This window comes from Bacillus pumilus, assembly GCF_900186955.1.
Lineage (GTDB): Bacteria > Bacillota > Bacilli > Bacillales > Bacillaceae > Bacillus > Bacillus pumilus.
Window position 1 is genome coordinate 2,242,507 of sequence record NZ_LT906438.1, and the last position, 57,671, is coordinate 2,300,177.

60 protein-coding genes (1 of these 60 running past the window's edge) are annotated in these 57,671 nt (G+C 41.6%); 8 read left to right on the forward strand and 52 right to left on the reverse strand.

Going from position 1 to position 57,671, the window contains the following annotated elements:
• From pstB (CKW02_RS11490) to CKW02_RS11530, 9 genes are all read right to left on the reverse strand, one after another.
• Positions 1-26: the 5' portion of a phosphate ABC transporter ATP-binding protein PstB gene (gene pstB / locus CKW02_RS11490; RefSeq protein ID WP_034620853.1), read on the reverse strand. Its footprint begins 757 nt before the window's first position; the window shows 26 of its 783 coding nt (coding positions 1-26); it begins with the start codon at positions 24-26; its stop codon lies beyond the left edge, outside the window.
• Positions 27-39: 13 nt separating this feature from the next.
• Complete coding sequence (pstB, locus tag CKW02_RS11495; RefSeq protein WP_034620835.1) at positions 40-852, reverse strand: phosphate ABC transporter ATP-binding protein PstB; 813 nt, start codon at positions 850-852, stop codon at positions 40-42.
• 23 nt (positions 853-875) lie between these two features.
• Entirely contained in the window at positions 876-1,760 is an 885-nt protein-coding gene (gene pstA / locus CKW02_RS11500; protein ID WP_003217489.1) for a phosphate ABC transporter permease PstA, read from the reverse strand.
• A complete protein-coding gene (gene pstC, locus CKW02_RS11505) occupies positions 1,760-2,686 on the reverse strand; it encodes a phosphate ABC transporter permease subunit PstC (RefSeq protein ID WP_003217329.1) in 927 nt (308 codons plus the stop codon). Before pstC ends, pstA begins: the two co-directional genes overlap by 1 nt.
• Before the next feature lie 79 nt (positions 2,687-2,765).
• On the reverse strand, positions 2,766-3,683 hold the full coding sequence (locus CKW02_RS11510) for a phosphate ABC transporter substrate-binding protein (protein WP_003217324.1): 918 nt from the start codon (positions 3,681-3,683) through the stop codon (positions 2,766-2,768).
• Between the two features lie 214 nt (positions 3,684-3,897).
• Positions 3,898-6,033: a peptidoglycan D,D-transpeptidase FtsI family protein gene (locus CKW02_RS11515; RefSeq protein WP_003217334.1), complete on the reverse strand. Its 2,136-nt coding sequence runs from the start codon at positions 6,031-6,033 to the stop codon at positions 3,898-3,900.
• A 122-nt stretch (positions 6,034-6,155) separates the two neighbouring features.
• Entirely contained in the window at positions 6,156-7,442 is a 1,287-nt protein-coding gene (locus tag CKW02_RS11520) for an MFS transporter (RefSeq protein ID WP_003217361.1), read from the reverse strand.
• A gap of 121 nt (positions 7,443-7,563) precedes the next feature.
• Positions 7,564-8,172 carry a superoxide dismutase SodA gene (gene sodA, locus CKW02_RS11525; protein ID WP_003217313.1) on the reverse strand — a complete coding sequence of 203 codons (609 nt, stop codon included), beginning with the start codon at positions 8,170-8,172 and terminating at the stop codon, positions 7,564-7,566.
• 187 nt (positions 8,173-8,359) lie between these two features.
• Positions 8,360-8,845 (reverse strand): DUF456 domain-containing protein, encoded by a 486-nt coding sequence (locus tag CKW02_RS11530; protein ID WP_003217408.1) that lies wholly within the window; start codon positions 8,843-8,845, stop codon positions 8,360-8,362.
• Positions 8,846-8,988: 143 nt separating this feature from the next.
• On the opposite strand from CKW02_RS11530, the gene CKW02_RS11535 reads away from it, so the two are divergent.
• Positions 8,989-9,759 carry a DUF1189 domain-containing protein gene (locus CKW02_RS11535; protein WP_003217320.1) on the forward strand — a complete coding sequence of 257 codons (771 nt, stop codon included), beginning with the start codon at positions 8,989-8,991 and terminating at the stop codon, positions 9,757-9,759.
• Positions 9,760-9,814: 55 nt separating this feature from the next.
• Here CKW02_RS11535 and CKW02_RS11540 read toward each other — a convergent pair whose 3' ends face one another.
• Positions 9,815-10,360 carry a GNAT family N-acetyltransferase gene (locus CKW02_RS11540; protein WP_034620838.1) on the reverse strand — a complete coding sequence of 182 codons (546 nt, stop codon included), beginning with the start codon at positions 10,358-10,360 and terminating at the stop codon, positions 9,815-9,817.
• A 190-nt stretch (positions 10,361-10,550) separates the two neighbouring features.
• Here CKW02_RS11540 and CKW02_RS11545 point away from each other — a divergent pair, with 190 nt between their 5' ends.
• Together CKW02_RS11545 and ispG are read left to right on the forward strand one after the other, a co-directional pair.
• On the forward strand, positions 10,551-10,853 hold the full coding sequence (locus CKW02_RS11545) for a hypothetical protein (protein WP_003217371.1): 303 nt from the start codon (positions 10,551-10,553) through the stop codon (positions 10,851-10,853).
• Between the two features lie 105 nt (positions 10,854-10,958).
• Complete coding sequence (gene ispG, locus CKW02_RS11550) at positions 10,959-12,071, forward strand: flavodoxin-dependent (E)-4-hydroxy-3-methylbut-2-enyl-diphosphate synthase (RefSeq protein ID WP_003217392.1); 1,113 nt, start codon at positions 10,959-10,961, stop codon at positions 12,069-12,071.
• Positions 12,072-12,114: 43 nt separating this feature from the next.
• Here ispG and CKW02_RS11555 read toward each other — a convergent pair whose 3' ends face one another.
• Positions 12,115-12,477: a DUF308 domain-containing protein gene (locus tag CKW02_RS11555; RefSeq protein ID WP_003217474.1), complete on the reverse strand. Its 363-nt coding sequence runs from the start codon at positions 12,475-12,477 to the stop codon at positions 12,115-12,117.
• A gap of 139 nt (positions 12,478-12,616) precedes the next feature.
• Here CKW02_RS11555 and CKW02_RS11560 point away from each other — a divergent pair, with 139 nt between their 5' ends.
• Positions 12,617-13,195: a 5' nucleotidase, NT5C type gene (locus CKW02_RS11560; RefSeq protein ID WP_003217384.1), complete on the forward strand. Its 579-nt coding sequence runs from the start codon at positions 12,617-12,619 to the stop codon at positions 13,193-13,195.
• A gap of 18 nt (positions 13,196-13,213) precedes the next feature.
• Here the strand turns inward: CKW02_RS11560 and CKW02_RS11565 are convergent, their stop codons facing one another.
• The 5 genes from CKW02_RS11565 to CKW02_RS11585 form a co-directional block, all read right to left on the reverse strand.
• The gene (locus CKW02_RS11565; protein ID WP_003217294.1) at positions 13,214-14,131 is read right to left on the reverse strand and encodes an ROK family protein; all 918 of its coding nucleotides are present in this window, start codon (positions 14,129-14,131) and stop codon (positions 13,214-13,216) included.
• A 131-nt stretch (positions 14,132-14,262) separates the two neighbouring features.
• Complete coding sequence (locus CKW02_RS11570) at positions 14,263-14,691, reverse strand: zinc uptake transcriptional repressor Zur (protein WP_003217433.1); 429 nt, start codon at positions 14,689-14,691, stop codon at positions 14,263-14,265.
• Positions 14,669-15,529: a metal ABC transporter permease gene (locus tag CKW02_RS11575; protein ID WP_003217436.1), complete on the reverse strand. Its 861-nt coding sequence runs from the start codon at positions 15,527-15,529 to the stop codon at positions 14,669-14,671. Before CKW02_RS11575 ends, CKW02_RS11570 begins: the two co-directional genes overlap by 23 nt.
• Entirely contained in the window at positions 15,529-16,305 is a 777-nt protein-coding gene (locus CKW02_RS11580; RefSeq protein ID WP_003217497.1) for a metal ABC transporter ATP-binding protein, read from the reverse strand. Before CKW02_RS11580 ends, CKW02_RS11575 begins: the two co-directional genes overlap by 1 nt.
• Before the next feature lie 135 nt (positions 16,306-16,440).
• Entirely contained in the window at positions 16,441-17,322 is an 882-nt protein-coding gene (locus CKW02_RS11585; protein WP_003217308.1) for a YitT family protein, read from the reverse strand.
• A gap of 140 nt (positions 17,323-17,462) precedes the next feature.
• Between CKW02_RS11585 and CKW02_RS11590 the strand changes: the two genes are divergently transcribed.
• The gene (locus CKW02_RS11590; protein ID WP_003217420.1) at positions 17,463-17,717 is read left to right on the forward strand and encodes a DUF2624 domain-containing protein; all 255 of its coding nucleotides are present in this window, start codon (positions 17,463-17,465) and stop codon (positions 17,715-17,717) included.
• 48 nt (positions 17,718-17,765) lie between these two features.
• Here CKW02_RS11590 and CKW02_RS11595 read toward each other — a convergent pair whose 3' ends face one another.
• Complete coding sequence (locus CKW02_RS11595) at positions 17,766-18,659, reverse strand: deoxyribonuclease IV (protein WP_003217337.1); 894 nt, start codon at positions 18,657-18,659, stop codon at positions 17,766-17,768.
• A gap of 9 nt (positions 18,660-18,668) precedes the next feature.
• On the reverse strand, positions 18,669-19,988 hold the full coding sequence (locus CKW02_RS11600) for a DEAD/DEAH box helicase (protein ID WP_003217519.1): 1,320 nt from the start codon (positions 19,986-19,988) through the stop codon (positions 18,669-18,671).
• A gap of 155 nt (positions 19,989-20,143) precedes the next feature.
• Between CKW02_RS11600 and vrrA the strand changes: the two genes are divergently transcribed.
• Together vrrA and CKW02_RS11610 are read left to right on the forward strand one after the other, a co-directional pair.
• On the forward strand, positions 20,144-20,842 hold the full coding sequence (gene vrrA, locus CKW02_RS11605; protein WP_003217417.1) for a VrrA/YqfQ family protein: 699 nt from the start codon (positions 20,144-20,146) through the stop codon (positions 20,840-20,842).
• Positions 20,843-21,000: 158 nt separating this feature from the next.
• Positions 21,001-21,945 (forward strand): 4-hydroxy-3-methylbut-2-enyl diphosphate reductase, encoded by a 945-nt coding sequence (locus CKW02_RS11610; RefSeq protein ID WP_003217509.1) that lies wholly within the window; start codon positions 21,001-21,003, stop codon positions 21,943-21,945.
• Between the two features lie 34 nt (positions 21,946-21,979).
• On the opposite strand, the gene CKW02_RS11615 is transcribed toward CKW02_RS11610, so the two are convergent.
• From CKW02_RS11615 to rpsU, 25 genes are all read right to left on the reverse strand, one after another.
• Positions 21,980-23,101, reverse strand: a complete 1,122-nt coding sequence (locus CKW02_RS11615) for a Nif3-like dinuclear metal center hexameric protein (RefSeq protein ID WP_003217458.1) — start codon at positions 23,099-23,101, stop codon at positions 21,980-21,982.
• Entirely contained in the window at positions 23,094-23,810 is a 717-nt protein-coding gene (locus tag CKW02_RS11620) for a tRNA (adenine(22)-N(1))-methyltransferase (RefSeq protein ID WP_003217455.1), read from the reverse strand. The genes CKW02_RS11615 and CKW02_RS11620 overlap by 8 nt, the downstream gene beginning before the upstream one ends.
• A 120-nt stretch (positions 23,811-23,930) precedes the next feature.
• A complete protein-coding gene (gene cccA / locus CKW02_RS11625) occupies positions 23,931-24,290 on the reverse strand; it encodes a cytochrome c550 (RefSeq protein WP_003217503.1) in 360 nt (119 codons plus the stop codon).
• Positions 24,291-24,593: 303 nt separating this feature from the next.
• Positions 24,594-25,715, reverse strand: a complete 1,122-nt coding sequence (gene rpoD, locus CKW02_RS11630; protein WP_008342392.1) for an RNA polymerase sigma factor RpoD — start codon at positions 25,713-25,715, stop codon at positions 24,594-24,596.
• A 201-nt stretch (positions 25,716-25,916) separates the two neighbouring features.
• Complete coding sequence (gene dnaG / locus CKW02_RS11635; protein WP_095117846.1) at positions 25,917-27,746, reverse strand: DNA primase; 1,830 nt, start codon at positions 27,744-27,746, stop codon at positions 25,917-25,919.
• Between the two features lie 33 nt (positions 27,747-27,779).
• Positions 27,780-28,280: a YaiI/YqxD family protein gene (locus CKW02_RS11640; RefSeq protein WP_003217513.1), complete on the reverse strand. Its 501-nt coding sequence runs from the start codon at positions 28,278-28,280 to the stop codon at positions 27,780-27,782.
• 261 nt (positions 28,281-28,541) lie between these two features.
• On the reverse strand, positions 28,542-29,363 hold the full coding sequence (locus CKW02_RS11645; RefSeq protein ID WP_003217375.1) for a pyruvate, water dikinase regulatory protein: 822 nt from the start codon (positions 29,361-29,363) through the stop codon (positions 28,542-28,544).
• Between the two features lie 25 nt (positions 29,364-29,388).
• Positions 29,389-30,027, reverse strand: a complete 639-nt coding sequence (locus tag CKW02_RS11650; protein ID WP_034620854.1) for a transcriptional regulator CcpN — start codon at positions 30,025-30,027, stop codon at positions 29,389-29,391.
• A 166-nt stretch (positions 30,028-30,193) separates the two neighbouring features.
• Positions 30,194-32,239 (reverse strand): glycine--tRNA ligase subunit beta, encoded by a 2,046-nt coding sequence (gene glyS / locus CKW02_RS11655; RefSeq protein WP_003217280.1) that lies wholly within the window; start codon positions 32,237-32,239, stop codon positions 30,194-30,196.
• Positions 32,232-33,119, reverse strand: a complete 888-nt coding sequence (gene glyQ / locus CKW02_RS11660) for a glycine--tRNA ligase subunit alpha (protein WP_003217487.1) — start codon at positions 33,117-33,119, stop codon at positions 32,232-32,234. Before glyQ ends, glyS begins: the two co-directional genes overlap by 8 nt.
• Before the next feature lie 329 nt (positions 33,120-33,448).
• On the reverse strand, positions 33,449-34,219 hold the full coding sequence (recO, locus tag CKW02_RS11665) for a DNA repair protein RecO (protein WP_003217286.1): 771 nt from the start codon (positions 34,217-34,219) through the stop codon (positions 33,449-33,451).
• Positions 34,220-34,254: 35 nt separating this feature from the next.
• Positions 34,255-34,398: a YqzL family protein gene (locus CKW02_RS11670; protein WP_003217288.1), complete on the reverse strand. Its 144-nt coding sequence runs from the start codon at positions 34,396-34,398 to the stop codon at positions 34,255-34,257.
• A gap of 148 nt (positions 34,399-34,546) precedes the next feature.
• Complete coding sequence (gene era / locus CKW02_RS11675) at positions 34,547-35,452, reverse strand: GTPase Era (RefSeq protein ID WP_003217394.1); 906 nt, start codon at positions 35,450-35,452, stop codon at positions 34,547-34,549.
• Positions 35,445-35,843 (reverse strand): cytidine deaminase, encoded by a 399-nt coding sequence (locus tag CKW02_RS11680; protein ID WP_003217296.1) that lies wholly within the window; start codon positions 35,841-35,843, stop codon positions 35,445-35,447. The genes era and CKW02_RS11680 overlap by 8 nt, the downstream gene beginning before the upstream one ends.
• Positions 35,844-35,956: 113 nt before the next feature.
• Positions 35,957-36,343: a diacylglycerol kinase family protein gene (locus CKW02_RS11685; protein ID WP_003217363.1), complete on the reverse strand. Its 387-nt coding sequence runs from the start codon at positions 36,341-36,343 to the stop codon at positions 35,957-35,959.
• Positions 36,321-36,800 (reverse strand): rRNA maturation RNase YbeY, encoded by a 480-nt coding sequence (gene ybeY / locus CKW02_RS11690; RefSeq protein ID WP_003217410.1) that lies wholly within the window; start codon positions 36,798-36,800, stop codon positions 36,321-36,323. Before ybeY ends, CKW02_RS11685 begins: the two co-directional genes overlap by 23 nt.
• Positions 36,801-38,912 (reverse strand): HD family phosphohydrolase, encoded by a 2,112-nt coding sequence (locus CKW02_RS11695; RefSeq protein ID WP_372706109.1) that lies wholly within the window; start codon positions 38,910-38,912, stop codon positions 36,801-36,803. It abuts the gene before it with no gap.
• 114 nt (positions 38,913-39,026) lie between these two features.
• Positions 39,027-39,986: a PhoH family protein gene (locus CKW02_RS11700; protein ID WP_003217430.1), complete on the reverse strand. Its 960-nt coding sequence runs from the start codon at positions 39,984-39,986 to the stop codon at positions 39,027-39,029.
• A gap of 3 nt (positions 39,987-39,989) precedes the next feature.
• A complete protein-coding gene (gene yqfD, locus CKW02_RS11705; protein WP_003217315.1) occupies positions 39,990-41,180 on the reverse strand; it encodes a sporulation protein YqfD in 1,191 nt (396 codons plus the stop codon).
• An 18-nt stretch (positions 41,181-41,198) separates the two neighbouring features.
• Positions 41,199-41,480 carry a sporulation protein YqfC gene (gene yqfC, locus CKW02_RS11710; protein WP_003217398.1) on the reverse strand — a complete coding sequence of 94 codons (282 nt, stop codon included), beginning with the start codon at positions 41,478-41,480 and terminating at the stop codon, positions 41,199-41,201.
• A gap of 207 nt (positions 41,481-41,687) precedes the next feature.
• Complete coding sequence (locus CKW02_RS11715) at positions 41,688-42,185, reverse strand: YqfB family membrane protein (RefSeq protein ID WP_003217339.1); 498 nt, start codon at positions 42,183-42,185, stop codon at positions 41,688-41,690.
• 31 nt (positions 42,186-42,216) lie between these two features.
• Positions 42,217-43,209 carry a flotillin-like protein FloA gene (floA, locus tag CKW02_RS11720; protein WP_003217317.1) on the reverse strand — a complete coding sequence of 331 codons (993 nt, stop codon included), beginning with the start codon at positions 43,207-43,209 and terminating at the stop codon, positions 42,217-42,219.
• A gap of 26 nt (positions 43,210-43,235) precedes the next feature.
• The gene (locus CKW02_RS11725; RefSeq protein ID WP_034620846.1) at positions 43,236-44,549 is read right to left on the reverse strand and encodes an NfeD family protein; all 1,314 of its coding nucleotides are present in this window, start codon (positions 44,547-44,549) and stop codon (positions 43,236-43,238) included.
• Positions 44,550-44,690: 141 nt separating this feature from the next.
• The gene (locus tag CKW02_RS11730; protein ID WP_003217508.1) at positions 44,691-45,140 is read right to left on the reverse strand and encodes a GatB/YqeY domain-containing protein; all 450 of its coding nucleotides are present in this window, start codon (positions 45,138-45,140) and stop codon (positions 44,691-44,693) included.
• Positions 45,141-45,154: 14 nt separating this feature from the next.
• Positions 45,155-45,328 carry a 30S ribosomal protein S21 gene (gene rpsU / locus CKW02_RS11735; RefSeq protein WP_003152957.1) on the reverse strand — a complete coding sequence of 58 codons (174 nt, stop codon included), beginning with the start codon at positions 45,326-45,328 and terminating at the stop codon, positions 45,155-45,157.
• 182 nt (positions 45,329-45,510) lie between these two features.
• Here rpsU and CKW02_RS11740 point away from each other — a divergent pair, with 182 nt between their 5' ends.
• A complete protein-coding gene (locus tag CKW02_RS11740) occupies positions 45,511-46,440 on the forward strand; it encodes a Na/Pi symporter (protein WP_003217427.1) in 930 nt (309 codons plus the stop codon).
• 38 nt (positions 46,441-46,478) lie between these two features.
• Here CKW02_RS11740 and mtaB read toward each other — a convergent pair whose 3' ends face one another.
• From mtaB to lepA, 9 genes are all read right to left on the reverse strand, one after another.
• Positions 46,479-47,837, reverse strand: coding sequence for a tRNA (N(6)-L-threonylcarbamoyladenosine(37)-C(2))-methylthiotransferase MtaB (gene mtaB / locus CKW02_RS11745; protein WP_050943741.1), 1,359 nt, complete (start codon positions 47,835-47,837; stop codon positions 46,479-46,481).
• Complete coding sequence (locus CKW02_RS11750; RefSeq protein ID WP_003217453.1) at positions 47,837-48,607, reverse strand: 16S rRNA (uracil(1498)-N(3))-methyltransferase; 771 nt, start codon at positions 48,605-48,607, stop codon at positions 47,837-47,839. Before CKW02_RS11750 ends, mtaB begins: the two co-directional genes overlap by 1 nt.
• Positions 48,608-48,630: 23 nt before the next feature.
• Positions 48,631-49,566 carry a 50S ribosomal protein L11 methyltransferase gene (prmA, locus tag CKW02_RS11755; protein WP_003217481.1) on the reverse strand — a complete coding sequence of 312 codons (936 nt, stop codon included), beginning with the start codon at positions 49,564-49,566 and terminating at the stop codon, positions 48,631-48,633.
• Between the two features lie 22 nt (positions 49,567-49,588).
• A complete protein-coding gene (gene dnaJ / locus CKW02_RS11760) occupies positions 49,589-50,722 on the reverse strand; it encodes a molecular chaperone DnaJ (RefSeq protein WP_003217525.1) in 1,134 nt (377 codons plus the stop codon).
• Between the two features lie 165 nt (positions 50,723-50,887).
• Positions 50,888-52,726, reverse strand: coding sequence for a molecular chaperone DnaK (gene dnaK, locus CKW02_RS11765; protein WP_003217444.1), 1,839 nt, complete (start codon positions 52,724-52,726; stop codon positions 50,888-50,890).
• Positions 52,727-52,750: 24 nt separating this feature from the next.
• Positions 52,751-53,308, reverse strand: a complete 558-nt coding sequence (gene grpE / locus CKW02_RS11770; RefSeq protein WP_003217485.1) for a nucleotide exchange factor GrpE — start codon at positions 53,306-53,308, stop codon at positions 52,751-52,753.
• A gap of 64 nt (positions 53,309-53,372) precedes the next feature.
• A complete protein-coding gene (hrcA, locus tag CKW02_RS11775; RefSeq protein WP_003217350.1) occupies positions 53,373-54,404 on the reverse strand; it encodes a heat-inducible transcriptional repressor HrcA in 1,032 nt (343 codons plus the stop codon).
• A gap of 81 nt (positions 54,405-54,485) precedes the next feature.
• Positions 54,486-55,625 (reverse strand): radical SAM family heme chaperone HemW, encoded by a 1,140-nt coding sequence (hemW, locus tag CKW02_RS11780; protein WP_003217319.1) that lies wholly within the window; start codon positions 55,623-55,625, stop codon positions 54,486-54,488.
• 117 nt (positions 55,626-55,742) lie between these two features.
• A complete protein-coding gene (gene lepA, locus CKW02_RS11785; RefSeq protein ID WP_003217443.1) occupies positions 55,743-57,581 on the reverse strand; it encodes a translation elongation factor 4 in 1,839 nt (612 codons plus the stop codon).
• Positions 57,582-57,671: the final 90 nt, after the last annotated feature.

Consider the following 57,671-nt stretch of genomic DNA (forward strand, 5'->3'; position numbering starts at 1 on the left):
GCTGCTTTAGTTGCTACTGCATTCATCAAATCACCCGCCTTATCCAAATCGACCATTGATATAGTCTTCTGTTTTTTGCTGTGCAGGACGTGTAAAGATACGTTCTGTGGCATCATATTCTACTAGATCTCCGTTTAAGAAAAAGGCCGTACGATCTGATACACGGAGCGCTTGCTGCATGTTGTGTGTCACAATGACGATTGAATAATCATTTTTTAATTCGCCTAATAGCTCTTCAATTTTCGCATTTGAGATAGGGTCTAGGGCAGAAGCCGGTTCATCTAATAATAAGACACTAGGTTTCATCGCAAGTGTACGTGCAATACAAAGTCGCTGCTGCTGACCGCCTGACAATGACAAAGCAGATCGGTGCAGACGATCTTTGACCTCATCCCATAACGCCGCCTTTGTTAAGCTTTCCTCAACCGCATCATCAAGCACAGATTTTCTTTTTTCCCCGGCATACTTTAACGCATGGGTGATGTTATTGTAGATCGATTTAGGAAATGGATTTGGTTTTTGGAAGACCATGCCGATTTCTCTTCTTAAATTCACCACATTAATACGGTCATCCAAAATATTTAATCCTTCGTACATGATCGCCCCTTCACTTCTCGCACCTGAGATTAAGTCGTTCATGCGGTTAATACTGCGTAAAAAGGTAGATTTCCCGCAGCCGGATGGGCCGATTAATGCGGTGATTGCATTCTTCTCAATCTCGAATGAAATGTGATTGACCGCTCTTTTTTCACCATAATAAATGCTTAAATCCTGCACCTGTAAAATCTGTTCCGCTTGAAGTGGAGCCTTTTTCGCTGCAATCTCTTTTTTTTCTGCTAGCATTTGAACCATATCCCCTTCACACCTCTCTCACATTATTTTGACGTAAGCTTTTTATGAATAAATGAACCAAGCCATCTAGCAGCTAGGTTGAACAATAAAACTGAAAGCACAAGTACAGCTGATGCACCATTTGCAATGGCCTCTGCATCTGGAATGATTCCTTGTGTATTGACGTTCCATATATGAACGGCTAATGTTTCTGCTGGTCTAAACACATTCAGCGGTGACGTATCAGAAAAAGGACTCCAGTTTGTGAAATCAAGGCGCGGTGTGGAGAGACCTGCTGTAAAAAGAAGAGCAGCCGCCTCACCAAAGACTCTTCCTGATGCTAAAATCGCACCAGTGATAATAGACGGAAGCGCACCTGGAATAAGGACCGTTTTGACTGTATGCCACTTCGTTACACCAAGCGCTAGTGATGCTTCCTTTTGATCCTTCGGTACAGAGCGCAGCGCATCTTCTGTCACCCTGACCATCACCGGCAGGTTAAACACAGTGAGCGCAAGAGCTCCTCCAATAATCGTATAGCCCCAGCCTGTTAAATTCACAAACATGAGTAAACCAAACATACCAATGACGATAGACGGAAGTGAAGACAGCACTTCGATACATGTACGAATAAAGTCTGTGACTTTGTTTTGAGGAGCGTACTCTGCCATATACACTCCGCCGCCGACGCCAAGCGGTACTGTAATCAGCATCGTAATAAACAAAATATAAAACGAGTTAAACAGCTGATCCCTGATGCCGCCGCCAGAGCCAATCGCACTTGAGCGGGTTGTCAAAAAGTCGAAATTTAATTCTTTTGCACCGTTGAAAATGATATAAGAAAACAAACCAACGAGAATCGCCGTAATAATGGCAGCACATAATCCAAATATAAATGTGGCAAAACGATCGGTCATTTTGCTATTCATTAAATCTTCCTCCTAGACGACAAGTATCTGATAATGAGTATGAACATAAATGATACAACTAGAAGGACAAGTCCCATTGACCAAAGTGTATTGTTCTCAACACTTCCATACGTTGTGTGACCCATGTTTAACGTAATAATGGTTGTTAATGTACCAGCTGTATCCATAATGCTCTCTGGTAAATTACGCGTGTTTCCAATGACCATCTGTACAGCAAGGGCTTCTCCAAATGCTCTAGCCATGCCAAGAACGACCGCTGTCATTAATGTTGGCAGAGCTGCTGGGACAAGCACACGTCTAATCGTTTGCCATCTTGTTGCACCTAATGCGTACGATCCCTCTCGTAAACTTTTTGGTAGTGAACCCATTGCATCAGTCGCAATGGATGTAACGGTTGGCAGGATCATAATAGACAGGACAATCGTTCCTGCTAGCACGCTATGCCCTGAGCCGCTTGACTTAAAATGTCCGATAAACGGCACCAATACTGTAAGACCTATGAATCCGTAAACAACGGATGGAATCCCTACAAGCAATTCAATGACTGGCTGGAGGATTTTACGTCCCCAAGCAGGTGCAATTTCTGTCATAAAGATTGCGCCTGCGATGCCTAGCGGCGCTGCAATGAGTGCCGATAGGAGCGTGACGGCGATTGATCCGAAAATAAAAGGAAATGCGCCGTACTGCGGGTTTTCTGCTGTTGGGTTCCAATTGATACTGGTTAAGAACTCAATTGGGCTTACACCATTTACGATGAAAGATTGTAAACCCTTAATGCCAAGGAAGATGGTAATGGCGATAGATACAGCAATCATTAAGAATGCGCAAAATCTCACCAAAATACTTCCTCTTACTTCATCCATTTGCCTATTTTTCTTCGAGCTGATCAGTCGATCGCTCGCTTCTGTATGTTCTATCTGCTTCATCTTTTTCTACACTCCTATGAATGTCATAAAAGGAAAAGTGAAAAGCTCCACTTTTCCTTCATCAGCAATTCAAGACCTCTTACTTATCTGTTTGTTTGCCTGTTGCGTCTCTTTCTACTTTCATATTAGCAACTGAGATGTAGCCTTGGTCTTTGACGATTTCTTTTTGTACTTCATCACTCATGAGGTAATCTAAGAATTGTTTTGCTAGACCATCTGGCTCACCTTTTGTATAAGAATGCTCGTAAGCCCAAATTGTATATTTACCGCTTTCTACATTGCTTTCTTCCGGTTTCACACCATCAATGCTAAGCGGTGTAATTTTGTCATCTGTTAAATAAGAGAATGCTAGGTATCCAATCGCACCTGGCGTTTCTGCAATCAGTTTTTTCACTGTGTTTGAAGAATCTTCTGTGATTCCTTCTGCAGGTGTTGCTCCATCAAGTGCATATTTCACAAATGTTGCACGAGTTCCTGAAGAGTCAGGTCTGTTGACAAGAGTGATTTTTTGGTCTTTCCCGCCAAGCTCTTTCCAGTTTTTGATTTTACCAGTGAAGATTTTTTTCAATTCGTCCTTTGTGATGTCCTTGACACCCACTTCAGGGTTTACAGCTGCGGCCATTCCAACAACTGCTACTTTGTGGTCTGTTAAAGCTTTTGCGTCGATTCCGTCTTTCTCTTCTGCGAATACATCTGAGTTACCAATTTGTACAGATCCTTCTGACACTTGAGAAAGTCCTGTTCCTGAACCGCCGGCTTGTACTTGAATATCGGCTTTTGGATGTTTATCCATGAATTTTTCTGCTGCCGCAAGAACTAAAGGCTGCATCGCAGATGATCCTGAGATGGTAATGGAACCTGATGCCTCATCTTTGTTTGAAGCATTTCCTTTACTGTCTTTTGAATCTCCGCTTGAGCTGCTGTTTCCGCATGCTGTGACGAATGCTAACAATGCGATAGTAAGGAAAGTAAGCAGCCATAATTTGTTCTTTTTCATTTCAAGAATACCCCCTGAATAATTTGTCCTACGAGTAATACATTAAAGGTTCTTTATTAATTTCGTTTAAATGGAATGTTAAGGTTTTGTAAATGTCGAAGTTTTGTAGAGATCTTGCGATGTTTTTTATGTATTTTGTCAATTTATCTCGAAAATTTTGAAGAAAACGTAAAAAAACGCCCACAAAAAGTGAGCGTTTTTACCTAGAAAAGGTCTAGTCATTTGTTTCTGCTTCATTTTCAATTTTATTTTTGTTCTTCGCTTGTGTATCATTGCTTTCCTGTTTTGATTTTAGCTCAAAGTATTTGTCTAATACTTGTTCACCGATATCATTTGTAATTGGATAGCGCTGATTGTAGTCTTGATACACCCATGGTACAACGACGGAAATGGCCACTTCTGGATTATCAGCAGGCGCATACGCCACAAGTGTTGTGTTATATGTTGGTGTGCCGCGTTTGCTTTTAATTGGGCCGTCATAGAATGATTGAGCGGTTCCTGTTTTGCCAGCTGGGTTATACTTTTTGTTACCAAAGTTCGAGTAGGCCGTCCCTCTTGGGTTCTGCATGACAAGCTTGAAGCCTTGCTGAACACGCTTGATCTCATCACCTGTCATGTCTAGCTTATTCAATACGTCCGGTTTGACGGATTCTGTTACAGCACCAATGCCGCGCTGCGGATCTGGCTCTCTCACTTCTTTAACAAGCTGCGGACGTAAACGATATCCGCCATTGGCAATCGTTGAAACGTATTGCGCCATTTGCAGCGGTGTAAACGTATCATACTGTCCAATTGCATAGTCAAGCAGGAGACCAGATTGTGTAGACGTTCCCCGGTAGCCTGTCGCTTCGTTTGGCAGGTCAATCCCTGTTTTGACACCAAGACCAAATTTACTGAAATTATAACGGAATGTATCAAAAGCTTTCGGATCGATTGGGAGCGGCTGGTTCTTACGATACTCCCCTTTTCCAACGGCAATCGCTGTTTTAAACATATACACGTTAGATGAACGCTCGAGTGCCGTTAAATCATTAATGAGTCCCATATTTTGATAGGATTTCTTAGGCGGTGACTGCGCGATATACAGCGGTTCATCGTACTGGGTACTTCCAATATGAATCACGCCTGTTTTATATCCCGTCAGTACAGTGGCCCCTTTTACAGCTGAGCCCATCGCATAGGATGAAGTCATCGTTCCTAATGCGTAGTCATCAAATTTGTATTTTCCGTTTTTGTTTGAAATCTGTTTCCCCGCAACGGAGAGAACTTCTCCATTTCTAGGGTCCATCATGACAACAAACGCACGATCAAGAAGCTCTGTCCCGCCTCTTTGTTTCGCACTTCTTAAGTTCTTTTCAACGATTTTTTCTACTGCTTTTTGCAGCTGAATATCAATGGTGAGCACTAGGTCTTTCCCGCTCTTTCCTTCTGTTAGCACTTTAGAGCTTGTCACATTGCCCTCTTTATCAGTTGTACTCTGCTCTTTTTCCTTTTGGCCTTGCAGGACATCTTCATATTGATATTCTAGATAGCTTTTTCCTACACGGTCATTTCGGCTGTAGCCGAGCGATAAATAATGTTCAAGAAGTGACTGCGGAAGTCCTTCATCACTTGAGGACACGCTGCCGAGCATACTGCGAAGCAGTCCTTTATACGGATAGCTGCGTGACCAGTCTGTTGTGACATCCACACCTGGCAGCTCGTCCAAATGCTCAGAGACGTAAGCAATTTCGCTTGGCTTCACATCATCATTTTTAATGAATTGAGGCGTAAGTGCATAGCCTGCATCCATTTGTCTTTTAATCGCAAGCACTTGTAAGTCTTTTTTCGTCAGTTGATTTAATTCCTTGTCCGTGATGCGTTTCAGCTGAAGCTCATATAATTTATCATCAGCGACCTTATCGTCACCCTTTAATTCCGATTCCTTTTGAACAAGCTTTTTCGCTTCATTCGGGTGCGTTAAAATCCAGAAATCTTTTTTGTCACGATCTGTAATTTTTTTCGTACTCACATGAATCATATCCGCTAATTTTGTAGCCACTTTGAGCCGCTCTTCTTGTGAAGTCGTCGAGGTTCTCGTATATGTAATGGCATTTAGCGCTTTATTGTTGACAATCGTATTATAGTTTCGATCGTAAATTTTTCCGCGCGGAGCAGATGAGCTGACATTCACATCCTCTTGTTTTTCTGCCTGCTTTTTATAATCTTCTCCATTGACAATTTGTACAAATCCGAGTCTTACAACAACACCGGTAAAAATAATAAACGCAGCTAAAAATAGTAAATTCAGCCGAAGTGGAAGTGTTTTGCGCCCTTCCTTCGCGTCTTTTTTGTTTTTCTTGTTTCTCATCACATCACCTTTTCTATCAAGAAAGAAATGGCACCCCTTTTTGTGTATAAAAGGTGCCATCATCATTTTAGCGGTTTTTCTATTATTTATCTAGAAATTTGATGTTCCATTGGTAAGAAATTTTACCTTTCTCCCTTAATAAGGTTCGTCTGAGAAACTGGCTTTTGACCGTCTGCCTCTTTCATATCAGCAGTTTTTTCTTTCAAATGAATATCTTTTACAAAGAAATAAATGAGGGTATGTCCCGCTCCAAGCACAACAAGAGATGCAGGTATCCCGAGCTCATCACCAAGTAAAGTGACAGACAAAAGAAACAACACAATGGAACAAATACGGCCAGCATTTAAAAACAGCTCCCTGACCACAATATATTCAATTCGGGCTTTCCTTGCATACCTTGCATGACCGATGACATCGTATGTTAAGGATACATATGGAACAAGCAGAAGCGGATATCCTATCGCGATGGCTACCGCATACATGAGAAGTGATACATAGGACAAGTGAAAGACGATTAAGAACAAGGCGCCGTATAAAATCAGCCCGCCAAGCATAATGGCTTTCTTACGCCATTTTTTCTTAATCAAACGCGTAGCGAAGAAATAAGCGAAAAAGGCAACACCTGAGTTCACCAAACCAAATGTCCCGAGAGCAAGCTCACTGTTTGTTGCGATAAACACAAAGACACTGATTAAGAAGACAAAGACCCCTTCACGAAGCCCTTGAAAAAAGTGAGCTGTTGTAATCTTACGCCAATTCTCGTCGGCATGGCGTTCTTTCCATATTTGCTTGATGATAAATTTTCCTTTGGACTGCCTTCTCTTGAGGAAAAAGCTCATCACAACCGCTAATGAAAACAAAATTAGCGATAAAGTAAAAATCACTGTATAGCCCGTATCATCTGTTAATTGAGAAATGACAATACCCGCGATCAGTGGACCGATCATGCCAGCTGTAGAGGTGAGGACTCCGAGAAACCCATTAAAGAAATCTCTTGTTTCAGGCTCGGTGATCTCAAAGGTAAGTACGTTAAAAGCAAGCCAGTAAAAACCATAGCCGATCCCAAGGACACTCCCTAATAAAACAAGCCGCGCGGCCGCGTGCTCTCCTGCTATTAAGACAATTAAGTAAAAAGCGGCTAAGAAGATCACGCCGAAACGAAGGACAAACGCCCGGTCTATTTTTTTAGCAAGCCGGCCTGCGAATAAAAATGTAATGGGCTGAAGCACAACAATAGCCAAATTGTAAATCGCAAGATCTGTGAATTTCCCAGACTGTTTCCATAAATACACGTTTACAAACGTATTAGAAAGTGCAATGGCAAGTGCGTATAATCCGCCAATCGTGAGGAGGAGCATTAAATCTCTTGTAACATCCATGTCCCCGAACATTTTCTTTAATCTGCTCATATATTTCATTCTCCTTTTCTACACAATAGTCTGTCTCATCAAAAGGCAGATATGTAAAAAAGGAGGGAAAATATAAAAAGACCTGCTTCTCTAAAGAGCAGGTCTTTTCAAATCAAATGGTTTATTTAGCTTCGCTGTAAAGGCGAGCCACTTCATCCCAGTTCACAACATTCCAGAAAGCTGAAATGTAATCAGGACGACGGTTTTGGTAGTTTAGGTAGTAAGCATGCTCCCAAACGTCAAGTCCTAGAATTGGTGTTTTTCCTTCAGTTAAAGGAGAATCTTGGTTTGGCGTGCTTGTGATTTCAAGTTTGCCATTGTTCACAACAAGCCATGCCCAACCAGAACCAAAGCGTCCTGCAGCTGCTGCAGCGAAATCAGATTTGAATTTTTCAAATCCGCCTAATTCTTTTTCGATTGCATCTGCAAGTTCACCAGTTGGTGCACCGCCACCGTTTGGTGAAAGAAGCGTCCAGAATAATGAGTGGTTAGCATGTCCTCCGCCATTGTTACGTACAGCTGTACGAACGTTTTCAGGTACAGAGTTTAGGTTAGCCACTAGCTCTTCGATTGATTGATCTTCAAGAGCTGATACACCTTCGATTGCTTTGTTTAAGTTTGTTACATATGTGTTGTGGTGTTTTGTGTGGTGAATCGTCATTGTTTCCTTGTCGATATGTGGTTCTAATGCATCGTAAGCATATGGTAATTCTGGAAGTTTAAAAGCCATGGTTAAATTCCTCCTTAGAAATGTATGTACTGAAATGCTTCCTTAGATCGTAAGCAAGCAATTCATCCTACTCAAAGAGTATCAAAAGAATTGGCTTGTTTCAACGTTATTGCTCATGATCTGAAACATTTCAGTGTTTATTTTGTATTTAGCCCTTTAGAAAGAGTTTTAAACGCCCTTTTTCTATTTATCGAAGGACATAAAATAAAAAGATGCCCAGCATCAGCGCTTGAATCAATCCTTTGGCAAATACACCTGATATAAATCCGATTAACGAGCCTAATCCTACTTTCACACTTGTTTTCACATCTTTTTGATGAACAAGGAGCTCTGCTATAACACTTCCGATAAATGGACCAATGATAATTCCTGCAATCGGAATCACAAAAGGACCGACTAATAACCCAATGGTGCTTCCCCAAATAGCTGCACGGCTGCCGCCAAAACGCTTGACCCCAATCAGGTTCGAGACATAATCTGCCGCAAATAATACCGCGGTAAATACGGCTTGAATGAGCCAAAACGTCAGTGTCAGCGGCTCGAAGCTGAAAAAGAAACCATATAGAATAAATCCGAGAACCATAAAAACCACACTAGGGATAATTGGATAAACAAGTCCAACAAATGCAATGATAAATGCACAAATGATGAGAATCCAATACAGCACGTCCAAGTCACAGCCGCCTCCTTTTTATTTGCTGTATACATTATGCCTCATTCCCTCTATCTTAACCAGCAATGAAGGCCATACTTGTACTTGTTAGATAGACATTGATACAATATGAGAAATAGAAAAGAATGTAGGAAGTGAATTGATTGAACGTATTTAAACTATTATTAAAAGGCATTTATTCACCAAAAGATATTGCGAAAGCACGGTTTACAGGGATTGGCAAAGCGATTTTATTCATTTTTATCCTTTCGATCATCGCAGCAGTTCCTCAGGGTTATCATATGAGTCAAGAGATCTCGAATGCGATGTCAGGATTTCAGCATGTGATCAAAAAAGATTTACCTGATTTCTCAATCGAAAAAGGAAAGCTTCAAGCGGATCAAAGTGAACCGATAGAAAAAGAAGAAAACGGCATTACGATCATTTTTGATCCTGCTGAAAAAATAAAAGCAAGTGAGCTTGAATCAAAGCAAACGGCCATCGCATTATTAAAAGAAAAAGCTGTGATTGCCATTGATGGGCAAATGACAGATATCCCGTATCAGCTGCTTGGTGGGACACTGACAAAAGACGAACTTGCCCGCGTCACAAATCAGAATCAAGCGATTATTATCCCAGTCATCTGTGTGCTGTTATATCTATCAACTGCGGCTCTCATGTTCATTAGCGCAACTTTCCTTGCGATGCTTGGTACATTTATTAAACGCATGCAGCAAAAAGAGCTGTCCTTCCAAATGCTATGGAAGCTCTCTGCTTACTCACTCACATTAACAACAGTCTTTTTCGCCATCATGAGTGCATTAAACACGCCTGTTGCGAATTCATTTTTATTAAATTGGGTCATTAACTTTATCTTCTTATACCTTGTTGTAAAGGAAATACCCGCTAAACATAAACCACTTGTCAAAAATTAATTTAGTGTATGAAAGCTCCCCCAACTTGGAGGAGCTTTTTATGTATGTGCATGCTCTATGATTCATCCGGATGAATGATCGCAAACAAATAATGATCTTCCCATACGTCATTAATCTTTACTTTTTTACGATTGAGTCCCTCATTTTCAAAACCTGTCTTTTCAAGCACACGAATGGAACCTATATTACTCGGCTTTACTCCAGCTTCAATACGATGCAGGTGCAGCTCATCAAAGGCATAATCGATGATTAAACGAATGGCTTCTGTCATATACCCTTTCCCGCCATGCTTTTCATCAAGTACATACCCCAGCCAAGCTCCTTCTACCGGGCCTCTTACGACAGAATTTAATGAGATTGTCCCAATTAAGGCATCTGTTTCATTTAAGAAAATACCGTGCATGTAGGCTTCATCCTGTACGCATTTTTCCACACTGCGCTGAATTCGTTCAATTTGACGAGATAACGTGAAAAAATCATCTTTGACCAAAGGTGTAAATTGCTGAAAATATGAGCGATTCTCAAGTTCAAGTGCGAGTAGTGATTGTGCATCTTCTTCTGTTAGCGCTCTCACATATATATGCTGACTGATTTTCTTCATAAACTCTCCCCCCTGCTTTTATTTTATCATAATCGTGATAGAAGCTTGAAAAAGCACCGCCGAGAGTAAATTCAATACAAGACACACTAGAACGAACTAGAACCTCCCTTTCCAGCTTTTCTCCTCATGTTGGTTCTATCATTTCGGGACATGCATAGACTGAAGTAAACTCTTAAAAGCGGTGAGTGAAATGCGGCGTATTATTTTTTTGCTAATCAGTTTGTTTGTCCTCTTTATTATCTTTTTTGATTTAAAAAATGGCACCATTCCCGTTGAAGAAGGTCCAGCTGTCCCTGCAAATGCCTTTCAAACACCTGAGAAAAAAGCATATAAGAACGTCACAGTGAAACAAGGTGAAACTGTCGTCTCTATCGTCCATACAAGCAAGCCACTTGATGAAGTCATTGAGGATTTTGAAGAGCTGAATCAAGGCGTCAAAGCAAACGAAATTCGGGCAGGCAGCACATATAAGTTTCCGGTATATAAGAGATAAAACGTTAATTCCTTGTCATTCATACAAAGAGACTGTTACAATATGAACTGTAAAACAAGACGTACATGGCAAAGAATTGCTTGTACACTAAGGAGCGATTGACAAGTGAGTGAAGTCACACATCGTACTAAAACACGTCCCGTCAAAGTGGGACCTTTAACTATAGGTGGAAATAATGAGGTTGTCATTCAAAGTATGGCAACAACCAAAACACATGATGTCGAAGCGACAGTAGCTGAAATTAAGCGTCTTGAAGAAGCTGGCTGTCAAATCGTGCGTGTCGCATGCCCAGACGAGCGTGCAGCAAATGCGATTGCAGACATAAAAAAACAGATCAACATCCCGCTAGTTGTCGATATTCATTTTGACTACAAGCTTGCACTGAAAGCGATTGAAGCAGGTGCAGACAAAATTCGAATCAACCCAGGAAACATCGGAAGACGAGAAAAAGTCGAAGCGGTTGTGAAAGCAGCAAAAGAAAAAGGCATTCCAATCCGTATTGGGGTAAACGCTGGTTCATTAGAGAAAAAAATTCTTGATAAATACGGCTACCCAACAGCAGATGGTATGGTCGAAAGTGCACTGCACCACATTAAAATTCTTGAAGATCTAGATTTTCATGATATCATCGTCAGCATGAAAGCATCTGATGTCAACCTAGCGATTGAGGCGTACGAAAAAGCTGCAAAAGCATTTGACTACCCTCTTCACCTTGGAATTACAGAATCAGGTACATTATTTGCAGGTACGGTCAAAAGTGCAGCTGGTCTCGGTGCTATCTTGAATATGGGGATTGGGAATACACTCCGCATCTCATTAAGTGCTGATCCAGTTGAGGAAGTAAAAGTAGCACGTGAACTGTTGAAATCATTTGGTCTTGCAGCAAATGCAGCCACACTGATCTCTTGCCCAACTTGTGGACGAATCGAAATTGACCTCATTAGCATTGCAAATGAAGTCGAAGAATATATCTCCACGATTAAAGCACCGATTAAAGTAGCTGTTCTTGGCTGTGCTGTAAACGGTCCAGGTGAAGCGCGTGAAGCTGATATCGGAATTGCCGGAGCTAGAGGAGAAGGCCTATTGTTCCGTAAAGGTGAAATTGTTCGTAAAGTGCCAGAAGAAACAATGGTCGAAGAACTGAAAAAAGAAATCGATAAAATTGCTGAAGAGCATTATGCAAAAATGGAAGCTGAAAAAGCAAAAGCCAACGCATAACAAAAAACGCCTGACGTCACTGTCAGGCGTTTTTCTGTTCTTGTTAAAAGAACGGGGTGATAAATATGCCAAGGATGACGGAAACAATTCCGATCCCGATTGACCATGCGCCAAGCGCATGTGCTCCTTTTCTTCTTGCAATATAACCAACGACGATTGCCGCTACTCCTAATAGCACCGGCAAGACAAATAACGAGATAATCGCAATCGCGAGTGCTGTATAGCCTATCCCCTTACTGCCTGAATCGTCACCAACTTGGTCACGTTCTCGTCTGTCTACTCGATCTCTTGAAGCCTGATATGGCTCTGCAATTTCAGCAGCTGTTTCCTCTAGATAGCCATCATCATTACTAAAGTGTGTGTCGATTTCACGATCATTTCTTCTGAAATCTTCGTCTCTTTCCATGATCAATTCCCCCTTTTGGTTAATAGAAAGGAGCTTTTTTAGTATGAGCAAAAATGTCTGTTTCATGTTTGCTAAAACTTGCTGGAATTGTGAATTGATTATGTTACACTTTAAGAGTATAAAAATGAGGAGTGTGGGCATGTTACATTTAGGAATTGATATAGATGGCACAGTGACGGCGCAGGACACCTTTGTTCCCTATTTAAATGAGTCGTTCCAATGTGCCATGACACTAGATGATATGACAGAATATGATTTGACGAAGCTTTTAAATATTTCTCAAGAAGAGTTTTGGGGCTGGATGAATCAGCATGAGCCTCTTATATATAAACAGGCAAAGCCTGCTAAGGACGCAAAAGAGATGCTTGATCAAATGAAACATCAACACAGGCTGATCTATATTACAGCGAGAAGGCAGCATCATGCGGATATCACCTACGAGTGGTTTCACAAACATCACGTGCACTATGATGACATTGAGCTGGTTGGCGGTCATCATAAGCTCGAAGCTGTTCAAAAGCACAAAATTGATGTGTTTTTCGAGGATCATCATGGAAATGCCACAATGATTGCAAAAGAGGCTGACATCCCGGTTATTCTTTTTAACTCCCCATATAATCAAATGCCCATTGACGACAGGATTATACGTGTCAACAACTGGCAGGAAGCATCTCAATGGATTAAACAATACGAGCAGCGTTTGGAAACTGCTTATTAATACAGAAAAGCCGATACTCTAATGTATCGGCTTTTTTGATGGAGCAAGCTTCCCTTCTGTCATGAGAAAATGGTACAGCGCTCCCTTCATGCCTGCCTGATTCAAGTAATAGCACGTTTCCACCTTCACTTGAATGTTCTTCCACGCAGGCAGAGTATGTAAATGTTTCTCAATATTTGATAGCAAATCTGGTCTTGCACTTACACCGCCACCAATGAGGATTTTCTCAGGATTAAGGACAGTTGCTACATTGTAAATACCAATGGCGATTCGCTTGTACCACTGATCCACTAGCTTTTCAATGGACGGATCATGCTTTGCCTTTTCAAAAATGGCTTGACCGTCTATTTGCGTACTTTGCGGAATTCCTTGCTTTTCTTTATAGCTCCGAATTAAACCAGCTGTTGAAGCACTGCTGTTGAGTGTTGTAAATTGTCCATTGTCTGTCTCTGTCAGCATCATGCCAAATTCACCGCCGCGGAAGGAAGCCCCGCGTACAAGCTGACCGCCAGCGAAAATACCACCGCCAACACCTGTGCCAAGCGTCATACAAATAAAACTGTCACACTCTTTCGCATGGCCACTGTATTTTTCTGCAAGAGCTGCACAGTTCGCATCATTTTCGACTTCAACACGAAGAGAGGTTTTCTCTTCTAAAAGAGTTTTTACATTTTGACCATTTAAGGCAATGATGGCTCCTGCAAATTCTGTATAACCTGTTTCACTGTCCACAAAGCCCGGAAGACTAATGGCGATTCCGCTAACATCTGACGTTCTCTGATATTGTTTGACCACATCCGCCATCGCTTCTAAAAACGGTTCAAGCTGACGGCAGTTCGTTTCATAGTCACCGCTCGTGACCAGCTCCCCATCCCGATCCATTAATCCATGTTTTGTTCTCGTCCCGCCTACATCAAACACGACATAATACGCCATTTTTGACCCTCCCTTTACTCCAAAAGACACAAATTTCTTCAGTACCTTGTTCTCATTTTAATGAAACAGCCGCCCTTTGTAAAACGTTTTCAAAAAGACAAGAGAAAAAGCCAGCTCTGCGGCTGGCTGTTTTATGAGTGAACTTCCTTCGGTTCGCAGGAAGGACATGTTCCGTATATTTCGAATTTATGTCCGCTAATGTGATAATCCTCTAGATCGGCGTCTAACTTGTCCATAGGGCAGGCATCGATCTCCTTTGTTTTACCGCATGTCAGACAAATAAAATGATGATGGTGATGAGAAAAGGAACATTTAAAACGAAAAAGCTTCTCACCTGACAATTCCGTTGTTTCTAATATACCTAAGTCTTCATATAGCGACAGGTTTCGGTAAATCGTATCAAAGCTAAGACCCGGGTAGTCTTCACTTAGTGCCGTCAACACATTTTTAGCAGTCAAATATTTATCAGAATCAGAAAACAGTTGAAGCATGTCTTCACGTTTGCTTGTATACTTGTAGCCTTTTTCCTTTAATAAATCAAGCGCTTCTTGTACGTTCATGATGATTCCCCCTTTTGAATTTTCCAATAAAAATACATCCGATTAAAATCAAAATGGACAGCATCACAATGGTTCCGCCTGGCGCTAAATCTAGATAATAGCTTAAGATCAATCCCGCCAATACAGACAATTCACCGAACAAGATCGAAAGGAAAATCGCCTGTTTGAACCCTTTGGCAATGCGGATACTTGCCGCAACAGGAAGTGTCATGAGCGCAGAGACAAGTAGTGTACCTACGATACGCATCGATGCCGCAATGACAAGTGCGACAACTAAGATAAAAATAAAATGAATCCATTTCGCTGAAATACCAGAAGCCTTTGCATGCTCTTCATCAAAAGAAAGTAAAAATAATTCTTTATATAAAAGCACGACAACTAACACCACAACGAGTGAGATCCCAACAACAATCCAAAGATCTAATCTCGACACCGCACTGACACTTCCGAACAAATAACTAAACAAATCTGTATTAAAGCCATTCGCTAGTGAAATGAAGATGACGGAAATCCCGATACCGCCTGATAAAATAATAGGTATCGCCAGCTCCTGATAATGCTTATACACAGAGCGCAGGCGTTCAATAAATAACGAACCGGCAACAGAAAACGCCATCCCTAAGTACAGCGGGCTTACCCCTGTCAAGAGGCCAAACTTTTTATCAAGAAATAAACTAGCTGCAATACCGGCAAGTGATACGTGACTGAGGGCATCTGCAATCAGCGAGAGCCTTCTCACGACGATAAATACACCAAGCAAGGGCGCAATAAAACCGATCAGCATTCCTGCGATAAACGCATTTTGTAAAAATTCATAATGAAAAAATGGAAATAGCATTATTCATGTCCCCCATGATGGTGATGATCGTGATGAATCACTTGAATGTCATGTCCGTAAAATTGAGATAACGCCTGATCATCCATTGAATCAAACGTTGCTGCATCTCCGTGGAAATGAAGTGTCTGATTTAAACAAGCCACATGGGTGACTTTATCAGAAACGGTGCCCACGTCGTGTGTGACGAGAATTAAAGACATTCCTTTTTCTTTGTTTAATGTTTCGAGCAGCTGATAAAAGCCTTCTACTGTCCGCTGGTCTACCCCAACCGTCGGTTCATCTAAAATGAGCAGCTTCGGCTGACTGACGAGCGCACGTGCAATAAAGGCACGCTGCTGCTGACCGCCTGAAAGTTCCCCGATGTTTTGGTGCTTTAAATCTTGTATCCCAACTGAACGAATGGCTTCCTCAACTTGCCATTTGTCCTGCTTGTTCATTCGTTTGAATAAACCTATTTTCGCCGTCAATCCACTTGCGACGACTTCGTAAACAGAAGCAGGGAAACCTGTATTAAAACTATTCGCCTTTTGAGAAACAAATCCAATTTGATCCCAGTCTCTAAATTTTGAAGCAGGCGTGCCAAATAGCTTTAATTCACCTTGCTGTGGTTTAATGAGCCCAAGCAGGCACTTTAATAAGGTTGTTTTACCAGATCCATTCGGTCCAACAAGTGCTAGAAAATTTCCTTCCTCGACTGTTAAATGAATGTGATCTATGACATTTCGCTGTCCATAAGAGTACGAAATGTCCTTCATTTCAATAATTGGCTTTGCCATGAATCTTTCCACCTTTAATCAATATAAAAAGAATGATTACGATTTATACAACAAAAAGAAAATGGCTTTTGCCATTTTCTCTGTCCATACATACATTTCATTATATAAAAGAAAGATTAAAAAGTAAAATAAAAGCTAATGAATGGCTGTTTTGAACTTACCGCCTTTTGTTTCATGCGTATCCATAATCGTAATAAATGCTTGACTATCAATTTCAAATACAATGGATTTTAGCTTTGTGATTTCAAGTCTTGTGACAACGGCGTAGATGACATCTTTTTCTTCATCTGTATAACCGCCTTTCCCTCTCAGCTTTGTCGTTCCCCTGCCAAGTCGATGAAGAATCGCATCTGAAATTTCATCATAATAATCTGACACGATAATGACAGCTTTTGTTTCATCAAGCCCTTGAATGACAGCATCAATTGTTTTCATTGCCAAATAATATGTCATAACAGAATACATAGCCTGCTCTGGTCCGAAGACAAAGCCTGCCCAAATAAAAATGAACACATTGACGATCATGACAAACTCACCGACGGAGAATGGAATTTTTTTCGTTAGCAGAATGCCTAAGATCTCTGTTCCATCCATTGAGCCTCCATTTCGAATGACAAGTCCCACACCAAAACCAAGTAATAGCCCGCCAAATACAGTGGCTAAGATTGGCTGATTTGTAAATGCCTCTACATGATGGAGCGAAGATTCAATCACGGCTAAGCTGACAATCCCAATTACTGTGGAAACCAGAAAGGTTTTCCCAATATGTTTGTATCCTGATATCATAAATGGAATATTCAAAATGACAACAATCGTCGCAAAATTGATGAATGGGTTATCTGTAAAGAGATAATCCAAAATAAGCGAAATGCCGATGATGCCTCCATCGATAATATTGTTTGGCACTAAAAATAATTCAATGCTGACTGCTGCGCATGTAGCTCCTACTAGAATCAGGAAAATTCTAAATATAAAATGAGGCACTGATTCCTTTCTATGCTGTTTACTATTTGCCATACGTTCTCCCCTCTACACAACTTAAATTTTCAATGAACATTTTATTCACTTTACTATTTTATCATTTCACAGGGTAAAATAAAATTTTTTGCACATTTTCCGTTTTCGCCCATACATTGTTACAGAGGGGAGGAATGGAATTGATTTTAATTCAAAAAATTGTCCTGCAACGGCTCAATCAGATCACAGCAAATGATCTGTTAAGGTATGCGAAGCAGTATGGTGTCAGTTTAACGTCAAACCAAGCTGCTGAGGTGGCCAAACTCATGAATGGGAAGAACATCAATATTTTTAATGATGCAGAGCGTAGCCGGCTTCTTAAGCAAGTAGAAGCGATTACATCTAAACAGACAGCTCAGACTGTCAATGATCTGTTTAATCAGTTTACAAGTTAAACAAAAAAGGGCCGCATTTAGCGGCACCTCATGATGTTGTATGCTTTTTTACTGATTCTTAATTTTATCTAGTAAGCCTTCGTCAAATTGCTTTTCTTTTAGCATTGCAATTTCGAATTTGTAAGGTGGCTTTTTATTCTTTTTATCTTCACCTACATAAGGCGTTTCTAAGATTTTGGGCACATCTTGAAGCTGCGGATGATGCACAATATTGTTCAGTGCATCGAAGCCAATTTCACCAAAGCCGATATTTTCATGTCGGTCTTTTCTTGCGCCTTGTACGTTTTTACTGTCATTAATATGAAGAACCTTGATTCGGTCAATACCAATGATTCGATCAAATTCTTCTAACACCCCATCAAAGTCAGTCACAATCGGATAACCAGCATCGTGTGTGTGACACGTATCAAAGCAGACAGAAAGTGCTTCGTTATGTGTCACTCCGTCGATAATTTGGGCAAGCTCTTCAAAGCTTCTTCCGCACTCTGATCCTTTGCCAGCCATTGTTTCAAGTGCAATTTGAACCTTTTGCCCTTTTACGATGACTTCGTTTAAACCTTCAATGATTTTTTGGATTCCTGCTTCTGGTCCTGCTCCGACATGTGCACCTGGGTGGAGAACAATCTGCCTCGCACCTAGCGCTTCTGTACGTTCAATCTCAGAGCGAAGGAAGTCCACACCAAGCTCAAAGGTCGCTGGATTGACGGTGTTCCCAATATTAATAATATATGGTGCATGCACGACGATATCTGTCATACCATGCTCTTTCATATGCGCTTGTCCAGCTTCAATATTGAGGTCTTCAATTTTTTTACGGCGCGTATTTTGCGGTGCACCTGTATAAATCATAAACGTATTCGAACCATAAGAGGCAGCTTCTTGACTCGCTGCAAGAAGCATATGTTTTCCGCTCATGGATACATGTGAACCAATCTTCAACAATGTTTCCCCCTACTTTCCATTACGCTTTGACTTTCTACGTTCCTGTCTTTTGATTTTGTCCATCTCACGTGTCATTTTCTTTTTATATCCAGGTTTGACGGCTTTCGGTTTTCTCACAAGACGCTTTGCTTTTTCTTCAATTTCATTAGGTGCTTTTTTACGTCTTTGACGCTTCAAGCGGTCATCTGCATCTCGCCATTCGCCATGAACAATGGTTTTGTTTTCAAACACAACGCCCATTTTCTCAATTTGAATGAGTGCATCCTCATCAGCAAGCTCATAAATAGTCATCGCAATTCCAGATGAACCAGCTCGAGCCGTTCGACCAACACGGTGAACATAAAAATCAAGATCAGATGGAAGCTCATAGTTGATCACATGGCTGACACCTTTAATATCAATTCCGCGGGCTGCAAGGTCAGATGCCACAATATAAGTGAACTCTAAATCATCAATTTGTTTCATCACTTTTTTACGTTCGCGCGGCGTTAATCCGCCATGAAGCACTCCAACTTTCATTCCTTTTTCTTGTAGGAATGATGCGATTTCATCAACGGTTGTTTTTGTATTGGCAAAAATGATGCCTAAATAAGGCTGTACATTCGTCACCATTTCATGGAGCAATTTTAGCTTGTCGCGCTGTTTAGATGGGACTAAAATATGCTGGATGTTTTCAGCTGTAATCCGTTTTGGTTCAACATGGGCATATTTTGGATTGTCCATATATTTTTTCAGGAATGGCTTTAGTTTTTCTGGAATCGTTGCTGAGAACACAAGCATTTGCAGCTGCTCTGGCATTTGTGAACCAATACGGTCCACATCTTCTAAAAAGCCCATATCCAGCATTAAATCCGCTTCATCAATGACAAGAGATGTCGCTTTGTAAACGTTCAGCGCCTGCTCATGAATGAGGTCAGCAATACGTCCAGGTGTGCCGACAACCAAATGCGGCTGGTTTTTTAGCTTTTGAATGGATTTCTGCTTGTCCGTTCCGCCAATGTAAAGCTTTGCTTTAATCTCTTCTTCTGGAGAGGCCTTCTTTAAGATTGTTTGGGCTTCTTTGAAAATTTGATTGGCTAATTCTCTTGTAGGTGCAGTAATCACAACTTGTACGTGCTCTTTGCTTGGATCAATTGAATGAATAAGCGGCAATAAGTACGCGTGGGTTTTTCCTGTTCCTGTTTGTGATTGACCAATCACGCTTTCTCCTTTTAACACAGCAGGGATGATTCTTTTTTGAATATCAGTTGGCTCATAAAAGCCCAGTTCATGAATAGCATCTATAATAAAAGACTTTAATTCATATGTCGTAAATTTTGTTTCGTTCATGTTTTCACTCCTTAAGGCAATGCCTTTTTGCTCATCTCCTCATTATAGCTGATTTTCAGCAAAAAAACCATGTCCGCTTTTCTTACAGGAAACCAATTGATGCTTCCTTGCATAACCTATGATTAGAAAGAGAATGCAGTAAGGGAGGTACAAGTATGTTAGGGCAAAGGCCTATGGGTGATTTTCAGCCGCACCGTCCCTCACGCCGGCATCTTGGAAATGGCGGACAGCCCGGAATTTTTCAAAGGAGGCAGCAGGCTCCTATCGAACAGCCTTTTCAAGGGCAAGGCAATCAATTTCAGCAAATGATGCCTCGCTCCCCGTCTGTACAGGGAGGCGGTGTACGCGGAATGGGCGGAATTCCAGGAGGCGAAAGCCGTGCACTAGGCGGCGGAGCAGGAATGAAAGGCTTGCTCTCTAAATTTCTTCCTGGCGCAGGGGGAGCAGGGGTTTCTGGAGGTAGTGCGGGATTACAAGGAATCCAGAGCTTCGCAAATCCTGCAACCCTCTCAAGCATGTTGGGAAATGTTCAAAAGGTGCTCGGAATGGCGCAGCAATTTACGCCAATGATTCAGCAATACGGTCCTTTAGTCAGAAATTTGCCTGCGATGATTAAGCTGTACAGCCAGCTTGGCAGTGCAGATGATGATGAAACAAGTACAGATGAAGAACCTAAAGAAATCGGCGAGGAAACAGAAGTGCAAAAAGAGGTTGCATCAGGAGATGATGAAATAGAAGAAAACGAAGAACCAGAGGACATCCTCGTCAAAAAAGCAGCTCCTCACACATCACCTGCTCCTGAAGCAAAACCGAAAAAAAGACCTGGCAGCTCTGTTCCAAAACTATATGTCTAGTGATCTTTTAACGGCGAAGTGTCCCCTGCGTATAACAATCTTTGATATATACGCTTACTTTGGCTATAATGGAAGCTAGAGAATGATAAAAAGCCGTTTTTCCACGGCTTTTTATATTGTTCTTCTCTAGCAGCACTTCCCTACAGGAGGACGAATAAATGAATGTAATTAAAATTTCGCCGCGTGGCTATTGCTATGGCGTTGTAGATGCAATGGTCATTGCTAAAAATGCCGCACTTGATAAAAACTTGCCACGCCCAATTTATATATTAGGTATGATTGTGCACAACAAACACGTGACAGATGCCTTCGAAGAAGATGGGATCTACACACTGGACGGCCCAAACCGCTTGGACATTTTAAAGCAGGTTGAAAGCGGAACAGTTATTTTCACTGCTCACGGCGTTTCACCTGAGGTTCGTCAAATTGCAGAAGAAAAAGGTCTTGTCGCCATTGATGCAACCTGTCCCGATGTAACGAAAACACATGAACTCATTTCAGAGAAAACAGCCGATGGGTATGACATTATTTATATCGGAAAAAAAGGTCATCCTGAGCCAGAGGGAGCTGTCGGAGTAGCCCCTGACAAGGTGCATCTTGTCGAATCAGAAGCGGACATTGAGGCGCTCGATTTAACATCAGATAAATTGCTTATCACCAATCAGACAACGATGTCTCAGTGGGATGTCCACGATCTGATGGAGCTCATAAAAGAGAAATATCCTCACGTCGAGTACCATCAAGAAATTTGTCTTGCGACACAAGTACGTCAGGAAGCTGTATCTCAGCAAGCTGGCCAAGCCGATCTTACCATTGTTGTCGGCGATCCAAAAAGTAATAACTCCAACCGTCTGGCACAAGTGTCAATGGAGATTGCTGGAACGCAGGCTTACCGTATTGGTGACCTAAGTGAGCTCAAGCTGGAGTGGCTGCAAGGCGTAAATACCGTTGCCATTACTGCTGGCGCTTCTACACCAACGCCTATTACAAAAGAAGTTATCCGTTTCTTAGAAAACTACGAGCCGGATGATGAATCAACTTGGAAGATTGAACGATCGGTTCCTCTTTCGAAAATACTACCGCGCGTGAAAACAAAGAAATAAACGTCAGAGCTTCTATGCTCTGACGTTTTTTTGTTTACATAAATTGAAATGGATTTGTGTTTGATTCAGAAACAAAGAGCTGTACATCATACTTTTTCTCTGAACATAGCGATTGAAGCTTCGCCTTTACGCCCTCTTTCATCATCTTTTCTGCATAATGCCCTGGGTCCACTACGTTCAGCCCGAGCATCATGGCATCATGGGCGACATGGAAATAAAGATCCCCTGTCACATACACATCAGCACCCATTCTTTTTGCTTGATGAATGTATTTATTTCCGTCTCCGCCAAGCACAGCTACTTTTTTCACAACAGCGTCCTGATCACCTACAAAGCGAGCACCATTTACATCCAGCTTTGTCTTCACAAATCGCGCGAAGTCTCCAAGGGTCATAGGCTCTCTTAGCTCCCCTATACGGCCAAGCCCTTTTTGAATAGGAGGAAGGTCTGTCGTGTGTACACTATAAGCGACTTCTTCATAAGGATGTGCTTTGATCATTTCACGAATGACTTGTTTTTCAATACTTGCCGGGAAAATGGTTTCAATCCGTACTTCTTTAACAAATTCCAATTGACCGGTCTCACCAATGAACGGGTCCGCATCTTCTGATGGCAAAAAGCTGCCTGTCCCTTCATTTGAAAACGCACAATGGCTGTAGTTGCCAATATGGCCGGCGCCCGCATTTCCTAAAGCTGTCCGGATGGCTTCTTCAAATTCCTGCGGGACATAGAGGGCAAGCTGTTTGATTTGATCTTCATATGTCGGGACTAACACACTTGTTTCTTCAAGCTCTAAAGCCTCCGCAAGCAAGTCATTGACTCCTCCATCAGCCACATCTAAATTCGTATGTGCCACATATACTGCAATATCATGTTTGATGCATTTCTCAATGATTCGTCCAGCTGGCTGATCTGTCGCTACATGTTTTAACGGACGGAAGATCGGCGGATGGTGAGCAATCATGAGATCCACATTTTTTTCGATCGCCTCATCTACCACATTCTCTAGTACATCTAAGGTGATCATGACATTGTTTACCTTTTTATTTAACGTCCCAATCTGGAGACCGATTTTGTCACCTTCCATGGCATATGCCTTTGGTGAAAATTGTTCAAATAATTGGATGATTTCATGTCCGTTTACTGTTTTAGCCAACAGTCAAAACCTCCTTTAGAATCTTTATTTTTACATGCAGCTCTTCAAGACGCTCCTTGTTCTCTTCTGTTCGCGCTGCCTGCTGAATTTGACTTTCTATCTTCTCCATATGCTGAAGCTCTTGCATCCACTTGCGCCGGAAGACTTCATTTTGCTCTTTCGCAAGAAACGGACCAACTAGCATGCCTGTTTCAATTGACATCCCTTCATAGGCTTTATCTTTGTCGCCTTTTTCGGCGATGATGATTTCGTATATTTTGCCATCCTCTTCTAAAATGACTTCACCCATCAATTCATACCCCTCTTGATAGAGCCATAAACGAATGTGGTGAGCATGGATATTCGGCTGAAGAATAAGCCTTTCATGGCCTGTGAGCTTATGCTTGCCGTCATGTAAAATGCTTGCGATGAGTGCTCCGCCCATACCTGCAATCGTTACAGCATTCACTTCGCCCTTTTCAATGACTTCAAGACCATTACCTTTTCTGACCGAGATCTGGTCATCTAATTCAAGTCTATGTACTTGCTGCTTCGCCGATTGAAGCGGTCCTTCTGTAATTTCACCAGCAACCGCTTTTACTGCTTTTTGATGCAGGATTGCATAGCACGGCAAATAGGCATGATCTGAGCCGATATCAGCAAAGACAGCCTCATGTGGTAAAAAGTCTGCGACTCTTTTTAATCGTTTTGATAAATTCATTTCATTCATACGTATCACTACTTTTCTTTAATGTTCATACTTGTCTATCTTATATAAATTATGGACTTTTTAAAAGTCGTTTTCAAATGAAAAAAGCTCTTCTGATCAAAAAGAGCTTTTTGCGTAACATTATTTAATTTTGGATACCCATTCTGACATTTCATCGAGCTTTTCATTCGGGATTAGCCCGCCTGGCATCCCGTTGCCGCCTTCTTGAATTTTCTTCTTGATGTCTGCTACTTCAAGCTTGTCTCCAACACCTTTTAATGCAGGACCTGCACCGCCTTCATAGTTTTCCCCGTGACAACTCAGACAGTTTTGCTTATACAATTCTTCCGGCGTCGCATTCGCTGTTTCTTCTTGCTTTTGCTCCTCGCCTCCAGAGGCGATTTTGTCTTCATCTTTCAGCCCCTTCATTGATAAGAAAAAAGTGAGTCCAATACCTAAAATGGCAATCAATAAAAATGGTATAAGTGGATTCCGTTTCATTTCTTTCATCCTCCCCTTTGTGAAAACCCCTTTAAGACTATACAAACAATTCTAATTCTACTTTAATTTTACAAAAAGTAAACGAATTATGATACAAAACTTTGGTCAAGTTCACAGATTAGACAAAAATGATGCAAAGATGAGAAATGAAGCCTTCAGCACATTTTGATGTATTTTTTATACATCTTTTCTCTAAGAACGTTGCAAATTTATTATTTATTCAGTAAAATATAATCAGATTGAAAAAAGCGTTTTCATTTTTGATGAAGAAAGAACGGATCTCTTTCAAGATCCGTCCAGTTTCTACTCTAAGAAGTCTTTTAATCGTTTACTTCTGCTTGGGTGTCTTAATTTACGCAGAGCTTTCGCTTCAATTTGGCGGATACGCTCTCTTGTGACGCCGAACACCTTTCCAACCTCTTCTAACGTACGTGTTCTTCCGTCATCTAGTCCGAAACGTAGTCTCAGTACATTTTCTTCACGGTCCGTTAGCGTGTCTAGTACATCTTCAAGCTGCTCTTTTAACAATTCGTATGCAGCATGGTCAGATGGAGATGTCGCCTCTTGGTCTTCAATAAAATCACCAAGGTGCGAGTCATCTTCTTCACCAATAGGTGTTTCTAAAGATACTGGCTCTTGTGCAATTTTAAGAATTTCTCTAACCTTTTCTGGCGTTAAATCCATGTCTTCAGCAATTTCCTCTGGCGTTGGTTCTCTGCCTAGGTCTTGCAGAAGCTGTCTTTGAACACGGATCAATTTATTAATGGTTTCTACCATATGAACCGGGATCCTGATTGTTCTTGCCTGATCGGCAATCGCACGCGTGATCGCCTGTCTAATCCACCAAGTCGCATATGTTGAGAATTTGTATCCTTTGCGGTAATCAAACTTCTCAACTGCCTTCATAAGACCCATGTTTCCTTCTTGAATCAAGTCAAGGAACAGCATACCACGTCCGACGTAGCGTTTCGCGATGCTGACAACGAGACGAAGGTTTGCTTCCGCTAATCTTCTTTTTGATTCCTCATCGCCTTCTTCGATCTTTTGAGCATACGTAATTTCTTCTTTAGCAGATAACAAATTGACGCGTCCGATTTCTTTTAAGTACATACGAACAGGATCATTAATTTTGACACCTGGTGGTACGCTTAAATCATTTAGGTCAAATTCTTCTTCTGCTTTAGCCAACTGCTGAACATTTGGGTCTTCTGTCTCTTCGTTCTCACTAATGAGCTCTACACCCTGTTCGCCTAAATATTCATAGTATTCATCCATTTGGTCTGATTCAATTTCAAAGCTAGACATACGCTCTGCAATTTCTTCGTATGTTAAAACGCCCCGTTTTTTACCCGTTTCAGTGAGCTTATCTCTCACCTGTTCAAAGGTTAATTCAGTTTCGGTTTCGTGGGCTTGTTTATCAGCCATTATGGATCCCTCCTTCCAAAGCTTGCAACGAATTCTAAAGTAACTTGCGATTTGCTTCCGCTCTGCTTTTCTCTCTTTATCAAACAGATGAGCAAATAGGAATAAAATAAAAAATGATGAAGGCAAGATGCTTGCGGTCTTATGCTCCTCCCGTAAAGGATTCATTGCCAGCCGTAAGTCTTGTCATAAATATTAGACGTTTTACTTCAGCGAACGGTTCAACTGAACAATTTCTTTTGCAAGTGTTGCCGCTTTGAAGAAATCTTTTTGCCTCTCCGCTTCTGCACGTTCTAGTTCTTTTTCCTTTATCATTGACAAATTCCGATGATTCAACACTTTTTTTACATAATCACTTAATTCAGCTTCACTTAGTTCGTCTCCAACTTGAATCATGAATATATCCGTCAGAAGCTGATTGATGATATCATCTTCTATACGGTTCATCAGGTGCTGCGGCGTTGGTTCTTTGCCTTCTTCATACAAAGCATAAATGTACGTGGCCAGCGCCCTGTGAGAATCTATATTAAATTCAATCCCTACTCTGTCAAGTACTTTTCGGATCACGTCATCGCTTTTTAACATATGAGCAAGCAGCATTCGCTCTGCATTTTCATATGCTGGCCGCAGACGCTTTCTTCGTACCTGTGTTGACAGATGTGCACGCCGTTTTTCAAGCCCGCTTTCTTCCTGCGTGCTTTTGTCTTCTTGACGCTGCTGTTTTTCAAACAGCTCCAGTTGTTCCTTTAATGAATCAAGTGAGATCGAGAACTCTCCAGCAAGCTGTTTCATGTAAATCTCTTGTTCCAAGGAACCGTTTAATCGGCTAATTTCTCGGAGTACCTGCTTCATATAAGTAAGCCGGTCTCCTTCATCAGATAAATTCTTTCCCCTACGGAAAAAGTTCATCTTAAAAGTCATTAATGTCACACTTGCATCTATGATGTCATTCCTAAATTTCTCGCCACCATATTTACGAATGTAATCATCTGGATCAAGTCCATCTGGTATCATGGCAACGCGAACTTTACATCCTCTTTTTCCAAGCAAATCTGATGCTTTCATGGTGGCTTCATAACCGGCCGTGTCAGAGTCATAGCAAAGAATGATCTCTTCTACGTTCCGTCTGAGAAGTTTTACGTGCTCTTCTGTTAGAGACGTACCCATTGTTGCAACACTTTCGCCGACACCTGATGTGACAGCTGAAATGACGTCAGCAAATCCTTCGAAAAGAACCGCCCGTTCGCGTTTTCGAATATGCATACGCGCGTCATGAAAGTGATAAAGCAGCTTACTTTTATGAAAAAGTGGCGTTTCAGGACTATTCATATACTTAGGCTGCTGATCACCAAGCGATCTTCCGGAAAAAGCGATGACTGTCCCGTGATGATCATGAATGGGAAACATCACACGATCCCTAAAGCGGTCAAAAAAGCCTGTTCCGTTTTCACGTTGAATCAAAAGACCGGCCTTCTCCATCATCACAGGATCAAACCCTCGCTTTTCTAAAAACTTGGTCACGAAATCCCAAGAGTCAAGAGCATATCCGATCTCAAACTTGGCAATTGTTTCATCTGTAAAGCCTCTCGCCCGTAAATAATCGAGTGCATTTTGACCTTCCTTTGTATTTACCAGCAAATGGTGGTAAAATTTCTTAAGAAGCTCATGCGCTTCAATCATTTTATGATCTGCAGTGTCCTCTTGCTGTGAGGAGATGATCTGAGCATTTGCTACATGATCAGGCAAATCAATATGGTACTTATCAGCAATATGTGAAACGGCTTCAATAAATGAGTAGCCTTCCATTTGTCTGAGGAACGAAAATACATTACCTCCTGCACCACAGCCAAAACAATGGAAGATTTGCTTATCTGCTGAAACAGAGAATGAAGGAGTATTTTCACCATGGAATGGACAAAGACCGAAATAATTTCGACCTTGCTTTCTAAGCTGTACGTATTCTCCAATCACTTCGACAATGTCTGCGTTTTTTTGGATTTGCTCCAAAAGTTCATCTGGTATACGTTTGCTCATCCTAATAACACTCCGTCGTACATTATTCGCCTTTTAATTCAAAAATCCTTCATGATTCGACAGGATTTTTTGTAGTTGCGTAATAAATCGCTTTTTATCCTCTTCTAAAAGCTTTTTGGGACCTTTTCCATATACACCTTTTCTTCGCTGTTTACTGGAAACATGTCTGCGTTCCAAATCAAAATCAATTGTTTCGTTTGTGTACATCCGTCCTCTTTCAGACAGTACAATGACCTGTCTTGGAAGCAGTAAGGAGGCAAGACCAATGTCTTGGGTGACGACAATATCATGCGCTGAAGCTGAGTTCGCAATGACTAAATCCGCTGCTTCCTTATGTGTATCTACAAACCGCCAATCTTCAAGTGGAGATCTTTTGGTTTGAAAATGCTCATATGAAGCAATGAACGTCACAGGTACTTGAAATTGAGATGCGACAGAAAGGATTTCGTCTTTTACAGGACAAGCATCTGCATCGACATAAATCGTCCTCTCTTGTTTATGTTCATTCAGGTGACTAATTCTCCATCCCTCCACCTTATTCCTGCTTTAGAGAAGCAAAAAGACCATACTTTTCCCCCATATAGCAAACAACAGTAAAACTCATTTTGTCGAAAAGTTATGTTCAGAATCACTTGACTTCTGCCAATATTAGTTTATTCGTTCTTGACTTAACTTAAACCTAAAATCAATCATTTTATCACAATTTTTTATTATAATACAAATGCAGCAAATATGCCATTGTTTTTGTTTACCCGTTTCCCACCATAGGAAAAACCCAGGAGGAGCATCCTGAGTTTATTCGGAACCTCTTTTGGTCAGCATTTGATGAATGACATTTGCCGTTTCTTCAACTGCTTTATTCGATACATCAACAACTTGACAGTCAATGCGGTCCACCACTTTTTCAAAATACTCTAGCTCTTCTTTAATCCGTTCAATGTTCGCATAAATCGCGCGATCATTTAAACCTAGAGATTTCAAACGCTCTTTACGAATATGATTTAGTTTGTCTGGACTGATTTTCAGACCGATGCATTTCTTTGGATCAACTGAAAATAACTCCTCTGGCGGATCTACTTCAGGAACAATTGGAACGTTTGCTACCTTCAGCCGTTTATGCGCCAAGTATTGAGATAGTGGTGTCTTAGATGTGCGTGATACACCGATGAGCACAATATCAGCCTTTAGAATGCCTCTTGGGTCTCTGCCGTCATCATACTTCACTGCGAACTCAATGGCTTCAACCTTTTTAAAATAATCCTCATCTAATTGACGTACACGCCCCGGCTCATGTTTCGCTTCATTTCCATAAGCAGTCTCCATTTTATCGATCAGTGGTCCGATGATGTCATAATAAACGACTCCGTTTGCTTCTGCCTCTTCAATTAAGAATTGGCGCATTTCTGGCACAACAAGAGTAAAGCAGACGATTCCGTTATCTGCTTTCGCCAGTGAAATGACTTCTTTAATCGTACCGACATCCTCTACATACGGGATTCTTCTGATATTTGAATGGTCTGATGAGCCGCCATCAAATTGGCTAAGTGCCGCTTTGACTACGAGCTCTGCCGTTTCTCCTACTGAATCTGATACCACAAAAATTACGCGATTACTCATAACATCCCCTCGCAGTCTTCTGTAATTAGATTATTTCATTCTCCGATAAGTTAACAAGTATTTTCGTCATGTTTGTTTTCGTAATTCTGCCGACCACTTCAAAGCCTTTATCCGTATCTTTTATAACAGGAAGTGCGTCTATCTGCTTTTCAATCAAGTGCTTCGCCACACCCATAATGAAATCTTCCTTGCGGCAAACGGTGATGTTCGGCATTCTTGTCATAATAATATGGACAGGAATAGATGGAAGCTCCTGTTTTCCAATACTTGCGCGAAGGAGGTCTTTCCTTGACAACACGCCTGTTAAAATAGAGTGATCGTCCACAACGAATAATGTGCCCACATCTTCTAAAAACATCGTACAAATCGCATCATAAACTGAAACATTCTCATGTATCACCACTGGAATGGATTGAAAATCTTTCACTTGAAGTTTTTTCAACTTATCTGCTAGAAGCTGCGTACCTGTTTTTCCTGTGAAAAAGTAGCCGACCCTTGGTCTTGCTTCTAAAAAGCCTGACATCGTTAATATGGCTAAATCCGGTCTGAGGGTCGCCCTAGTTAAGTTCAGCCGATCGGCGATATGCTCTCCAGTGATCGGACCATTCTCTTTGACAATCTGTAAAATCTGCTCTTGCCGTTTATTTAACTCGATTGTACTCACCACCTTTAAATAGAGAGAGCGAATCTTTACTTTATGTATATCATTTTCATAACTCATCATATTATAGCGCATCTTTGTCCGAATGAAACAAAAATCCACTCAAAAACCGTGAATTAAATGAGTAAAAAACGATTGCCCTTCAAAAAAGGCAACCGTTCTTAGGTATTTATTTTACAATTAAATTGTTCATATTCGCAAATGATTGAATGACTTTTGCTAGTTTGACCATTTGTGCCAAACGATTTCGCTTCAGCTTTTCATCATCTGCATGAACCATTGTGTGATCGAAATAATGAACAATCGGTGTTTTTAACGTATCAAGCGCCTCAAGTGCTGCACTGTATTGCCCTGCTGCTACATGTTCCTTGACAGCTGTCTCTACTTGCTGATACGCCTCATATAGCTTTTGCTCATGCTCATTTTCAAACAGCTCAGGCTGAATTTCTGCGTCTTCCCCTTTTTTACTGATTGAAATGACGCGTCCTAATGCTTCTGCTGTTTCTTTGAAGCTTTCTTGTTTCACGCTCTCTTCAAGAACAGCTGCTTTTTTCACGACTGCATAAGGTTCAATATTTTCAACATCCAGTACTGCATCGACAACATCATGACGGATATGCTCTGCTTGGAGGACATATTTTAAACGGTGTGTTAAAAATTCAATGAGAGCCGTTTCATGTGCTGCTTCTACTTGAGCAAGTGCCAAAAGCTCTTTGAATGAAATGTTCCAATGACGATCAAGCAGAATTTGAACGATACCGCTCGCTTGTCTTCTTAGTCCATAAGGATCTTGAGAGCCCGTTGGAATGACATCAATTGAGAAGAAGGAACAAATAGAATCCAGCTTATCGGCTACTGCCACAATCGCACCAATTAAAGTGGAAGGCGCCTCATCACCGGCAAAGCGCGGCATATAGTGCTCATTGATGCTCTTTGCCACTTCTTCATGTTCACCAAGTGCTTTTGCATATTTCTCGCCCATGATTCCTTGTAATTCTGGGAATTCATAGACCATTTGAGTCACAAGATCAAATTTCGAAATACTTGCGGCTCTTGCCACACGCTCTGTCGTTTCGTCATCTGCACCGACATGCGCTGCTAGACGCGTCGCAATGTCTGTCACTCTCTTGAGCTTGTCGCCAATTGTGCCAAGTTTCTCATGGAATACAACCTTATCAAGCTTTTTAATATTGTCTTCAATGACTAGTTTTTCGTCTTCTTTATAGAAGAAGGCAGCATCTGATAAACGGGCACGAAGTACTTTTTCGTTCCCTCTTGCGACATTTTCAAGCGCCTCACTGTTTCCATTTCTCACCGTAATGAAGTGAGGCAATAATTCCCCTTGCTCATTTTTCACAGGGAAATAGCGCTGATGCTCTTTCATTGTCGTTACCAATACTTCTTCCGGCAATGCAAGGAATTCTTCTTCAAAGGAACCAGATAGTACCGTTGGGTATTCTACAAGATTGTTGACCTCTTCTAGAAGCTCAGGATCAACAGGAATCACCCAGCCTTTTTCTAAAGATAGAGCATTTAGCTGCTCGGTAATGGATTGTTTTCTTTTATCTGAATCTGCAATGACAAATTGATCGCGCAATGTTTGCTCATAAGAAGCAGGCAAGTCGATGGTGGCTGCCTTACCAAGGAAACGGTGTCCTCTTGTCTCGCGGCCGCTTTTCACCCCAGCAATGTGAGCAGGTACAATCTCCTCTCCAAATAAACAAACAATCCATTTAATCGGACGGATGTAGCGTAAATCTTTGCTTCCCCATCTCATGTTCTTTGGAAAACTTAATGAAGCGGCGATCTCACCTAATGCTGGCAGAAGGTCTTTGACTTGCTTTCCTTCTTGAAACTTCTGGACATGGACATAATCTACTCCTTTGATCTCTTTAAAATAGAGATCATCTGTTGAAGCACCTTGTCCGCGGGCAAAGCCTTCCGCTGCTTTTGTCCAATTGCCTTCCGCATCTTGTGCGATCTTTTTAGCCGGACCTTTTGCTTCTTCTTTGATGTCTTCTTGTTTTTCTGCGACACCTTTCACAAGTACAGCAAGACGTCTTGGTGAGTTAAATAGAGCAACATCTTCAAATGAAATGTTTTGCTCTTCAAACCACACTTTTACTTTCTCGCCTAGCTGTTTTGTGCTTTCTGGCATGAAACGAGCCGGCATCTCTTCTAAGCCGATTTCGAGTAATACATCTTGTTTATTCATGAGAAGCCGCCTCCTCTTTTAGCATAGGGAATCCCAATTTTTCTCGTTCTTCATAATATGTTTTGGCTACTTTTCTTGCTAACTGGCGCACTCTTCCGATATATCCAGTTCGCTCAGTAACAGAAATTGCGCCCTTTGCATCGAGCAGGTTAAACGTATGAGAGCATTTGAGCACATAATCGTATGCAGGGTGAACAAGCCCTTTGTCCATTTGGCTATGCGCTTCTTTCTCATAGGTTGTAAATAAATCAAACAGCATATCAGTATTAGATGTTTCAAATGTATAAACAGAATGCTCATATTCAGCCATTAAGAATAAATCTCTCACCGTGAATCCGTCAGTCCATTCAAGATCGAAGACATTTTCTTTGTCTTGGATGTAGGAAGCAAGACGTTCAATACCGTATGTGATTTCAACGGAAACGGGCTTACATTCTAAGCCGCCGACTTGCTGGAAATACGTGAATTGGGTGATTTCCATCCCATCAAGCCATACCTCCCAACCAAGCCCTGCACAGCCAAGAGATGGGTTTTCCCAGTTGTCTTCTACAAAACGAATATCATGTTTCAGCGGGTCAATACCAAGCGCTTTCAAAGATTCAAGATACAGTTCTTGAATATTGTCAGGTGACGGCTTAATGATTACTTGGAATTGATGATGCTGATACAATCTATTTGGGTTTTCTCCATATCTGCCATCAGCCGGGCGTCTTGAAGGCTCTACATACGCTACCTTCCATGGCTCTGGACCAATGCTTCGCAGGAACGTGTATGGACTCATCGTTCCGGCACCTTTTTCTGTGTCATACGCCTGCATTAATACGCAGCCTTCATTTGACCAATGCTTTTGCAACGTCAAAATCATGTCTTGAATATTCAATGATCGCACCTCCATCTTTTCTACACCATCCGCTATGTATGGCGGGTGGGTCTAGAACCCCGCAAAAGAACACAAAAACTCCCGTCTCTATGCTCGCAAGGCTCCTTGCAAACATAGGGACGAGAGTTTTTCCCGCGGTTCCACCCTATTTGCTGGTATCGTAGCATCCAGCCGCTTTGTTTTACGTTGCTCAAGAATGCCTTTCGTTACGCCTCCATCCTTAGCTCACACCGCCCTAAGGTCGCTTTTATGGATTTTGCGCAAGTACTTCTTTCTGTCAATGCAACATATTTTATCTTAGATGATCTTACAAAAAGTCATGGAAGATGTCAACTTTTGTTTTCCCCGCCCATGAGCTTTTTCATGGATTCCATCTGATTCATGAATTTTTTTGATTTCAAATAAAGGCCTGAATACTCTTCATAGTAGTGATCGAGCACTTGACGAATTTCTTGTTTCGTCTGCGGTTTCACATCAACCTGACCGAGCCTTGATAAATCAAAATAATGAAATAAACGGAGCAGCCTTGCAGCTGCTGGAGATAAGGGCAGTTTATACGGATCTTTAGAAAAGCAATTTTGGCAAATAAAGCCGTTGTCTCTAATCGAGAAATGAAACTGCCCTTCCTTTTGACCACAGTGGACACATTGATCCAGTTCGGGCTTCATTCCCATCACTGATAACATTTTGACCTCTACGATAAATAAGATAACATCAGCATCTGTGCCTTCATTCAGATGACGCAAAGATTGAAGCAGGAGCTCAAACAAATAAGGGTTTGGCTTTTTTTCTTCTGTGCCTTTATCGAGTAACTCTGTCATATATGCGGCATATGCGGTCAAAAATAAATCTTCCCGAATGGTTCGCATACTTTCAATCATTTCGCCTTGCTGGAGCGTTCCAAGTCCTGTTGATGATTGGATCAGGAAGGTTCCGTATAAAAACGGCTGGCTTATGGCTGACAGGCGGCTGTTTGATTTTTTTGCGCCTCTTGCCATCACACCAATTTTCCCATGTTCTCTAGTGAGCAGCGTGACAATTTTGTTTGTTTCGCCATAATCTGTTGTTCTAAGGACGATTCCTTCACTTTTAATGAGCATTTGTCTACACTCCGAGTATTGGAGGGGGTCAAGAATTATAAGATTGGAAAATCAAATCGTGCTATCTCTTCTTCAAGTACATCGGGTCTTTCCAGGTTCTCCTTTTCTAACTCTTTGAAAAGCAGATACGTGTCAACGCTTCCTGTTTGTGAAAATACGTTCCATGTAAAATTCAACATAAAAACCCCACCTTTCTTTATTAGAAGCAGCAACGCTACATCCAACATATTAATTATATCTTGACCAGGCTACCTCCATTTCATGATAAACAATTTTTACTAATCGAACCGCACCATTGTCAGATTTTATGACAACAGCAGCAATTTTTTAATATTCGTCGTCTCTAAATCCGAAGTCACGAAGGTGGGTGGATTTATTACGCCAGTCCTTCTGAACCTTTACCCAAAGCTCCAGATACACTTTTGAACCGAGAAGTGCTTCAATATCTCTGCGCGCTTTTTGTCCCACTTCTTTTAATAAGCTGCCTCGTTTCCCAATAACAATCCCTTTTTGTGAATCACGTTCTACGACAATGGTCGCCGCCACATGGATCTTGCCATTTTCATCTGGCTTAATGGATTCGATCGCCACTGCAATGCTGTGCGGGATCTCTTCTCTTGTTAAATGCAGCACTTTTTCACGAATTAATTCAGAAATAATAAACCGCTCTGGATGATCTGTTACTTGATCTGCTGGATAAAATTGCGGGCCCTCAGGAAGATAACCTTCAACCTGCTGAAGAAGCGTGTCAATGTTGTTTCCTTCAAGAGCTGAAATTGGCACAATTTCCTTAAATGGATAACGTGTGCGGTATTCATCAATTAAAAGGAACAACTCATCTGGGTGAATTTGGTCGATTTTATTGACGACTAGGAATACCGGTGTAGATGTTTGCTTGAGTCGTTCAATGATGAATTCATCACCCTTGCCATAGCCTTCCTTTGCATTGATCATAAACAAGATCAGGTCGACTTCCTTCAGTGTATTTGTAGCCACTTTCATCATAAAATCACCAAGCTTATGCTTAGGTTTATGAATCCCTGGTGTATCGATAAAGATCGTTTGTGACGTATTTGTTGTTAAGACACCTTGCACTTTGTTTCGTGTCGTTTGGGGCTTATCACTCATGATGGCGATCTTTTGTCCAATCACACGATTAAGAAAGGTTGATTTTCCTACATTTGGTCTTCCAATAATGGATACAAATCCTGATTTGAAGCTTTCGTTAGTCATTTAAATCCTCCGGTGAAAATGCGCCTGGCAATAGTTCGTTTACTGTTGTTTCGTATATTTGTCCTTTTAAGTTCGTTAGAATCACTGGCATGTCAGGTGCACATAGCTCTGAAATAACCTGTCTGCATGCGCCGCACGGCGAAACAGGCCGGTCTGTATCAGCCACTACCGCTAGCATTTGAAACGATGTGATGCCTTCTGAATAGGCTTTAAAAAGTGCTGTTCTTTCCGCACAATTACACATACCATATGCTGCATTTTCAATGTTGCAGCCGCCATACACTTTTCCATCATTCGACAACAATGCTGCACCGACTTTGAATTTTGAATAGGGTACATATGCAAAATCTCTTGCTTTAACTGCTTCTGAAATCAACTCTTGTTTGTTCATTCCTAGTTCCCACTTTCAGAAGAAATGGACCCACTGTCACATTTATATTTTACATAATTCACGTGACATTTTCACGCCCATTTCTAAAAATGTTAATAAATAGTAATATTGTTCTATTGCATGATCTTCGGTAAGAAGATCATCAACCCAATCATAACCGAAATCGCGGCGTAAACGCAAACAGCGCCTGCTGCGGCGTCTTTCGCTTTCTCAGCAAGCGGGTGCCTCTCTTCTGTCATAAGGTCCACTGTATGTTCAATGGCTGTATTGACAAGTTCAAGCGCAAACATCCCCCCGCATAAAAGCAAAACGATCATCCATTCGAATGGTTCAATGTGAAACCAAAAGCCGCAGATCACCACGATGATGGCTGCGACTGTGTGAAATCGAAAATTCCGTTCATTCAAGAAAGTTCGCCATATTCCTCTAAATGCATAATAAAAGCTCCGAAAAAAACGGGCAAGCGGCCTTCTTTTCTTACGAAGATCTTGAAAGGCCATAATCATCCAAGATCTTTGTCTGTTTGGCGAACATTTCTTTTTCATCTTCCTCTGTCATATGATCAAACCCGAGCAAATGCAGGAACCCATGAATGGTGAGAAATCCAAGCTCTCTCATAAAGGAATGTCCATATTCCTCTGCCTGCTCTTTCGTACGGTCCACACTAATGATGATGTCACCGAGTACAGGCGGAATATCATCAGCACCAATGATTTCAATTTCCCCTTCTCCTTCTTCTTCGAGTGCAAAGGAGATCACATCCGTTGGTGCGTCTTTTCCGCGGTATTCTTTATTAATTTGATGAATCTCTTCATTTGAAACGATCGTCACTGATACCTCCGCTTGATCTTTGACCTCAAGGACATCAGCAGCGAACTGAAGAAGCTTTTCCACTTCTTCAAGCTGCTCTTTTGATACTTGTCCTGTTTCATCTATTAAATCGATTAACAATGTCATTTACTTCACCTTCTGCTTCGGGGCATCTGGATATTCAATCCGAGAATGGAAAATCCCCTTTAATGTTGTACAAATCGTTTGACTAATAATATTTAACTCTTTAAATGTCAGATCACATTCGCTAAATTGCCCATCCTGCATTTTATCGGAAATAATGCCTTTGACGAGCTTTTCGATCCGCTCTGGATTTGGATTATGCATCGATCGTACCGCCGCTTCCACGCTGTCCGCTACAGAAATAATCGCCGCTTCTTTTGATTGCGGTTTTGGCCCAGGATAACGGAATTCTTCTTCTGTCACCTGATCATCACGCTCTTTTGCCTTATAGTAAAAGAACTTTAACAGCGACTTCCCGTGATGCTGTTCAGCAATATCGACAAGCTCTTCAGGAAACTTCTTTTCTCTCAGCATATCAGCTCCATCTGTCGTATGGGCAATAATGATATTTTTACTTAGCTGAGGAGAAAGCTTGTCGTGCGGATTATCAATATTCATTTGGTTTTCGATAAAGTATTGCGATCTTTTCGTTTTCCCAATGTCATGATAATAAGCGCCAACCCTTGCTAAAAGACCGTTTGCTCCGACTGCTTCACATGCAGCATCCGCTAAATTTGCCACCATGACACTATGATGATATGTACCTGGTGTCTCTGTTAAAATCTTTTTAAGCAGCGGATGATTTGGGTTTGATAGTTCAATCAGCTTCATTGTTGAAAGAATGCCGAACATACTCTCAAACACAGGCATTAGCCCAATGACCAAAATAGATGATGCAAACCCTGACACAATCGCCATCATAAGGTTCACACCGATTTCAAGTCCTGATGGTGAGGAGTTTTGAATCAGCGTAATGGATAGAACCACAAGGACATTCACCAAAGCGACCGAAAGCCCTGCCTGCAATATTTTTGAACGTGCATTATGCTTTCTCAAAAATAAAATGCCCGCCATCCCGCTCACAAGGTAATAAGCGCAGATCACATAGTTAAAGACGCCGGTTACTCCTTGATTAAACATCATACTGCCGCAAAGAGCAAATACAAGGCCAGAGAAGATCGCTAGTCGTTCATTGATAAGCAGCTTGATCAGCATCGTGCCAAGTGCCACTGGCACCACATAACCAATCGTCGTATACTTCGTTTCCTGGAAGAGACTGAATACTTCCATGATAACTAAAATAATGGTAAAAATGAGCGAGTAGAGCAGCAATGACTTATTCTTATGAACAAGCGATTTTTTCCTCGATTCAAGTGAATGAATAATCGCTGCTAAGAATAGACCAATCAAGATCATAAGACCGCTTACAGGTTTAATCAAATTGGAGCTATTTAAGAGCCCTGTCAGTTCTAATTTACGATACACTTCTCGGTCGATAAGTTCTCCTTCTTCGACTAAGATTTGCCCTTGCTTAATTTGAACCGGCTGAATATTATCAGCGGCTTCTTGCCTTTTCTTCTCTGTCGCCACTGGATCAAATACATAGTTTGGAATGATCGCAAATTCACCGATTTCTTTCGCCGCATTTAAGTATTTGGATGGAATTGAGTTATTTTCAAGCTCTGTTTTCACTTGTTTTTTCTCATCTTGTAATTTCGCTGCTGTGATTTCTTTACTCATCAGTGAATTCACCACTGTGATGATGGAATCCTTAGTAAAAGAGAGATTTTCGTCACTTGCCTGAAGCAGTGCTTTGATGGATTGGTCTGAAACAGCCTCCTGCATATCTGATGTGAGTTTTTCTTTGACACGCTTGACCATTTCTGTATCTGATGGCGGATTTTCTTTTTCATCAGCTGCTTTCTTCTCTTCTTTAATGGCTTCGAAAAGGGAGGAGATGAGGTCAACACGATTGTCAGAATACGCTTTTTTGAGTGTATATTGATCCTCTACTTGATCTGTTGCTTCTTGCTTCTTTTCTTCTGTCGCTTCTTGATCATCGACGGTTGATGGAGAATAGATGGTCTGTTCGCTCACTGAAAATAAATCTAAGTCGAGCGATTCAGGCTTTACATGGAAGAAGAGCACCACGAATAGAATGGCTGCTAAACCAGCGTATAGCAAAACATTTAAATAACGTGAGCGCTCCATTTTCTGAGGTTCTTTTTTAGACAGCAGTCTTTTGCGCTTACTGTCTTTCTGATTCTTTCTCAAGGAAAGTACCTCCTTTTTTACTTTAAACCACGATCGAAACAAAATGACCCGATGAAGACGATCGGGTCACTAAGGTCATTTTTGCTTTTCGTATGCTCCGATGATCTTTGCCACAAGCGGGTGTCTGACCACATCTGTCTGGTCTAGCTCAATAAATGAGATGCCCTTGATCTCTGCAAGCATGTCCTTTGCAGCTGCAAGGCCAGACTGCATGCCCTTCGGCAGGTCAATCTGTGTAATATCTCCTGTAATGACCATTTTAGAGCCAAACCCAAGTCTCGTCAAAAACATTTTCATTTGGGCAGGCGTTGTATTCTGCGCTTCATCTAAAATAACAAATGCATCATCGAGTGTCCGTCCTCTCATATAGGCAAGAGGCGCTATTTCAATCACACCGCGCTCGATTAAACGTTCCGTATGATCACTGCCAAGCACATCATGCAAGGCATCATATAGTGGTCTTAAATAAGGATCTACTTTTTCCTTTAGATCACCTGGTAAAAAGCCAAGACTTTCTCCTGCTTCAACAGCTGGTCTTGTCAGGATAATCCGTTTCACATGTCCATTTTTCAGTGCATGAACGGCATTGACGACTGCCAAATACGTCTTCCCTGTTCCAGCTGGTCCAATTCCAAAGACCAGGTCATCTTTTTTCATCGCCGCAGCATATTCCCGCTGGCCAATGGTTTTTACCCTGATTGACTTTCCTTTAGCATTTTTCGTAATTTCATCTTCATACATATTTTCAAAATAATTGAGCTTGTCTTTTTGCGCCATTTTGATGGCATATACGACATCCCGTTCAGAAATCTCAATTCCTTTTCGGATGAGATGTAAGAGAGATGTCATCAGACGGCTCGCTGTTTCTCTTGATGCTTCCTGACCAGAAACATACACCTTTTCTCCGCGCGTAATAATGGAGACATTCAGCTCGTTTTCCATCAGTTTCAGATAAGCATCTTGATTTCCAAATAAAGCAATGGCTTCGTTTGGGCTATCTAATTTTTGTTGAATTTCAAGTAAATGTTCTGTCATTCTCTAGTCTCCCTGAACAATAGGTGTTGGTTGAACAATATCTTCTATTACTTGGTAAAGGATGATTAACTTAACTTTACCATTCCCTGTTGTCTCGTGCAAAACTTTTTCACTTTTCACCTCTCCTGTTTGACCTAGCTTCTCTTCTAATTCTTTTTTACCCAATTTAATCCCTGCTTGAACCGCTTCTTTATTTGTGTATGTCCGGTTTATTTTTTCGCTTTCGCGTGTCGTTTCTTTTTCATAGGAAAATGGGAGCTGGAAGTTTAAGAAATGGAGTGGGTGAACTTCAGTTTCTGTTTTTGGCTGCTTAAAATCATCCTTTTTAAAGGAAAAGCCCCAAAATGGCATTGAACCTCCAAATGCGGAGAGCTTGTGCTTTGTCTTCATTTTACCCGTAAAGACATCAAAAGATGTTCGAAGAGGGACAGAAACTTCAGAACGATACCACGTTTCACCATAAATTTTCGCTTTAGCACCAACCGTTTTTTGCTGGTCTTCGCTGCCGATGAGGCCAGAGACAAGCATTTGTCCTTTCTTCACATGTTCATCAACTGCGGCAAGCGGCTCCCCTTTTTCCACATACATTCTCGTGATGACCGCCTTCTTCTTGGCCACAATATGCTGAGGACTCGTATATTTCTCTTTTTCCGGCTCATTTTTTTCCACAACTTTCATTTGAAATGTTGTACCGTTTAGTTCAACGCCGACCCATGTAATGCTTTGAATATTGGCGGTCAGTGATTTTTGAATTTTTTCAGGTGTTCCCATTAGAAACTGGAAACGGCCTTTTTGCACACCAATCTCGTCTAAATGCTTTCTCATCTGATGTTCAGTTTCTGGATTGGCCCCTTTAATATCAATTTTCCACACCATGTTTGAAAGTGCCAATATTGTCACTAGAAAAAACACAATCCCAAGGGTAAACCCAATATTCTTCCTTGACCATAGGAGAAGGAACGGAAATCCTTTCTTTTGATGAAATGAACATGTTACCTCATGATGTCTTTGTACTTTTCTGAAGGCATGTACATCTGATAAGCGAATAAATAAGCGCACGCTGTCTTGACGGCGGCTCACTTGAAACATTGTGATCCCCTGTCTCGTGCACTCATTGATGAGCCGCTCAATGCCGTTTCCCTTGATTTCCACTTCCACTCTGCCAATAAAATAGGCGAACCATTTATTCTTCACACTTCTCCCCTCCGTCAGTTAAGAATCAATATAACGGACCTCATCGATTTTCCCTTCTAATAAGATCTCTTCTGGCAAAATCGTTTTAATCACAAAATCTTTCCCTGAAATAATGCATTGTCCTTGTTTGAGCATCAGCCTTACCTCTTGATCACTGAAAAGCAAAAGCCCTTTATGATTCTCTATGTAAATGTGGAGTCTGCCAACCATCGTAATACGGGGAAGATCCATCATGACGTCTGGAGGGATTTCAAGTGTTCTTGTCAGCCATGCTTTAAGTTGATTTTTTCTTTTTCCCATTCAATAAGAACCCCTTCCCGCCCCATGTGTATGAGATCAAACTGAAAGATGGTGAGACTGATGAGAAAGCCTCTATATCATCCTATTCCTCAGCGGTTCAGATCATGCTAATGAATCCCGCAAAACAGCCGTTTCAGCATTTTTACTGCAAGAAATCTCCATCAGGTCAAACAAAAAAAGCCCCTTTATATAAAGGGACTTTCTCGTTTATCTGTTATATGGCCGTTTCATCGTTCTGTGCGGCTTTTTCGCGCGCGGCTCTCCAAATACTTCTCCAAGGATCATCCCCTGAACAATTGTATCTTGATTGAGCTTCTCAATGATCTTTGGCTTCACTTCGGCAGAAGCAGCCTTTGGCCTTGTCAGTTCTCTTTCAAGCGATTGGAATTCTCTATTCAGCTCGCTTTTTCTTTCTTCCATTTCGGCAAGTGTAGCGGTATAGCGGTCCTGTAAGGATTGAGATGTTTTTTTCTTCATCCCGCCATGATCATGTACATCGCCGAAATCGTCCATCTGATCGGTCACGACTGGATCTGGACTTGTTTGTTTTGTTTGCTTTTGGGGCATCTGCTTACGCTGAGGAGCTGGCTTGTTTTGCTGATTCTTTTGTTCGTTCTCCTCTTGTTTGCCGATTTTCCCAAAGACAGCAGAGATGATACCGATGATAATCGCAATTAGTAACGGATTTTCAAATAGAATGTCCATTGGGCTCCCTCCTTAAAGCGTGAGAGGATGCTTATTTGTTTTCATTATCAGATGGACCTTTAGTCATTTTACCAAATGAATCTCTCATATCCGTATCAGCATCGATATTCTTAATATTCATGTAGTCCATGACACCAATATTGCCTTCACGTAATGCTTCAGCCATTGCAAGTGGTACTTCAGCCTCTGCTTCTACAACTTTCGCGCGCATTTCTTCAACTCTTGCACGCATTTCTTGCTCCTGGGCAACAGCCATCGCGCGGCGTTCTTCCGCTTTTGCCTGTGCAATGTTTTTGTCTGCTTCTGCTTGGTCTGTTTGCAGAATCGCCCCGATGTTCTTACCGATATCCACATCTGCAATATCAATCGAGAGGATTTCAAACGCAGTACCTGAATCTAATCCTTTACCAAGAACTGTTTGTGAAATCATATCAGGGTTCTCAAGAACCTTTTTATGATTATCTGATGAACCGATTGTAGAGACAATCCCTTCACCTACACGAGCAATAATCGTTTCTTCCCCTGCACCACCAACAAGTCGGTCGATGTTTGCACGAACTGTAATACGTGCTTTTGCTTTCACTTCAATCCCGTCCATCGCCACACCAGAGATAAATGGTGTTTCAATGACTTTAGGGTTTACACTCATTTGAACTGCTTCAAGTACGTCACGGCCTGCTAGGTCGATCGCTGCACAGCGTGCAAAGTTCAATTCGATATTCGCGCGTTGAGCTGCGATTAATGCGTTCACAACTCGGTCCACGTTACCACCTGCAAGATAGTGGCTCTCTAACTGGTTAATCGTCGCATCAAGACCTGCTTTATGTGCTTTAATAAGCGGGTTGACCACTCGGTTTGGAATAACGCGGCGAAGTCTCATTCCTACAAGTGTAAAAATGCTTACCTTTACGCCAGCCGCTAGGGCAGAAATCCACAGCATCACCGGTACAAAGGTGAAGAAGATCGATAGAACGATCAGACCTGCTGCGATAATCACAAATAATAGTAAAGTAGATGGATCCATTTTATTCCTCCTATAAAATCAGTTATCTATACTTTCCTCACGACAATGCGTGAGCCTTCCGCTTTCACAATTTTTACTTGTTCATCCTTATCGATGAATGCACCTTCTGACACAACATCAATGCGCTCATCTCCAAATACTATTGTACCTGACGGACGAAGTGCGGTTGCTGTCACCGCGATTTGCCCAACAAGATCTTCTCTTGTTTCATTTGAGACATAACCGCTTTCCTTATTGGTTGAATCGGTTAAAATGAACTTTTTGAAAAATTTCATACGTTTCCCCAACACCTTTGTCAATAAAATAACTGCTACGATTGAAACAGCAGTGGCAATCAAGATGGAAATCGCCATTTCTGTAAAGCTTCCAGCTGCTAAAAACAAGCTGACAACCACACAGATCAGTCCAATGACACCTACGATTCCCCCCGGCAAAAACAATTCCAGAATCATGAGCAATATCCCTGCTATAAACAGGAACAACGTCTCATATCCTGCAAAACCAGCCACGAGATGACCATAAAAGAATAAAAGAAGCGCTGTCACTCCCATGGTGCCTGGAATCCCAAAGCCAGGAGAATAGAGCTCAACAATTAACCCTAAGCTTGCAATGGATAAAAGGATTGGAATGACGATTGGGTGCGTGAGAAAGCGCGCAACCTTTTCAGCAAAGCTCACTTCATCGTATTGAACAGAAGCATCGGCTAAATTCAGCTTTTGAAGCAAGTCATCCATATTTTTCGCTTCCCCTTCTGCATAACCGAATTGAAGCGCACGGTCTGTGTTGAAGGTGAGCAATTCTCCTTTTGGTGCACCAGCTTCTTTTGCGTCTATATCTACATCTGCCATTGCAAGTGCATACTTTGGATCACGCCCCTGCTTTTCGGCAGCATCACTCATTTCAGCAAGCCATAGCGATTCAGATTTTTGATCGGCAGCATTGCCTTCTCCATCAATGATCGCCGCAGCCCCCATCTTTCCATTTGGGGTCATATAGATTTGATCGGCATTTAGTGCAAGGAATGCCCCAGCTGAAAGCGCTCTATGATTCACAAACGCTGTCACAGGGATATCAGACGCACGAATGGTATCTGCGATCTCAAGCGCAGCATCGACTGCACCACCTGGTGTATTGATGTCTAGAATGATATGTTTTGCTCGTTCGGACTTTGCCTGCTCAAATGATCGTTCAATAAATTGAGAAAGTCCTTTTTCTACTGTATCTTCAATTGGGATAACATGAACTTTCTGATCTACTGATTTCGCGGTCAATTGAACCCCTAATAATAAGCATATTATAAAACAACTGAAGAGAGCAATAGAAATTTTTATTTTTTTCATCTATTTGGTGATCCCTCCTCTCTATCTTCCATTTTACTGTTCCTTTACATACGTTACAAATGTATCATAGGTTTCATTTTTATATGACAGAATGATGAAGGTATAAAAAAAGTACCCTTCTAACAATAGAAGGATACTTTTTTATTGAGACAGCTGTTCGCTGACAAGTCTGTTAATGACAGCTCCATCAGCTTTACCTTTTACTTTTGGCATAATAGCGCTCATGACTTTACCCATATCAGTCTTCGATGAAGCACCTGTTTCAGCAATCGTTTCTTTCACGATCGTTTGCAGTTCTTCTTCAGAAAGCTGTTCAGGTAAATAAACGTCTAAGATGTCAATCTCTTTTTGAACTTTATCTACTAAATCTAAGCGATTAGCTTTCGAAAATTCATGGAGGGAGTCTTTACGTTGCTTAATCTCGCGGGAAAGGACGGTTAGTTCCTCATCGCCGGTCAAACTGTCTTTCTTAAGCTTAATTGCTTCATTTTGGAGCGAAGCCTTAACCATCCGAATGACAACAAGCTTGTCTTTCTCACGGTTTTTCATAAAAAGCTTCATATCAGAATTTAATTGCTCAAGAAGACTCATAAAATCCACCCTCTTTAGAATTTACGTTTTCTAGCAGCTTCAGACTTTTTCTTGCGCTTTACGCTAGGCTTTTCATAAAATTCACGCTTTCTTGCTTCTTGCAATGTTCCAGTTTTGGATACACTGCGTTTAAAGCGACGAAGAGCATCTTCAAGCGATTCGTTTTTTCTAACGACCGTTTTTGACATTCTCTTTCCCTCCCTCCGAATACACCAATCGACTGCATTAAAAAAAGATATACATGCAAAACATGTACCTAGACATTATAATATAAGCCTAGTGTGAGGTCAACTAAGTGATTTGGAAATATATTTTCGTCATGAGCAGGTAGACAAGTCCATATATTCATTGGTAAGAGGAGGACTTTTCTATGATGGCGATCATTTATTTTTGTGCACTTATTTTCATTTTTTTATGGTCAATGGGTTTGCTGAGAAAAGGATTAATGGCGCTTGCGTCGTCTCGTATTGAGAAATCACTTCTTCTCTTTACAGATCATCCGGTAAAAGCATTCTTAGTCAGCATCGTATTTACAGGGATTCTTCAAAGCAGTTCAGCGTTTATGGTCATCGTGATTGGCTTTGTCAGTACAGGTATTCTCTCTTTTAAAAAATCCATTCCAATGATTCTTGGTACCAATATTGGCTCTACGTTTACAACAGAATTTATCGCCATTAAAATGGATGTTTTCATGTGGGTTTTAATCCTAGCTGGTCTGATATGCATGATGTTAGGCAAAAAATCTTTTAGGCATGCAGGAAAAAGTATATTTGGACTCGGGATGATCTTTTTTTGTATTCAAGGCTTTTCTAAAATTGCAGGTATGATGACAAGTCAGCCTGAGACATTGCGCTTTCTCGAAATGATGCAGCATTCTGACTGGACGGCGCTGCTTTCGGGTACTATCTTCACAGCGATTGTTCATTCAAGCTCCGTCTGTATCGGCATTTTAATGGGGTTTATGAATGAAGGAACGGTTGGGCTTCAAGAAGGCATCAGCTTTGTGTTAGGGTCCAATATTGGGACATGTATTACAGCCGTAATGGCTGCCATATCTGGCGGCTATGCAGCACGTCAAACGGCTTATGCACACGTTTTGTTTAATGTGCTCGGAGTGCTTTTATGTCTCCCATTTCTCGCCATGATGACAGAATTCGTCGCCCTTCTTGCAAACGCTCCCGCACAGCAAATTGCGCACTTCAGCCTGCTGTTTAATGTGGCAAGCTCTTTGCTTTTCTTCCCGTTCATCCGTCCATTTCACACATTGATTTTATGTCTTTTACCGAATCAATCAAAATAAAACACCGGCTTGCTTTTTTGGCACCGGTGTTTGATTGATTATGAGGTCATTCTCACTTTGTCTGTTTGTACTTCATCGCTTATACGAACGAATTGTCCTTCGTTATAAGGATAACCCGCTTTCGTAATTTTCACTTTGACCAAACGGCCGATCATGTCCTCTGTTCCTTCAAAAACAACCTTCATATAGTTATCTGTATAGCCCACATAAAGATTGTGCTTTCCTTCTTGTTCTTTGAAGGATTCTTCCGGAATAATCTCTAGGACATCTCCTTCATAAGCTGATGCGTATTCTTTCGCAAGCTGATCAGAAAGAGCGATCAAGCGGTGGACACGTTCGTTTTTCACATTTTCATCCACTTGATCTTCCATTCTTGCAGCTGGCGTACCTGTACGTTTGCTGTAAGGGAATACGTGCAGTTCAGAAAATTGATGGTCTTTGACAAAGTTGTATGTTTCCAAAAACTCTTCTTCTGTTTCTCCAGGAAATCCTACAATCACATCAGAGGTGACAGCAAGACCTGGCAATGCTTTTTTCAGCTTTGTTAAACGCTCTGCAAAGAATTCCATCGTATATTTACGGCGCATTCTTTTCAGCACTGTATTAGAGCCAGATTGAAGCGGGATGTGAAGGTGTCTGACAATCTTATCTGACTGATCAAGCACTTCTATCACTTCATCTGTAATTTGACTTGCTTCGATAGATGAAATACGAATTCGTTTTAAGCCGTTGACACGTTCATCTAATTCTTTCAGAAGCTTTGCAAAGTTATAATCCTTTAAGTCTTCTCCGTATCCACCTGTGTGAATACCTGTTAATACAATTTCTTTATAGCCGGCATCCACAAGCTGCTGCGCTTGGTTGATGACCTCTTCTGGATCACGAGAACGAAGAAGTCCGCGAGCCCAAGGAATAATGCAGAATGTACAGAAATTGTTACAGCCTTCTTGGATTTTTAATGACGCACGTGTTCTGTCTGTAAAAGCAGGAACATCGAGTTCTTCAAACACACGTGCTTTCATAATATTGCCAACCCCATTAATCGGCTGTCTTTCTCTGCGATATTCTTCAATGTAACCGAGTAATTTATGTCTGTCTTGTGTTCCCACGACAATATCAACACCAGGAATCGCCATGATTTCTGCTGGAGATGTTTGCGCATAACAGCCTGTTACACAAATGACACCATCCGGGTTATGACGAATGGCTCTTCTAATGACTTGGCGGCTTTTTTTATCGCCAGTATTCGTGACCGTACATGTATTAATGACATATACGTCTGCTTTTGATTCGTACTCTTTTCTTTCATAGCCTGCTTCTTTAAACAGCTGCCAGATCGCTTCTGTTTCATAGTGATTGACCTTACAGCCAAGTGTATGGAACGCTACTGTTCCCATCATGATTCACCTCTTAATAACTCTGTTTGATAAGATATAGCAGAAAGCGCGTAAAGAGGAGCTGTTTCTGTTCTTAAAATGCGTGGTCCAAGCCCGCAAATGACTGCACCATGCGTTTCAAGCGCTTCAATCTCCTTTTCTGCTAAACCGCCTTCAGGGCCAAAAACCACTAGCAAGGTTTGTCCGCCTTTCATCTGTTGGAGCACAGTTTGAAAGCGGCTTTGCTCTCCTTCTTTCGATGATTCTTCGTATGCAACGACACATTTATCGAATTCACCAGCTAATTGAGTCAGCTCTTTAAATGTTGATACTGGATCAACACGAGGAATGATATTCCGGTAGGACTGTTCAGCTGCTTCTTTCGCGATTTTCTCCCAGCGCTCTCGTTTTTTATGTGACTTCTTTTGGTCAATTTTTGTAATAGAACGAGCCGCTTGAAACGGGATAAATGCGCTTGCGCCAAGCTCTGTGCCTTTTTGGATAATCAGCTCAAGCTTATCTCCCTTTGGGAGACCGCTCGCAATTGTTACTCTTACCGGAAGCTCTCTGTCCTGATTTGTCCAGCCTTCAACGTGACAAATGACTTCTTCCTTTGTTATTGTATCAATTTTACTGAGCCCTTCAAAGCCGTCTGTCGTTAAGCAAAGGATTTCCTGCCCTGCTTTCATGCGCATGACGTTGGAAAGGTGATGTACATCTTCACCATTGATGACGATAGATCCCTTTGCGATCACTTCTTCTTTCGTGAGGTCGATAAAATATCGTTGCATACGTGTCCTGACACCTACTCGCTTTATTTTTTCGCTATAATGCTGACCCAATCTTCCATTGACAGCACTTCAACAATGTCAAAACCTGCTTCTTCTAATGCTGTTTTGACTTGTAATTTCTTTTGTCCAATGATGCCTGATGTAATGAAATAGCCATCTTTCTTCAATAAGTCATAGGCTTGATCTGTAAAGCGCAAAATCACTTCTGCGAGAATGTTGGCGACGATCACATCACGTTCGCCTGAAATCCCATCAAGTAAGTTGTTTTGCTTGACCGTCACTTGTTCGCTTACACCATTTAGCTCGATGTTTTGCTTTGCACTTTCAACCGCAACGGTGTCGAGATCAAAGGCTTGAATGTCCTTTGCACCAACCATCGCTGCTGCCACACTTAAAATCCCAGAGCCTGTTCCAACATCAATCACCGTATCGTTTTCCTTCACATAGCGCTCAAGCGCCTGAATACAAAGAACGGTTGTTGGATGTGTCCCTGTTCCAAATGCCATTCCTGGGTCCATTTCAATAATCAGTTCATCAGAATGAACCGGAGTATATTCTTCCCATGTTGGAACGATGGTGAATTTTTCAGAGATTTTCACAGGATGATAGTATTTTTTCCATGCGGTGGCCCATTCTTCTTCATTTACTTCACAAATGGACAGCGTATTTCGTCCAAGGTCAATATCGTATAGAAGAAGATTGTTGATGGCTTCTTTGATCTCATCTACCGTTTCCATTAAAAAGCTGTTCATTGGAAGATAGGCTTTGACGATGACCCCTTCTTCAGGATAGTCATTCGGATCGAGCTGGTAGATCTCACCGTATACATTTTCACGTTCCTTGACTAAATCAAGCGGGTCCTCAATCACGACACCACTCGCACCTGCTTCATGCAAAATATTGGTGATTGGTTCCACCGCTTCATTTGTTGTATGGACGCTAATTTCTGACCACTTCAATACTACCAACTCCTTATCCGTCTTACTCGCCTTTAAATGCGCGTTTTACCTTATCGAAGAAGCTCATTTCTTGTTCGTCCGGTTTATTTCCGCTCACTTCAGCAAATTTTCTAATGATATCTTTTTGATTGTCCGTTAAATTTGTTGGTGTGACGACTCGTACAACGATATGTTGATCGCCTTGGCCATAGCCGCGTACATTTTTCACACCTTTTCCTTTGAGTCTAAACTTCGTGCCAGTTTGCGTGCCAGCAGGAACTTTTAATTTCACTTTACCGTGTAATGTCGGCACTTCAATTTCGTCACCTAATGCAGCCTGTGCAAAGGTTAACGGCATTTCGCAGTAAATGTCATCCCCGTCACGCTCGAAGAATTCATGCGAACGCACATGGAACACAACAAATAGATCGCCTGGAGGTCCTCCATTTACACCTGGCTCCCCTTGACCAGACACTCTGAGCTGCTGACCATCGTCAACACCAGCTGGGATCGTCACATTGATTTTCTTACGCTTACGCACTTTACCAGAGCCGCCGCATGTAGAACATTTGTGATCGATTTGTTTTCCTGTTCCGCTACAGTAGTTACATACTCTGCGGTTGACCACTTTACCAAACGGAGTTGACTGCTCAACATTTAATTGACCAGAGCCGCCGCAATGTGAACAAGTCTTCGCTTCTGTCCCAGGCTTTGCCCCTGATCCATGACATGTTTCACATGATTCCTCGCGAGGGATTTCAATCGTTGCTTCTTTCCCAAATGCTGCTTCTTCAAATGAAAGCGTCATTGTATATTGCAAGTCTGCTCCTTGACGCGGTGCATTTGGATCTCTTCTTCTGGCTCCACCGCCAAAAATACTAGAGAAGATGTCATCAAAGCCGCCGAAGCCGCCAAAGTCTCCTCCTCCGCCAAAACCGCCGCCGCCAAAGCCTTGGTTTGGATCGGTATGACCGAACTGATCATACTGCGAACGTTTTTGATCGTCAGAAAGGGTTTCATAGGCTTCTTTTACTTCTTTGAATTTCTCATCTGAGCCAGCTTCTTTATTAATATCAGGGTGATACTTTTTTGAAAGCTTGCGGTATGCCTTTTTGATCTCGTCTTTTGAGGCGCTCTTACTCACGCCAAGCACTTCATAGTAATCACGCTTACTCATCTCTTCACACTCCCGATTTTCTCACATAAGTACGATTGTATCATTTTGATTTGACCTTTTTCAATTGCTTTCATCGTTGGAAAGAAAAAAAGTCAAAGCCAAGAGATCCTGACTTTGACTTTCTGACGAGTACGTTTCAGCAGTCTTTTTCAAAAGTAAAGGTGATTATTTTTTCTCTTGATCGTCGTTTACTTCTTCGTATTCTGCATCCACTACATTGTCATCTGCTTTTTGAGCACCTTCAGCGCCTTCTTGCTGAGCTTGTGCTTGTTTTGCAGCTTCTTCATAGAGCTTTGTCGTTAGTTCTTGAACGATTGTTTGCAGCTCATCTTTTTTCGCTTTGATGTCTTCAAGCTCGCCTTTTTCGATCGCAGCTTTTAGTGCATCTTTCGCGTCGTTTGCTTTTTTCACTTGCTCTTCATCGATTTTGCCTTCTAGATCTTTTAATGTTTTTTCTGTTGTAAACACTAATTGATCTGCTTCATTGCGCACTTCGATTTCTTCTTTTTTCTTCGCATCTGCTTCAGCATTTTCTTCTGCTTCTTTGACCATTTTTTCGATCTCATCATCAGAAAGACCTGAAGAAGATTTGATGGTGATGTTTTGCTCTTTGCCTGTACCCATATCTTTCGCACGTACGTTGACAATACCGTTTTTATCGATATCAAAAGATACTTCGATTTGTGGTACGCCGCGTGGTGCTGGCGGAATGTCAGTCAATTGGAAACGACCTAATGTTTTGTTGTCTGCTGCCATTGGGCGCTCACCTTGCAGAACATGGATGTCTACCGCTGTTTGGTTGTCAGCAGCCGTTGAGAATACTTGAGATTTACTTGTTGGAATTGTTGTATTACGTTCAATCAGCTTTGTGAATACGCCGCCCATTGTTTCAATTCCTAAAGAAAGTGGTGTTACATCAAGAAGAACAACGTCTTTGACATCTCCTGTGATGACTCCACCTTGAATCGCCGCACCAAGAGCAACCACTTCATCAGGGTTTACACCTTTATGAGGCTCTTTGCCTGTTTCTTTTTTGATTGCTTCTTGAACTGCAGGAATACGAGTTGATCCACCAACAAGGATGACTTTATCAATCTCGCTAGCAGATAAACCAGCATCTTTCAATGATTGACGTACAGGTGTCATTGTACGCTCTACAAGATCTGCAGAAAGCTCTTCGAATTTAGCACGTGTTAGCGTTAATTCAAGGTGAAGAGGACCTGCATCTCCAGCTGTGATAAATGGCAGTGAGATTTGTGTAGAAGATACACCAGAAAGATCTTTTTTCGCTTTTTCAGCAGCATCTTTTAAACGCTGAAGCGCCATTTTATCTTTTGAAAGGTCAATGCCATTTTCTTTTTTGAATTCAGCTACTAAGTGATCAATGATCACTTGGTCAAAATCGTCTCCACCTAGACGGTTGTCCCCAGCAGTTGAGCGTACTTCAAAGACGCCGTCTCCAAGCTCAAGGACTGATACGTCAAATGTACCGCCGCCAAGGTCGTATACAAGGATCGTTTGATCTTCATCTGTTTTATCTAAACCATAAGCAAGCGCAGCTGCTGTTGGTTCGTTGATGATACGTTCTACTTCAAGACCAGCAATTTTACCAGCATCTTTTGTAGCTTGACGTTCTGCATCGTTGAAGTAAGCAGGAACTGTGATAACAGCTTTTGTTACTTCTTCGCCAAGGTAGCCTTCAGCGTAAGATTTAAGGTGTTGAAGAATGATTGCAGAGATTTCCTGCGGTGTATAGTTCTTGCCTTCAACTTCTACTTTATAGTCTGTACCCATATGTCTTTTAACAGACATGATTGTGTTCGGGTTTGTAATTGATTGGCGTTTCGCTACTTCACCAACTTGGCGCTCTCCATTTTTAAAAGCGACAACAGATGGTGTTGTACGTGCTCCTTCAGCGTTTGCAATGACTTTTGGCTCTCCGCCTTCAAGTACTGCAACACATGAGTTTGTTGTTCCTAAGTCAATCCCAATGATTTTACTCATAATCGATGACCTCCCATTATGTAGTTATTGATTTACTTTTACCATTGATGGACGAATAACTCGGTCTTTGAGTTTATAGCCCTTTTGCAATTCTTCTACTACGATATTTGAATCGAAGTTTTCATCTTCAACTTGCATGACGGCTTGATGAAGGTTTGGATCGAACTCTTTGCCGACAGCTTCAATTGGTTCAACGCCTTCATTTTTCAACGCTTCTACCAGCTGGCGGTAAACCATCTGCATTCCTTCTAACAAACTTTTCGCCTGCTCATTGTCTGGATCAATTCCAAGCGCTCTTTCAAAGTTGTCAAGAGCTGGGAGAAGATCGCTGACAACATGTTGAGAACGATATTTTTGCACGGTCTCCACTTCAGTTCGAGCACGGCGTTTATAATTTTCAAAATCTGCTTGAACACGCAGAATCTTGTTTTCTTTTTCATCTAGAAGCTGCTGCAATTCATCGATTTTCTCTTGGAAGGCAGACTGTTCATCATGCTTTGCTTCCTCAGTATCTGCTTGAACTGCTTCTTCTTGTGCTTCAACCTCTGCTTCTTGCTCAGGTGTCTGTTTTTCTTCTGACATTGTGTTCACCTCCCTCAAAAGATTCAAGAATACGAAGGGGCAGTGCCCCTATCTTTTTATCACCCTACTCATCATACAAATTGGAAAGTGCGTTTGACAAGTCTTTTGATACATGATGCAAAAGACTAACGACTCGCCCGTAATCCATGCGGGTTGGTCCGATGACGGCAATGGAGCCGAGTGATTTTTGATCAATCGAATAAGTCGCTGTGATCAAACTACAGTTCTCCATTGCTTCCAAATTGTTTTCTGAACCGATTTTAATGGTGATACCTTGCTGATTTGGATGAAACAGCTGCATGACATCATTCTTTTGCTCAATCAGCATCATGAGTGAGCGAATGCGGTCGATGTCATGAAATTCAGGCTGATTCAACATATTAATCTTCCCGCCAAAGAAAAGTTTTGATTCATTTTGTGTCGATGTAAATGTGTTGCCAAGCGCATCTAAAATGTGATCATAATCTTTTAAATGTGTGCGCAGAAGCATGACTACTTCTTTATACATCCTGTCCTTCAACTGGTCCATTGGAACGCCAGCTAAGCGGCTATTCAAAATATTCATCAGCTTCTCAATATCGGAGACATCGAGATGCTCAGAGAAGGTAATGGTTTTGTTTTCAACATGTCCGCTGTCTGTAATCATGATTGCTACGGCTTTATTTGGCTGAACGGGGACAAGCTGAATTTGCTTTAATCGATTTTCACTCAGCTTTGGACCAAGCACGATCGATGTATAGTTTGTGAGATCTGATAAAATTTCCGCCGATTTTTGAACTGTTTTTTCCAGCTCAAAAATTTTCTCCTGAAAAGCCGACTGGATAAGCACAAGCTCTTTAGACGACAGTTTTCGCGGAGAGAGCAAATGATCTACATAATAACGATATCCTTTTTCTGAAGGAATTCTTCCTGATGAAGAATGGGTCTTTTCAATAAAACCAAGTTCCTCCAAATCAGCCATTTCGTTTCTAATCGTCGCAGAGCTGAATGTGATGTCCTCTTTTTTAGAAAGAGTCCTTGATCCAACTGGCTGCGCCGAACGAATAAAGTCATTAATGATGACTTGCAGAATCAAAAGCTGACGATTTGTTAACATCATCATCACCCCTGTTAGCACTCTCTTTCAACGAGTGCTAATTGTATAAACAAAATTACCAAACTCAAATTAAAATGTCAATTATAACTCACCGAGAAACGCTTGAAATACTTCATTTCCTAACAATTTCCCTTTTCTTGTTAAACGAATTCCAATGTCATCTTTTACAATGAGACCTTTTTCTTCTAATTCTTCAAGAACTGAGGGAAAAAGAGCTTCTGGTGAAGCACCATATTTGGCTTGGAAGTCGGCACTTTTCACCCCTTCGATTTTTCGAAGGCCTAAAAACATTTCTTCTTCTATCTGCTCTGCTTTTGTGACTTGATGAGTTTCTTTATACGGGAACCCAGTTTGCTCAATCAGTTCCAAGTAATGCTTCACTGGTCCTGCGTTCACATTTCGGATGCCATCTACATACCCGTGTGCCCCTGCACCGAAACCGAAGTAGTCTTCATTGCTCCAATAGGTCAGGTTATGCTGGCTTTCAAAGCCCGGTTTGGCGTAATTGCTGATTTCGTATTGATGTAATCCATGGCGCTCCATTTCATCCATCACAAGTTCATACATTTCAGCCTCACGTTCTTGCGGCGGTAAATGCAGTTTTCCTTTTTGCATTAAGTTGTAAAACACCGTTTTCGGTTCCACAATCAGTGAGTAGACAGAATAATGCTCTGCTCCTAATGAGAAAGCTGTCTCAAGTGAATTCATGACATGATGCTTTTCTTGATGCGGCAAGCCAAACATAAGATCTAGGCTAATATTGTCAAATCCAACCGCTCTAGCTCTCTCAAAGGACGTGAGAACATCTTTCTTTTGATGAACTCGTCCGATTTTTTTGAGTAAATCATCTTCAAAGGTTTGGACGCCAAAGCTTAGTCGATTGACACCGGCTTCTTTTAACACATGTAGCTTCTCGAGTGATAATTCATCTGGGTTTGCTTCCACTGCAAATTCAACCAGGTTTTTTGACGGTTTTAACACACGGTGGATGCTGGTCATGAGCTGGTCTAGCTGGCTGACGGTCAATGATGTCGGAGTCCCCCCGCCAATAAAGATCGTCTTGAGTTCTTGCTCGCCCTTTTGCTCGATCGTGTGCTGCATCTCTTTTTCAAGAGCCGCTAAGTATTCATCGACTGGCTGCGTTTTAATGAAAAATTTATTGAAATCACAATAGTGGCAAATGTGCTCACAAAATGGAATGTGAATGTATGCTGCTTTCATTTGATGACACCTTCTTTACAGGTAAAGAGCCGCAGTTTATCGCTGCGGCACCTTTGTTTGTTTTCGACTATAAACGCCAAGGCTGACATTGTAAAGCAGGTTGCCTTGAGGAGGATGTTATTTTTTCGGTGTGCTGTCGTCCATCTTCAGCACAGCCATAAATGCTTCTTGCGGGACTTCAACAGAGCCCACTTGTTTCATGCGCTTTTTTCCTTCTTTTTGCTTCTCAAGAAGCTTTCTTTTCCGGGAAATGTCTCCACCATAACATTTAGCAAGTACGTTTTTACGCATCGCTTTAATGGTAGAGCGAGCCACGATTTTTTGTCCAATCGCTGCTTGAACTGGTACTTCAAAATGCTGGCGCGGAATGAGTTCTTTCAGCTTTTCTACGATGATCTTGCCTCGTTCATAGGCGTAATCGCGGTGAACAATAAAGGAAAGGGCATCGATTTTTTCACCATTCAGCATGATGTCCATTTTCACTAGAGTAGATGGGCGATAGCCAATCAGCTCATAGTCAAAGGACGCATAGCCTTTTGTGTTGGACTTGAGCATATCAAAGAATTCATACACGATCTCCGCCAAAGGAATTTCGTACACAATGCTCACTCGGTTTGCATCAAGGTATTGCATATCAATGAAATGTCCGCGCTTTCCTTGGCAAAGCTCCATGACAGAGCCTACATAGTCATTCGGCACCATCATTGTTGCTTTCACGTATGGTTCTTCAATTTTCTCAATCTTTTGCGGATCAGGCAGATTTGACGGGTTATCGACGATGATTTTTTCTCCGTCTGTCATATACACATCGTAAATAACACTTGGTGCTGTCGTAATGAGATCGATTTTAAATTCACGCTCAATCCGTTCTTGGATGATTTCCATATGAAGCATTCCAAGAAAGCCGCAGCGGAAACCGAAGCCAAGTGCTTGGGACGTCTCTGCCTCATATTGAAGTGAAGAATCATTTAATTCAAGCTTTTCTAGTGCTTCACGTAAATCGTTATATTTCGCTGTATCAATCGGATAAAGACCGCAGTAAACCATTGGGTTCAGCTTTCTGTATCCTGGCAGCGCTTCTTTCGCTGGGTTCACCGCACTTGTGATCGTATCCCCCACACGTGTATCGCCGACATTTTTAATTGCTGCTGTTAAGTAGCCAACATCTCCAACAGTGAGTTCATCTGTCGGCATGGCTTTTGGTGTGAATACGCCGACTTCAAGTACTTCAAATTCTTTGCCCGTCGCCATCATTTTGATTTTCTGACCTGGTTTGACCGTTCCTTCCACAATTCGTATGTACGCAATAACGCCGCGATACGCATCGTAGAGAGAATCAAATATAAGAGCTTGAAGCGGTGCTTCTGGGTCTCCAGCAGGTGCTGGCACCTTTTCGACGATTTGTTCTAAAATATCTTCGATCCCAATACCAGCCTTAGCAGAGGTGAGAACAGCTTCAGACGCATCCAACCCGATGACATCTTCAATTTCTCCTCTTACACGCTCAGGCTCTGCACTTGGCAGATCGATTTTATTGATAATCGGAAGAATTTCTAAGTTGTTATCAAGAGCTAAATAAACATTCGCAAGTGTCTGTGCTTCAATTCCTTGTGCTGCATCTACTACGAGAATCGCACCTTCACAGGCAGCAAGGCTTCGAGATACCTCATAGGTGAAGTCGACATGCCCTGGTGTATCAATCAGGTGCATAATATATTCTTCTCCATCCTTCGCCTTATATTTCAGCTGGACAGAGTTTAATTTAATCGTTATGCCGCGTTCACGCTCTAAGTCCATGGAATCAAGTAATTGTTCTTTCATTTCTCGCTGCGTAATCGCCGATGTTTTTTCTAAAATACGGTCGGCCAATGTGGATTTCCCGTGGTCAATATGGGCGATAATGGAGAAATTTCGAATTCTTGATTGCCGTTCTAATCGTTTTTCTTTATCTGTCACAATCTATCACTCCTACTATAAAACGCGGGTTGCGCTAGGTTAGATTATATCAATAGGGCTGTAAAGATTCAATCGAAATCAAGAAAAGCC

What these genes read in the sequence shown, in the direction of transcription:
- pstB (WP_034620835.1), bottom strand. Translation starts at nt 852, where the DNA reads ATGGTTCAAATGCTAGCAGAAAAAAAAGAGATTGCAGCGAAAAAGGCT.
- pstA (WP_003217489.1), bottom strand. Translation starts at nt 1,760, where the DNA reads ATGAATAGCAAAATGACCGATCGTTTTGCCACATTTATATTTGGATTA.
- pstC (WP_003217329.1), bottom strand. Translation starts at nt 2,686, where the DNA reads ATGAAGCAGATAGAACATACAGAAGCGAGCGATCGACTGATCAGCTCG.
- CKW02_RS11510 (WP_003217324.1), bottom strand. Translation starts at nt 3,683, where the DNA reads ATGAAAAAGAACAAATTATGGCTGCTTACTTTCCTTACTATCGCATTG.
- CKW02_RS11515 (WP_003217334.1), bottom strand. Translation starts at nt 6,033, where the DNA reads ATGAGAAACAAGAAAAACAAAAAAGACGCGAAGGAAGGGCGCAAAACA.
- CKW02_RS11520 (WP_003217361.1), bottom strand. Translation starts at nt 7,442, where the DNA reads ATGAGCAGATTAAAGAAAATGTTCGGGGACATGGATGTTACAAGAGAT.
- sodA (WP_003217313.1), bottom strand. Translation starts at nt 8,172, where the DNA reads ATGGCTTTTAAACTTCCAGAATTACCATATGCTTACGATGCATTAGAA.
- CKW02_RS11540 (WP_034620838.1), bottom strand. Translation starts at nt 10,360, where the DNA reads ATGAAGAAAATCAGTCAGCATATATATGTGAGAGCGCTAACAGAAGAA.
- CKW02_RS11545 (WP_003217371.1), top strand. Translation starts at nt 10,551, where the DNA reads ATGCGGCGTATTATTTTTTTGCTAATCAGTTTGTTTGTCCTCTTTATT.
- CKW02_RS11555 (WP_003217474.1), bottom strand. Translation starts at nt 12,477, where the DNA reads ATGGAAAGAGACGAAGATTTCAGAAGAAATGATCGTGAAATCGACACA.
- CKW02_RS11560 (WP_003217384.1), top strand. Translation starts at nt 12,617, where the DNA reads ATGTTACATTTAGGAATTGATATAGATGGCACAGTGACGGCGCAGGAC.
- CKW02_RS11565 (WP_003217294.1), bottom strand. Translation starts at nt 14,131, where the DNA reads ATGGCGTATTATGTCGTGTTTGATGTAGGCGGGACGAGAACAAAACAT.
- CKW02_RS11570 (WP_003217433.1), bottom strand. Translation starts at nt 14,691, where the DNA reads ATGAACGTACAAGAAGCGCTTGATTTATTAAAGGAAAAAGGCTACAAG.
- CKW02_RS11575 (WP_003217436.1), bottom strand. Translation starts at nt 15,529, where the DNA reads ATGCTATTTCCATTTTTTCATTATGAATTTTTACAAAATGCGTTTATC.
- CKW02_RS11580 (WP_003217497.1), bottom strand. Translation starts at nt 16,305, where the DNA reads ATGGCAAAGCCAATTATTGAAATGAAGGACATTTCGTACTCTTATGGA.
- CKW02_RS11585 (WP_003217308.1), bottom strand. Translation starts at nt 17,322, where the DNA reads ATGGCAAATAGTAAACAGCATAGAAAGGAATCAGTGCCTCATTTTATA.
- CKW02_RS11600 (WP_003217519.1), bottom strand. Translation starts at nt 19,988, where the DNA reads ATGAACGAAACAAAATTTACGACATATGAATTAAAGTCTTTTATTATA.
- vrrA (WP_003217417.1), top strand. Translation starts at nt 20,144, where the DNA reads ATGTTAGGGCAAAGGCCTATGGGTGATTTTCAGCCGCACCGTCCCTCA.
- CKW02_RS11610 (WP_003217509.1), top strand. Translation starts at nt 21,001, where the DNA reads ATGAATGTAATTAAAATTTCGCCGCGTGGCTATTGCTATGGCGTTGTA.
- CKW02_RS11620 (WP_003217455.1), bottom strand. Translation starts at nt 23,810, where the DNA reads ATGAATGAAATGAATTTATCAAAACGATTAAAAAGAGTCGCAGACTTT.
- cccA (WP_003217503.1), bottom strand. Translation starts at nt 24,290, where the DNA reads ATGAAACGGAATCCACTTATACCATTTTTATTGATTGCCATTTTAGGT.
- rpoD (WP_008342392.1), bottom strand. Translation starts at nt 25,715, where the DNA reads ATGGCTGATAAACAAGCCCACGAAACCGAAACTGAATTAACCTTTGAA.
- dnaG (WP_095117846.1), bottom strand. Translation starts at nt 27,746, where the DNA reads ATGAGCAAACGTATACCAGATGAACTTTTGGAGCAAATCCAAAAAAAC.
- CKW02_RS11645 (WP_003217375.1), bottom strand. Translation starts at nt 29,363, where the DNA reads ATGAGTAATCGCGTAATTTTTGTGGTATCAGATTCAGTAGGAGAAACG.
- glyS (WP_003217280.1), bottom strand. Translation starts at nt 32,239, where the DNA reads ATGAATAAACAAGATGTATTACTCGAAATCGGCTTAGAAGAGATGCCG.
- recO (WP_003217286.1), bottom strand. Translation starts at nt 34,219, where the DNA reads ATGCTCATTAAAAGTGAAGGAATCGTCCTTAGAACAACAGATTATGGC.
- CKW02_RS11670 (WP_003217288.1), bottom strand. Translation starts at nt 34,398, where the DNA reads ATGTTGAATTTTACATGGAACGTATTTTCACAAACAGGAAGCGTTGAC.
- era (WP_003217394.1), bottom strand. Translation starts at nt 35,452, where the DNA reads ATGACTAACGAAAGCTTCAAATCAGGATTTGTATCCATTATTGGAAGA.
- CKW02_RS11680 (WP_003217296.1), bottom strand. Translation starts at nt 35,843, where the DNA reads ATGAACAAACAAGAGTTGATTTCAGAAGCAGTTAAAGCAAGAGATTTT.
- CKW02_RS11685 (WP_003217363.1), bottom strand. Translation starts at nt 36,343, where the DNA reads ATGGCCTTTCAAGATCTTCGTAAGAAAAGAAGGCCGCTTGCCCGTTTT.
- ybeY (WP_003217410.1), bottom strand. Translation starts at nt 36,800, where the DNA reads ATGACATTGTTAATCGATTTAATAGATGAAACAGGACAAGTATCAAAA.
- CKW02_RS11700 (WP_003217430.1), bottom strand. Translation starts at nt 39,986, where the DNA reads ATGACAGAACATTTACTTGAAATTCAACAAAAATTAGATAGCCCAAAC.
- yqfC (WP_003217398.1), bottom strand. Translation starts at nt 41,480, where the DNA reads ATGGGAAAAAGAAAAAATCAACTTAAAGCATGGCTGACAAGAACACTT.
- CKW02_RS11715 (WP_003217339.1), bottom strand. Translation starts at nt 42,185, where the DNA reads ATGGACATTCTATTTGAAAATCCGTTACTAATTGCGATTATCATCGGT.
- floA (WP_003217317.1), bottom strand. Translation starts at nt 43,209, where the DNA reads ATGGATCCATCTACTTTACTATTATTTGTGATTATCGCAGCAGGTCTG.
- CKW02_RS11725 (WP_034620846.1), bottom strand. Translation starts at nt 44,549, where the DNA reads ATGAAAAAAATAAAAATTTCTATTGCTCTCTTCAGTTGTTTTATAATA.
- CKW02_RS11730 (WP_003217508.1), bottom strand. Translation starts at nt 45,140, where the DNA reads ATGAGTCTTCTTGAGCAATTAAATTCTGATATGAAGCTTTTTATGAAA.
- rpsU (WP_003152957.1), bottom strand. Translation starts at nt 45,328, where the DNA reads ATGTCAAAAACGGTCGTTAGAAAAAACGAATCGCTTGAAGATGCTCTT.
- CKW02_RS11740 (WP_003217427.1), top strand. Translation starts at nt 45,511, where the DNA reads ATGATGGCGATCATTTATTTTTGTGCACTTATTTTCATTTTTTTATGG.
- mtaB (WP_050943741.1), bottom strand. Translation starts at nt 47,837, where the DNA reads ATGGGAACAGTAGCGTTCCATACACTTGGCTGTAAGGTCAATCACTAT.
- CKW02_RS11750 (WP_003217453.1), bottom strand. Translation starts at nt 48,607, where the DNA reads ATGCAACGATATTTTATCGACCTCACGAAAGAAGAAGTGATCGCAAAG.
- dnaJ (WP_003217525.1), bottom strand. Translation starts at nt 50,722, where the DNA reads ATGAGTAAGCGTGATTACTATGAAGTGCTTGGCGTGAGTAAGAGCGCC.
- dnaK (WP_003217444.1), bottom strand. Translation starts at nt 52,726, where the DNA reads ATGAGTAAAATCATTGGGATTGACTTAGGAACAACAAACTCATGTGTT.
- grpE (WP_003217485.1), bottom strand. Translation starts at nt 53,308, where the DNA reads ATGTCAGAAGAAAAACAGACACCTGAGCAAGAAGCAGAGGTTGAAGCA.
- hrcA (WP_003217350.1), bottom strand. Translation starts at nt 54,404, where the DNA reads ATGTTAACAAATCGTCAGCTTTTGATTCTGCAAGTCATCATTAATGAC.
- hemW (WP_003217319.1), bottom strand. Translation starts at nt 55,625, where the DNA reads ATGAAAGCAGCATACATTCACATTCCATTTTGTGAGCACATTTGCCAC.